The 41,035-nt window shown below is 69.7% G+C and carries 34 protein-coding genes and 1 pseudogene; 19 read left to right on the forward strand and 16 right to left on the reverse strand.

Annotation, left to right across the window (positions count from 1 at the left end):
- Nucleotides 1-813, reverse strand: a pseudogene (locus tag ACYVIP_RS26570) (hypothetical protein); the annotation flags it as partial.
- 150 nt (nt 814-963) lie between these two features.
- On the opposite strand from ACYVIP_RS26570, the gene ahcY reads away from it, so the two are divergent.
- The gene (gene ahcY, locus ACYVIP_RS26575) at nt 964-2,454 is read left to right on the forward strand and encodes an adenosylhomocysteinase (protein ID WP_460401059.1); all 1,491 of its coding nucleotides are present in this window, start codon (nt 964-966) and stop codon (nt 2,452-2,454) included.
- Between the two features lie 52 nt (nt 2,455-2,506).
- Here the strand turns inward: ahcY and ACYVIP_RS26580 are convergent, their stop codons facing one another.
- Both ACYVIP_RS26580 and ACYVIP_RS26585 read right to left on the reverse strand, forming a co-directional pair.
- Complete coding sequence (locus tag ACYVIP_RS26580; protein WP_460401061.1) at nt 2,507-3,085, reverse strand: YdeI/OmpD-associated family protein; 579 nt, start codon at nt 3,083-3,085, stop codon at nt 2,507-2,509.
- Nucleotides 3,075-3,857 carry an META domain-containing protein gene (locus ACYVIP_RS26585; RefSeq protein WP_460401063.1) on the reverse strand — a complete coding sequence of 261 codons (783 nt, stop codon included), beginning with the start codon at nt 3,855-3,857 and terminating at the stop codon, nt 3,075-3,077. The genes ACYVIP_RS26580 and ACYVIP_RS26585 overlap by 11 nt, the downstream gene beginning before the upstream one ends.
- 79 nt (nt 3,858-3,936) lie before the next feature.
- Here ACYVIP_RS26585 and ACYVIP_RS26590 point away from each other — a divergent pair, with 79 nt between their 5' ends.
- Together ACYVIP_RS26590 and ACYVIP_RS26595 are read left to right on the forward strand one after the other, a co-directional pair.
- Nucleotides 3,937-4,680 carry a DUF1266 domain-containing protein gene (locus ACYVIP_RS26590; RefSeq protein ID WP_460401065.1) on the forward strand — a complete coding sequence of 248 codons (744 nt, stop codon included), beginning with the start codon at nt 3,937-3,939 and terminating at the stop codon, nt 4,678-4,680.
- 22 nt (nt 4,681-4,702) lie between these two features.
- Complete coding sequence (locus tag ACYVIP_RS26595) at nt 4,703-5,329, forward strand: dTMP kinase (RefSeq protein WP_460401068.1); 627 nt, start codon at nt 4,703-4,705, stop codon at nt 5,327-5,329.
- 18 nt (nt 5,330-5,347) lie between these two features.
- Here ACYVIP_RS26595 and ACYVIP_RS26600 read toward each other — a convergent pair whose 3' ends face one another.
- Nucleotides 5,348-5,830: a VOC family protein gene (locus ACYVIP_RS26600; RefSeq protein ID WP_460401070.1), complete on the reverse strand. Its 483-nt coding sequence runs from the start codon at nt 5,828-5,830 to the stop codon at nt 5,348-5,350.
- A 135-nt stretch (nt 5,831-5,965) separates the two neighbouring features.
- On the opposite strand from ACYVIP_RS26600, the gene mtrA reads away from it, so the two are divergent.
- The 7 genes from mtrA (at nt 5,966) to secA (ending at nt 15,977) form a co-directional block, all read left to right on the forward strand.
- Nucleotides 5,966-6,643: an MtrAB system response regulator MtrA gene (gene mtrA, locus ACYVIP_RS26605; RefSeq protein ID WP_460401072.1), complete on the forward strand. Its 678-nt coding sequence runs from the start codon at nt 5,966-5,968 to the stop codon at nt 6,641-6,643.
- Nucleotides 6,644-6,686: 43 nt separating this feature from the next.
- A complete protein-coding gene (gene mtrB, locus ACYVIP_RS26610) occupies nt 6,687-8,387 on the forward strand; it encodes an MtrAB system histidine kinase MtrB (RefSeq protein ID WP_460401120.1) in 1,701 nt (566 codons plus the stop codon).
- Nucleotides 8,384-10,120 (forward strand): LpqB family beta-propeller domain-containing protein, encoded by a 1,737-nt coding sequence (locus ACYVIP_RS26615; protein WP_460401074.1) that lies wholly within the window; start codon nt 8,384-8,386, stop codon nt 10,118-10,120. The genes mtrB and ACYVIP_RS26615 overlap by 4 nt, the downstream gene beginning before the upstream one ends.
- 45 nt (nt 10,121-10,165) lie before the next feature.
- Nucleotides 10,166-10,870: a ComF family protein gene (locus tag ACYVIP_RS26620; RefSeq protein ID WP_460401076.1), complete on the forward strand. Its 705-nt coding sequence runs from the start codon at nt 10,166-10,168 to the stop codon at nt 10,868-10,870.
- A 774-nt stretch (nt 10,871-11,644) separates the two neighbouring features.
- The gene (hpf, locus tag ACYVIP_RS26625; protein ID WP_460401078.1) at nt 11,645-12,304 is read left to right on the forward strand and encodes a ribosome hibernation-promoting factor, HPF/YfiA family; all 660 of its coding nucleotides are present in this window, start codon (nt 11,645-11,647) and stop codon (nt 12,302-12,304) included.
- Between the two features lie 119 nt (nt 12,305-12,423).
- Nucleotides 12,424-12,909, forward strand: coding sequence for a hypothetical protein (locus ACYVIP_RS26630; protein WP_460401080.1), 486 nt, complete (start codon nt 12,424-12,426; stop codon nt 12,907-12,909).
- A 110-nt stretch (nt 12,910-13,019) separates the two neighbouring features.
- A complete protein-coding gene (gene secA / locus ACYVIP_RS26635; protein WP_460401082.1) occupies nt 13,020-15,977 on the forward strand; it encodes a preprotein translocase subunit SecA in 2,958 nt (985 codons plus the stop codon).
- A gap of 81 nt (nt 15,978-16,058) precedes the next feature.
- Here secA and ACYVIP_RS26640 read toward each other — a convergent pair whose 3' ends face one another.
- The 3 genes from ACYVIP_RS26640 to ACYVIP_RS26650 all read right to left on the reverse strand — a co-directional run bounded on the left by ACYVIP_RS26640 (nt 16,059) and on the right by ACYVIP_RS26650 (nt 19,283).
- On the reverse strand, nt 16,059-16,919 hold the full coding sequence (locus ACYVIP_RS26640; RefSeq protein ID WP_460401084.1) for a glycosyltransferase family 2 protein: 861 nt from the start codon (nt 16,917-16,919) through the stop codon (nt 16,059-16,061).
- Nucleotides 16,920-16,937: 18 nt separating this feature from the next.
- Nucleotides 16,938-18,071 carry a glycosyltransferase family 4 protein gene (locus ACYVIP_RS26645; protein WP_460401122.1) on the reverse strand — a complete coding sequence of 378 codons (1,134 nt, stop codon included), beginning with the start codon at nt 18,069-18,071 and terminating at the stop codon, nt 16,938-16,940.
- 81 nt (nt 18,072-18,152) lie between these two features.
- The gene (locus tag ACYVIP_RS26650) at nt 18,153-19,283 is read right to left on the reverse strand and encodes a glycosyltransferase family 4 protein (RefSeq protein WP_460401086.1); all 1,131 of its coding nucleotides are present in this window, start codon (nt 19,281-19,283) and stop codon (nt 18,153-18,155) included.
- A gap of 78 nt (nt 19,284-19,361) precedes the next feature.
- Between ACYVIP_RS26650 and ACYVIP_RS26655 the strand changes: the two genes are divergently transcribed.
- The 3 genes from ACYVIP_RS26655 to ACYVIP_RS26665 are packed head-to-tail and all read left to right on the forward strand — an operon-like array spanning nt 19,362 to nt 23,924.
- Nucleotides 19,362-20,279 carry a glycosyltransferase family 2 protein gene (locus ACYVIP_RS26655; protein WP_460401088.1) on the forward strand — a complete coding sequence of 306 codons (918 nt, stop codon included), beginning with the start codon at nt 19,362-19,364 and terminating at the stop codon, nt 20,277-20,279.
- Between the two features lie 50 nt (nt 20,280-20,329).
- Nucleotides 20,330-22,846 (forward strand): glycosyltransferase, encoded by a 2,517-nt coding sequence (locus ACYVIP_RS26660; protein ID WP_460401090.1) that lies wholly within the window; start codon nt 20,330-20,332, stop codon nt 22,844-22,846.
- Nucleotides 22,839-23,924, forward strand: coding sequence for a glycosyltransferase family 4 protein (locus ACYVIP_RS26665; RefSeq protein WP_460401092.1), 1,086 nt, complete (start codon nt 22,839-22,841; stop codon nt 23,922-23,924). The genes ACYVIP_RS26660 and ACYVIP_RS26665 overlap by 8 nt, the downstream gene beginning before the upstream one ends.
- A 17-nt stretch (nt 23,925-23,941) precedes the next feature.
- On the opposite strand, the gene rfbD is transcribed toward ACYVIP_RS26665, so the two are convergent.
- Nucleotides 23,942-24,844 carry a dTDP-4-dehydrorhamnose reductase gene (gene rfbD, locus ACYVIP_RS26670; RefSeq protein WP_460401124.1) on the reverse strand — a complete coding sequence of 301 codons (903 nt, stop codon included), beginning with the start codon at nt 24,842-24,844 and terminating at the stop codon, nt 23,942-23,944.
- A gap of 369 nt (nt 24,845-25,213) precedes the next feature.
- On the opposite strand from rfbD, the gene ACYVIP_RS26675 reads away from it, so the two are divergent.
- From ACYVIP_RS26675 to ACYVIP_RS26685, 3 genes are all read left to right on the forward strand, one after another.
- Nucleotides 25,214-26,557 (forward strand): LCP family protein, encoded by a 1,344-nt coding sequence (locus ACYVIP_RS26675; protein WP_460401094.1) that lies wholly within the window; start codon nt 25,214-25,216, stop codon nt 26,555-26,557.
- Between the two features lie 84 nt (nt 26,558-26,641).
- Nucleotides 26,642-27,883, forward strand: coding sequence for an LCP family protein (locus tag ACYVIP_RS26680; protein ID WP_460401096.1), 1,242 nt, complete (start codon nt 26,642-26,644; stop codon nt 27,881-27,883).
- A gap of 10 nt (nt 27,884-27,893) precedes the next feature.
- Nucleotides 27,894-28,595: a TIGR03089 family protein gene (locus ACYVIP_RS26685; protein ID WP_460401098.1), complete on the forward strand. Its 702-nt coding sequence runs from the start codon at nt 27,894-27,896 to the stop codon at nt 28,593-28,595.
- Between the two features lie 18 nt (nt 28,596-28,613).
- Here the strand turns inward: ACYVIP_RS26685 and ACYVIP_RS26690 are convergent, their stop codons facing one another.
- Nucleotides 28,614-29,561, reverse strand: a complete 948-nt coding sequence (locus ACYVIP_RS26690; RefSeq protein WP_460401100.1) for a cupin domain-containing protein — start codon at nt 29,559-29,561, stop codon at nt 28,614-28,616.
- 82 nt (nt 29,562-29,643) lie between these two features.
- Here ACYVIP_RS26690 and ACYVIP_RS26695 point away from each other — a divergent pair, with 82 nt between their 5' ends.
- A complete protein-coding gene (locus tag ACYVIP_RS26695; RefSeq protein WP_460401102.1) occupies nt 29,644-31,074 on the forward strand; it encodes an MFS transporter in 1,431 nt (476 codons plus the stop codon).
- On the opposite strand, the gene ACYVIP_RS26700 is transcribed toward ACYVIP_RS26695, so the two are convergent.
- On the reverse strand, nt 31,034-31,729 hold the full coding sequence (locus ACYVIP_RS26700; RefSeq protein WP_460401104.1) for an HAD family hydrolase: 696 nt from the start codon (nt 31,727-31,729) through the stop codon (nt 31,034-31,036). The genes ACYVIP_RS26695 and ACYVIP_RS26700 overlap by 41 nt on opposite strands.
- 23 nt (nt 31,730-31,752) lie before the next feature.
- Nucleotides 31,753-32,073 carry a UTRA domain-containing protein gene (locus tag ACYVIP_RS26705; protein ID WP_460401106.1) on the reverse strand — a complete coding sequence of 107 codons (321 nt, stop codon included), beginning with the start codon at nt 32,071-32,073 and terminating at the stop codon, nt 31,753-31,755.
- A 1,081-nt stretch (nt 32,074-33,154) separates the two neighbouring features.
- On the opposite strand from ACYVIP_RS26705, the gene ACYVIP_RS26710 reads away from it, so the two are divergent.
- Nucleotides 33,155-34,144 (forward strand): hypothetical protein, encoded by a 990-nt coding sequence (locus ACYVIP_RS26710; RefSeq protein WP_460401108.1) that lies wholly within the window; start codon nt 33,155-33,157, stop codon nt 34,142-34,144.
- A gap of 711 nt (nt 34,145-34,855) precedes the next feature.
- On the opposite strand, the gene ACYVIP_RS26715 is transcribed toward ACYVIP_RS26710, so the two are convergent.
- The 5 genes from ACYVIP_RS26715 to ACYVIP_RS26735 are packed head-to-tail and all read right to left on the reverse strand — an operon-like array spanning nt 34,856 to nt 39,954.
- On the reverse strand, nt 34,856-36,001 hold the full coding sequence (locus ACYVIP_RS26715; RefSeq protein WP_460401126.1) for an acyl-CoA dehydrogenase family protein: 1,146 nt from the start codon (nt 35,999-36,001) through the stop codon (nt 34,856-34,858).
- A 51-nt stretch (nt 36,002-36,052) separates the two neighbouring features.
- Nucleotides 36,053-36,568 carry a 5-(carboxyamino)imidazole ribonucleotide mutase gene (gene purE, locus ACYVIP_RS26720; protein ID WP_460401110.1) on the reverse strand — a complete coding sequence of 172 codons (516 nt, stop codon included), beginning with the start codon at nt 36,566-36,568 and terminating at the stop codon, nt 36,053-36,055.
- Complete coding sequence (locus tag ACYVIP_RS26725; protein WP_460401112.1) at nt 36,565-37,764, reverse strand: 5-(carboxyamino)imidazole ribonucleotide synthase; 1,200 nt, start codon at nt 37,762-37,764, stop codon at nt 36,565-36,567. The genes purE and ACYVIP_RS26725 overlap by 4 nt, the downstream gene beginning before the upstream one ends.
- A 9-nt stretch (nt 37,765-37,773) precedes the next feature.
- Nucleotides 37,774-39,075, reverse strand: a complete 1,302-nt coding sequence (locus ACYVIP_RS26730; protein WP_460401114.1) for a glycosyltransferase 87 family protein — start codon at nt 39,073-39,075, stop codon at nt 37,774-37,776.
- A 42-nt stretch (nt 39,076-39,117) separates the two neighbouring features.
- A complete protein-coding gene (locus ACYVIP_RS26735) occupies nt 39,118-39,954 on the reverse strand; it encodes a GGDEF domain-containing protein (protein ID WP_460401116.1) in 837 nt (278 codons plus the stop codon).
- Between the two features lie 233 nt (nt 39,955-40,187).
- On the opposite strand from ACYVIP_RS26735, the gene ACYVIP_RS26740 reads away from it, so the two are divergent.
- Nucleotides 40,188-41,035: sigma-70 family RNA polymerase sigma factor (locus ACYVIP_RS26740; protein WP_460401118.1), on the forward strand; the 848-nt coding region annotated here is incomplete at its 3' end.

Genomic DNA, 41,035 nt, shown 5'->3' on the forward strand with positions numbered 1-41,035 from the left:
GTCGCCGGCCAGGTCGTCCAGCGCCAGCACGCCGACCAAGGCCCCGACCAGCAGGGCCAGGGCGAGCGCCCAGAGCACCGCCAGCCCACCGGCCGGCGCGGCGAACGGCCCGCCAAGCGGCAGCATGGCGACCGTGGCCAGCGCGGCCACCAGGTGCAGCGCGCGCAGCGTCGGGGTGTCCGGGTCGGCGGCCAGATTCGTGCCCGGCAGCTGGACCCGCGCGTTGGGCGGGGTCGGCGGCGGGTTGTCCGGCGCCCGGCCGCCATCGGGCCCCCAGGCCACGCAGGAGATCCGGTGCAGGATCCAGATCGTCACCAACACCGGCAGCAGACCGGCCAGCGGACGCACCAGGTACGCCGAGCGCAGCCACTCCGGCACCACGGTCGCCAGGCACGTCGAGCCGGGCGCGAGGCACTGCGCGGCGATCAGGTCCAGGCTCACCACCGCCACCTGTGTGACCAACAACATGGTCAGCAGCGCGCCCGCCAGCCGCAGCAGCGACCGGTTCACCAGCCCGAGGCGGGCGGCCAGCCGGTGGCCGCTCGGCGCCGGCGGCAGCATCCAGTGCGCGACGTTGGCCAGGGAGAACGGGAACAGCAACGCCCAGGCCGCCTTCGCCGCACCACCGGAGGTCATCGCGCCCCAGACATAGCCCTCCACCACCCGGGGGATCGACTGGCCCTCGGCGCGCAGCATCGGGCCGGGCGCCGGGCGCAGCAGCCGGTCGGCCGGGCGGACGAACCGCCCGACCCCGTCGCCGGCGACATCGACGGCAGCCACGGCGGAGACAAGCGACTCGGGGGTCGTGCCCATTGCCCCGTGCACGCGTAGCTCGACCACGCGGGTGTCCGGGCCTGGGGTCAACACGAGAACGCCTCCAGTACTCCATAGCCACTCGAGTCGATCAATTTCGAGTAACGGTAGTGTCCAGCCGATGACTTTTTAGTTTGGAGGACGCACGGGATGACCGCAGTCAACAGCCAGGACGCGACCACGGCACGATATGCCAGGAAAGTCGGTGAGCTGGACTTCGCGGTGGCCGACCTCGCGGAGGCCGAGTTCGGCCGCAAGGAGATCCGCCTCGCCGAGCACGAGATGCCCGGCCTGATGGCACTGCGGCGGGAGTACTCGGAGGTCTATCCCCTGCGTGGGGCCCGGGTCTCCGGATCGCTGCACATGACCGTGCAGACCGCGGTGCTGATCGAGACGCTGGTGTCGCTCGGCGCCGAGGTTCGCTGGGCGTCGTGCAACATCTTCTCCACCCAGGACCACGCGGCCGCGGCCGTGGTCGTCGGCCCGCACGGCACCCCCGAGGAGCCGAAGGGTGTTCCGGTGTTCGCCTGGAAGGGCGAGACGCTGGAGGAGTACTGGTGGTGCACCGAGCAGATGCTGACCTGGCCGGGTGGTGGGGCGCCGAACATGCTCCTCGACGACGGCGGGGACGCGACCCTGTTGGTGCACAAGGGAACCCAGTACGAGGCAGCCGGGGTGGTGCCACAGCCGGAGGACAACGACGCGGACGAGTGGAAGATCATCCTCGAGACGCTGCGCAACTCGCTGGCCGCCGACGCCAAGAAGTGGACCCGCACCGGCGCGGAGATCAAGGGCGTCACCGAGGAGACCACCACCGGCGTGCTGCGCCTGTACCAGCTGGCCGCCGCGGGTGAGCTGCTGTTCCCGGCGATCAACGTCAACGACTCGGTGACCAAGTCGAAGTTCGACAACCGCTACGGCATCCGGCACTCGCTGATCGACGGCATCAACCGGGGCACCGACGTGCTGATCGGCGGCAAGGTCGCGGTCGTCTGCGGCTACGGCGACGTCGGCAAGGGCTCGGCGGAGTCGCTGCGTGGCCAGGGCGCGCGGGTGATCATCACCGAGATCGACCCGATCTGCGCGCTGCAGGCCGCGATGGACGGCTACGACGTGCAGCGGCTCGAGGACGTGCTCGACCGGGCGGACATCATCATCACCACCACGGGCAACAAGGACGTGGTGATGGCCGAGCACATGGCCAAGATGAAGCACCAGGCCATCCTGGGTAACGTCGGTCACTTCGACAACGAGATCGACATCTCCGGTCTCGCGCGCTACCCCGGCGTCCGGCGGATCAACATCAAGCCGCAGGTCGACGAGTGGGTCTTCCCCGACGGGCACTCGATCCTGGTGCTGTCCGAGGGCCGGCTGATGAACCTGGGCAACGCGACCGGCCACCCGTCGTTCGTGATGTCGAACTCCTTCTCCAACCAGGTGATCGCGCAGATCGAGCTGTTCACCAAGATCGAGGAGTACGACAAGGAGGTGTACCGGCTGCCCAAGAAGCTGGACGAGAAGGTCGCGCGCATCCACCTGGAGGCGCTCGGCGGCCAGCTCACCAAGCTGTCCAAGGAGCAGGCGGAGTACATCGACGTGGACGTGGACGGCCCGTACAAGGCCGACCACTACCGCTACTGAGTCTCACCTGCCGAAGCCGGTCACGCCGCCAGGCGTGACCGGCTTCGGCCGTTCAGCGCAGCGTCTCGCCGCGTTCGAGCATCTCGACGAACTTCGCGATCCGCCGGGCGCGGGTCTCCGCGCGCCTGGCCTCCTCGACCCGGTGCAGGATCGCGTACCGGTTCTGGCCCGTGAGCGTGCCGAAGAAGGCCGCGGCCGCCGGGTTCGCGTCCAGGGCCGCCCGCAGGTCGTCGGGCACGGTGGCGGTGGCCGGGCTGGCGTAGGCGGCCGCCCAGCGCCCGTCCGCCCTGGCCGCCTCGACCTCCCGCAGCCCGCGCTCGGTCATCTCGCCGGCGGCGATCATCCGTTCCGCCGACGCGCGGTTGATCTTCGACCACCGGCTGCGTCTCGTGCGCGGGGTGAACCGCTGCACGTAGTAGGTGTCGTCGACCCGCTTGACCTGGCCGTCGATCCACCCGTGCCGCAGCGCGACAGCCAGTGCCTGGGCGTAGTTGACCGACGGGATGCCGGTGCCCTTCTTCGCGAACCGCAGCCACAGGCCGCGGGTCTCCACATTGGCCACCAACCACGCGGCGAACTCGTCCTGGCTCGCGAAGGAGATCACCGGCAGCTCGTTCTGGTCACTCGGCACGTAGTCGCAGTCCTTTGCCGGACGGGTGTTCCACGGTCAACACGGCCGACTCGATGTCGAAGGTGATCGAGCCGTCGAGCACCGCGACCACCGCCGTCTCCAGCTTCATGATCTCATCGGCGCAGGCTTTCCTGGTCAACATCAGCGGGTCGATGGTGATCGTGTCGCCATCGACCGCGTAGGTCGCCGTGCCGCCGTTGCAGCCGGCGAACACGCTCACCTGGTCCGGTCCGAACTCGACGGTCGCGGGCGCCGGCAGCGCCGCGCTCGAGGAGGCGCTGTCCGCGCTCTGGCCGTCGACCAGCGTGTCGACCGTCCAGACGGTGCCCGCCAGCGGCCGGTCCGGGTCGCTCACCGAGCGCTCGGTGAGCACCAGCCGGGTGGCCCCGCCGGTCAGCGTCAGCCGCGCGTCGGCCAGCTCCCAGGTCGGCGTGCCGGTGAGGAACCCGCTCAGCCACTCGTCCTGCGCGTGCCGCTCGGGGTCACAGCCCATCCCGGTGGTCTCCAGCCCGTCCAACACGAGCCGGCCACTGTCGAGGGTCGGCGAGCCGGACATCGTGTTGCACCGGGCTCGCGCGACCAGCCTGCCGTCGTCGGTGAACTTCAACGACACCTCGCTGCCGGCGATGGCGGGCTCGGGCTCACCGTCGGTGAGCGCCTCGGTGAGCAGGAACGTCTGTCCCCACAACGTGTCCGCCAGCTCGGGTTGGCCGCCCGGCGTGCCTCCCTGGACTCCCCCGCCGCAGCCGGCGACCGTCAGCAGCACCAACACCCCTACGAGGCAACGAAACCGGTTCATACCCCCAGGACGGACAGGACGCGGCCGGCCGTTGCACGTAAACTTTCCCGCCGTGGTGGTCTGTGATCATGTCGAGGGGCTGGTGGCCACAACGGCCGGCCCGTTCTTCGGCCCGCTCGCGCACGGCTTCGCCTGCGGCGCCCATATTCCGGTACACGTCTCGAGTCCGTGGAACGCGTTGGGCGACCCGGACCGCGACTTCGACGATGACCGCGCGGCCCTGGCCGACAGCTGGGGGGTGACCACCCCGGAGAGCTGGCGCCACCAGGTCGACCACCTGCTCGCCGGGATGAACGTGGGCCTCGAGATCGACGCCGTGCTCACCCTGCGCCGCCAGCTGATCCACCGGCACGGTGGCTGCGACCCGGTGGTGTGGCGGCGCGCGGCGCGCGAGCTGGCCCACCGCCAGCGCACCGACCAGGACGCCCTGGTCGACCTGGTCGGCGTGATCACCCGCTACGAGGCCAGGTTCCGTGCCGACGGCGTGCTGCCGCCAGACGGCATGGTCAGCTCCGTGCTCGGCTACGACTTCGGCCGGGCGGTGAACCTGGCCCGCCGCGGCCACGGCGGCGGGTTCTGCGACCACCACACCGCGACGTCGGTGGTGCTGCGCGCCGGGGAGCTGTGCCGGCGGACCTACACCTCGTGGGCCGACTTCTCCGCCGGCTACGCGCTCGGCCGGGTCATCCGGTTCGACAACGAGGAGTACGGGCACATGTACGTCTCGGTGCGCGGCCCGCACCGGCTGCTGATGACCGAACGCTCCAGTCCCTGGTGTCACCTGCGCTTCTCCTAGACCTTCTCCTAGGCTCACGGTCGTGGGACTACTGATCGCGATCGAGGGCCTCGACGGCGCCGGCAAGCGCACCATGGCCGACAAGCTCACCGCCGAGCTGGGCGGCCGGGTCGCCCGGCTGGCGTTCCCCCGCTACGGCGAGGACATCCACGCCGACCTGGTGCACGAGGGCCTGCACGGCCGGCTCGGCGGCTTCGGCGACGAGGTCTACGGCATGGCCATGCTGTACGCGCTCGACCGCAGGGGGGCCGCCGAGAGCCTGCGCGATGCCCTGCTGCACAACGATGTCGTGCTGCTCGACCGGTACGTCGCGTCGAACGCGGCCTTCGGCGCCGCCCGGCTGCACCAGGACGCGCGGGGCGAGTTCGTCGACTGGGTCCGGCTCATCGAGATCGAGCGTTTCGGCCTGCCGGTGCCCGACGCGCACCTGCTGCTGCGGGTCCCGGTCGACGTGGCCGCCGAACGCTCGGCGCACCGCGAGCGCACCGAGGACCGCGGCCGGGACACCTGGGAGGCCGACCAGCCGCTGCAGGCCAGGGTGGCCGCGGTGTACGACGGGCTCGCGCGCGAGCGCTGGCTGTCGCCGTGGCAGGTGGTCGACGGAACGTCCACTCCGGACTTCCGGGAGCTGGCGGCCCGGTTGACCTAGGGTCGCGCTGGAGCCTGGCTAGAGCGCGCCGAGCAGGTCCGGGCCCCAGCGCTCGATCTCGGCGTCGATGTCCAGCCGGCCCATCGTCGGGGACTCGCTCATCTGTCTGGTCACCCGGTCCCGGGGCACCAGCCAGGAGACCTCGAACTCCAGGCCGTCAGGGTCCTTGCCGTACAACGACTTGGACACCAGATGGTCCGATGAGCCGACCAACGCACCCGCCGCGGTGAGCTTCTTGGCGAAGGTCGCCAGCTCCGGCAGCGTGTTCACCGACCACGCGAGGTGGTAGAGCCCGACCGCGGTCCCTGGCGCCGACTGCTGGCCGCCCCGGACGGCGAACAGGCCGAGGTCATGGTCGTTGTCCGAGTCCGCGGCGCGCAGGAACGCCGCTGTCGGCCGCTCGTGTACTACCAGGAATCCCAACACTTCCTGGTAGAAGGCCACGCTGCGTGCCACGTCCCGGACGTAGAGCACAGCGTGGTTGAGCCGGCGGATGCCCATTCAAGCCCTCCATGGCCCCCCAAGATTGATCCGTCAACCAGTAAAACGTTTACATCACGGCCGGCGTTACACTCCGATCACCCCGCCAGGGCGGGTCCCACACGAACGACACTCGCGAAGTGCGACGATGTATCCATGAAGGCACGTGTGCTGGTAGTAGACGATGACCCGGCTCTCGCCGAGATGTTGACCATCGTGCTGCGGGGTGAGGGATTCGACACCGCGGTGGTCGCCGAGGGCAACCGGGCATTGCCCGCATTGCGTGAGCTGAGGCCTGACCTGGTGCTGCTCGACCTGATGCTACCCGGCATCAACGGGATCGACGTGTGCAAGGCGATCCGGGCCGAGTCCGGCGTGCCGATCGTGATGCTGACGGCCAAGAGCGACACCGTCGACATCGTGCTCGGCCTCGAGTCCGGCGCGGACGACTACGTGGTCAAGCCGTTCAAGCCCAAGGAGCTCGTGGCCCGCGTGCGTGCCCGCCTGCGGCGCACCGACGCCGAGCCAGCGGAGATGCTCAGCATCGGTGACCTCACCATCGACGTGCCGGGGCACGAGGTGACCAGGGAGGGCGTCGCGATCCAGCTGACCCCGCTGGAGTTCGACCTGCTGGTCGCGCTCGCCCGCAAGCCGAGGCAGGTGTTCACCCGCGAGGTGCTGCTCGAGCAGGTCTGGGGCTACCGGCACGCCGCGGACACCCGGCTGGTGAACGTGCACGTCCAGCGGCTGCGTTCCAAGGTCGAGACCGACCCGGAGCACCCCGAGGTGGTGTTGACCGTGCGCGGGGTCGGTTACAAGGCTGGTCCACCGTGACCGTGATGTCCTGGTGAAACGGCCGTTCCGGGCGGTGGCCGACATGAGCGCCCGGGCCGTCGAGTTCTGCCGCCAGCGGGCGGCCTACTTCAGTGTCCTGTGGCGCCGTTCGCTACAGGTACGGGTCGTGGTCAGCACCCTCGCGCTGTCCTCCGCGGTGGTGTTCGTGCTGGGCATGATCCTGCAGAACCAGATCACCGGCCGGCTGCTGGAGACCAAGGAGGAGGCGGCGATCGCGGCCACCCGCGACGCGGTCCAGGTCGTGGAGGCCCAGCTGGTCGGGGTCAACCCGGCCGACGCCGTGCGCAGCCGGCTGACCAGCGCGCTGAACGAGCTGACCAGCTCCTCCCCTGGCAGCGGCACCGCGAACTCGGCCGCCGGCGCGTTCGAGCCGGTGCTGGCCAGCGACTCGAACGCGCTGGCCGAGGCCAACGACACGATCGCCGTCGGCATGTACGACGACGTGCCGACCACCCTGCGCAACTTCGTGCAGCGCCACCAGTTCGCGGTGGAGATCCACACCGTGGACCGGGCGGAGGGGCGCACCACGTTCCTCATCGTCGGCGCGCCGTTCGGCACGGCCAATCGGCCGATGCAGCTGTACCTGATGTTCCCGATGACCGCCGAGCAGCGCACCGTCAGCGTGGTGCAGTCGACCCTGCTGGTCGGTGGGCTGGTGGTGTTGCTGCTGCTGGCCGGCATCGCGAACCTGGTGACCCGGCAGGTGGTCCGCCCGGTGCGCACCGCCGCGCGGGCCGCGGAGCGTTTCGCCGGCGGGGAGCTGGACCAACGCATGCTGGTGGTCGGCGAGGACGACGTCGCCAAGCTGGCCGAGTCCTACAACGAGATGGCCGAGAGCATCGAGCGGCAGATCCGCCAGCTCGAGGAGTTCGGCACGCTGCAACGCCGGTTCACCTCCGACGTCTCCCACGAGCTGCGCACCCCGCTGACCACCGTCCGGATGGCCGCCGACGTGCTGCACGCCTCCCGTGAGCAGTTCCCGCCAGGGCTGTCCCGCTCGACCGAGCTGCTGGTCGACGAGCTCGACCGGTTCGAGGCACTGCTGGCCGACCTGCTGGAGATCAGCAGGCTGGACGCGGGCGTCGAGGAGCTGATGGCCGACGAGATCGACCTGCGGCCGATCGCGGCGCGGGCCGTCGGCACCATCGCGCGCACCGCGGGCAGCGAGATCGTGCTCGACCTGCCCGACGAGGAGGCGCTGGCCGAGGTCGACTCGCGGCGCATCGAGCGGGTGCTGCGCAACCTGCTGGCCAACGCCGTCGACCACGGCGAGAGCCGGCCGGTCCGGCTGCGGATGGCGTTCAACGACAACGCCATCGCGGTCACCGTCCGGGACTACGGCATCGGCCTTCGCCAGGGCGAGGCCGGGCTGGTGTTCAACCGGTTCTGGCGAGCCGACCCGTCCCGCAACCGGCACACCGGCGGCACCGGTCTCGGCCTCGCGATCAGCGTCGAGGACGCCCGGCTGCACGGCGGCGAGCTGGACGCGTGGGGCGAGCCGCGCAAGGGCGCGTGCTTCCGGCTCACGCTGCCCCGCCGCCAGGGCGAGCCGCCGAGCGAGAGCCCGCTGCCGCTGCCACCGCTGGACGCCGACCTGGAGGAGGGCGAACTGGCCGAGTCGACACCGGTGGCCGACGACGCCATCCGGGTCACCGTGCCGCCCGAGTCCGACGAGCCGCCGCCGGCCCCGCCGTCGGCGCCGGCGTGGGAGGAGGTCCGATGACCCGGCGCAGACGGCTGCTGCTCGCGCTGCTGGCGGTGGTCATGGCCGCGGGCTGCACGACCATCCCCGAGTCCTCCAAACCGCACGCGGTGCGCGACGACGTGATCCAGCAGCCCAAGCCCACCGTGGCCGAACCGGATCCCGACCTCGACGCGTTCGACGTGGTGCGGGAGTTCATCGAGAACTCGGGCAACCCGGAGGCCGCGGCCGCGTACCTGACCGAGGAGGGCAAGCGGAACTGGGACAGCGGCGAGTCGCTGACGGTCATCCTGGACACCTTCGCCACGGTGCCCAAGAACGACCGGCAGGCCAACGACGCCGGCGCGCCACCGGACGGCATCGAGACGGTGGTCCTGCAGGTGAACCTGTTCGGCCGGGTGAAGGCCGACTACGCGTTCACCGCGGCGGTCGGTGACGAGACCTACGACGTGACCGTGATCCAGCAGCCCAACGGCACCTGGCGGATCTCCAACCCGCCGGACACGGTGTTCGTGCCACTGGAGGCGTTCAAGGCGAGCTACCGGCCGGTCACGGTGTACTACTTCGATCTCGACCGGCGGGTCACCGTGCCGGACCTGCGGTATGTGGCGGCCGAGCCGGTCAGCGGGTTGCCGGCACGGGTGGTCACCGTGCTGTTGTCCGGTCCGTCGGACACCATGGCCCGGTCGGTGGTCTCGCCGCTGGAGGGCCTCGTCACGAGAACGAACGTGGTGATCGACGAGACCGGCTCGTTGCGGGTCGACCTCAAGTCCGTCGGCGACAAGACCCTTGAGCAACGCGAACAGATGGCCGCGCAGATCGTGCTGTCCCTGCAGACGGTGACCTCGACCAGGCTGCGGCTGCTGGCCGACGGCCAGGACCTGATCTCCGGGCACCAGGACTGGCGGATCAGCGACCTGAAGGCCTACGACGCGCCCACCAAGCCGGACTCCGGCCTGCCGGGGCTGGTGGTGACCAACGGCCGGGTGCGGTCGCTGCGGGACGGCAAGCCGATCGACGGGCCGGCGGGCAACGGTGAGTACAACGTGCTCACCGCGGCGCAGTCCATCGACGGCGAGTACCTGGCTGCGGTGGTGGGCACCGAGGCCGGACCCCGGCTGCGGCTCGGCCGGTACGGGGAGCCGCTGCGGTTGATCAACAGCGAGGTCCAGACCATGACCAGGCCGACGTGGTTGGTGAGCACATCGGCCGAGGCCGAGCCGACCGAGGTCTGGACGGTGGCCGACGGCGAGGTCGTGCGGGTGGTCCGGGCCAGCGGCGATGACTGGAAGGCGCTGCAGGTGAGTTCCTCGGAGTTGGACAGCCATGGTCGGATCACCGACCTACGGCTGTCCAGGGACGGCACCAGAGCCGCGATCGTGGCCGACGGCGGACTGGTGGTGGCCTCGGTGGTGCGGGAGAAGGGCTCGGTGATCCTGCGGTACCCGCGCCAGCTGCAGCCGACGAACATCCAGCAGGCGATCAGCGTCGACTGGTACCGCCAGGACACCTTGGTGGTGGCCACCCAGCAGCGGCAGGTGCCGGTGGTGAGCCTGTCGGTCGACGGGCTGAAGGCGGACATCTTCGACCGCAGCAACCTGCAGTTGCCGGTCAAGGCCATCGCCGCCGCGACGGACCGGGACGTGCTGGTGACCGACAGCGCGGCGGTGTCCAGCGTGGCGGGGGTCGGGCAGCTGTGGCGCCAGCACCCGCACGGGCAGGCCCAGGACGCGATCCCGTTCTACCCCGGCTGACCTGCGACGACCGGTTCTGTCGGGGCCCGGTGCGATCATTCGACCATGCGTTCTTTTCATGCCCTGGTCGAGTTGATCCTGCCGGCGCCCTGCGCTGGCTGCGGCACACCCGGTGGCGCCTGGTGCGCCGGCTGTGCCCGCGTGTTCGGCGGCGGCCCGGTGCCGGTGTCCCGGCCCGCCCTGCCGCCCGCCTACGCCCTGGCGGGCTACGCGGGCCCGGCCAGGCGGGCGGTGCTCGCCTACAAGGAGCGGGCCCGCCGGGAGCTGGCCGCCCACCTGGCCAGACCGCTGGCCGAGGCGATCCCGCGCATCGTCCCCGGCATCGTCCCCGGCATCGTCCCCGGCGTCGCCCCGCACGCCGTCGGCGAGCCGAGAGCGGGCCCGCTGGTGCTGGTCCCGGCCCCGTCGCGGCCGGCGGCGGCCAGACAACGCGGCGGCCAACACATGGCCGCCGTGGCGCACCACTGCGCGGCGCGGCTGCGGAGGTCGGGCATCCCGGCGGTGGTGGCCCGGTCGCTGCGCCTTGACGGCCGGGCGCTCGACTCGGTCGGCCTGAACGCCCAGGCCAGGGCGGCGAACCTGGCCGGCAACCTGCGCAGGGTGCCCGGGAAGGCCCCGCCACCCGGAGCGCGGGTCGTGCTGCTGGACGACGTGATCACCACCGGCGCCACGGCGGCCGCCTGCGCCGGCGCCCTGGCCACGACCGGCACCGAGGTCACCGCCGTACTCGCGCTCACGGCCACCACCTGACCGGCCACATCGCCCGGACCGGCTCGGCCAACCACCCGACCATGTCAGCCACGCCGGTCGCGCGCGCTGGGCAGCCACGCTGTGCGGCGAAAACCGGCACGCGTCACCGGATCCAGGTCAGCCGTACGTGCCCAGCCCACCACTCCCGGCCACCATTTCCGGATACTCGCCAGTAAGTGGCCGAACCGGGCTGTCCAGCCCATTTTTCCGCCCATACCCAGCAATTTCGTCGCCTTCCCGTTCGAGTGGCGACCACCGTTGTGACAGTCCGGAACACCTCCGGAGACGACGTGTTTCACCATTCGGATACCCCCGTATGGGTGAAATCGTCGCGGGAACTTCAGCGCGAAGTTGATCGTTGTTCGGGTATGGGACACCGGCACACCTACCCTCCGCCACCGGCGAGGGCAGCGCGGCACCACACAGGGTGTGCCTGGTACGGCCAAAGGAATCCGTCTGCCGCGATCCAGCCGGACGACCACCGGCAACCCGCCGCGGTGACCCGCGGCAACGTTGCTCTGCGTAAGCGACACCGGAGAGCAAAGTTCCCCCGCCGAGGGGGCTTTTGCGGACGCACAAGCCAAGCTAACGTGCCCGCTATCAGCGTTCCCGGTTCGCAGGGAGGAGGCGAGAAGCCCATGCCCCTGGCGCCGGAGGATTTCTGAGGAGTGCGTCCTCTGGTCCTATCCCGATCTGGCCGTCCACCAATCCTGGAGCCCAGATTTCCGGCGCCGAAGTTCGCTCACTAGCTCGCTCACGCGAGGGAGGTCGTGTATGGACATCGTCGTTAAAGGCCGCAACGTCGAGGTGCCCGAGCACTACCGAGTGCACGTCGAGGAGAAACTGACTCGCCTCGAGCGCTACGACCGCAAGGTCATCCGCTTCGACGTGGAGTTGTTCCACGAGCCGAACCCCCGGCAGGCCAAGAACTGCCAGCGGGTCGAGATCACCGGCATGGGCAGAGGCCCCGCCGTTCGTGCGGAGGCAACCGCCGGCGACTTCTACGCGGCCCTGGACGCCGCCGTGACCAAGCTCGAGAACCGGCTCCGCCGGCTACACGACCGCAGGCGTGTCCATTACGGCCGCCGCAGCCCGTCGTCGGTCGCGGAGGCCACCTCCAGCACGCCGATCACCGCCGAGACCAACGGCCGCCGTGCCCAGACCGCCGTTCTCCCCGCACCCACCGAGACCGAGGACTTCCTCACCGGTGACGGTGCCGTACCGGAACAACGCTGGGACGCCGACGACAACCTCCCTGGGCGCATCGTGCGCGAGAAGGAGCACCCCTCGTCGCCGATGACCGTCGACCAGGCCCTCTACCAGATGGAGCTGGTAGGTCACGACTTCTACCTGTTCAACGACGCGAGTTGCGGACGAGCGAGCGTCGTGTACCGCCGCCGCGGGTTCGACTACGGCGTGATCCGCCTGGTCTGACGACCGCCCCTGACCGACCGCCGGTGTCCCCTGGCCAACGGCCCGGGGGCACCGGCATGCCCACCCTCAGACTGCGGCACAATGTGCCGATCTGTCACACCACTGAGGGGAGCACGGGCATGTCCCGAAGCAAAGTCGTCACGTTGGTACTGACCGGTCTCATCGCCTTCGGCCTCACCGCGTGCGGCGAGGACACGACCAGCGGCGAGGCGACCGGGTCGGGCAACGACACGAACACCGAAGCCGCGAGCACGCCCGAGGAGGAAGCGGACGCCGACGCGGACGCCGCGAACAAGGCCGAGGTGCTCGACCTCGAGGAAGCCAAGGAGTTCGTCAAGATCACCGCCTGTGCCGGCGCCCCGGCCAAGACGGTCGGCGTCTCGGCGACCATCGAGATCACCAACCCGCTCGACGAGCCGATGGAGTACAACGGCTCGCTCAACTTCGTCGACGGCTCCGGCACCGCGGTCGCCGAGGGCATCTTCAGCAGCGGAACCCTCGAGCCGGGCGCGTCGACCACCGAGGAGATCCCCGGCGACATCTACGAGCCGGTGCAGAACGTCACCTGTGAGCTCACCGAAGTCAGGTCGGACCTGCCCGCCTGACAATTCGACCGGGCAAGCCGCGACGCCACCATTCGGTAACCGCCTACGATGGCAGGTGACGGGGCGCCCGCCGCCGGGCGCGTGACGATTCAGCTAGCGAGGTTGACCTGATGGTGCTGTCCCGGATACTCCGCGCAGGCGAGGGTAGGACGCTCAAGCACGTACGCAAAATCGCGGACAGGGTCAACGATCTCGAGGGCTCGGTCATCGATCTGACCGACGCCCAGCTGCGTGCCAGGACCGACGAGTTCCGCAAGCGCTACGAGGACCTGCGCGAGGTCGACGACGAGGACCCGAAGGCCACCGACTTCGACGCGCTCGACGAGCTGATGCCCGAGGCGTTCGCCGTCGTCCGGGAGGCGGCCAAGCGGGTCCTGCGCCAGCGCCACTTCGACGTCCAGGTCATGGGCGGCGCCGCACTCCACCTCGGCAACGTCTCCGAGATGAAGACCGGTGAGGGCAAGACCCTGACCGCGGTGCTGCCCGCCTACCTGAACGCGATCTCCAGCAACGGCGTGCACGTGGTCACGGTCAACGACTACCTGGCCAAGCGCGACGCCGAGTGGATGGGCCGGGTCCACCGGTTCCTCGGCCTGCAGGTCGGCGTGATCCTGTCGGAGATGACCCCCACCCAGCGCAAGGGCGCCTACGAGGCGGACATCACCTACGGCACCAACAACGAGTTCGGCTTCGACTACCTGCGCGACAACATGGCCGGCAGCCTGGAGAACATGGTCCAGCGCGGCCACAACTTCGCCATCGTCGACGAGGTCGACTCGATCCTCATCGACGAGGCCCGCACGCCGCTGATCATCTCCGGCCCGGCCGACCAGTCCTCCCGCTGGTACACCGAGTTCGCCAGGATCGTGGAGCGGATGCAGGGCATCGACGTGACCGCGATGGCGCCGAGGGAGAAGGACTCCCGCGCCAACGAGATCGCCGCCAAGCACTACGAGGTCGACCGCAAGCGGCGCACGATCGGCGTCAGCGAGAAGGGCGTCGCCTACGTCGAGGACCAGCTCGGCATCGACAACCTCTACGACGCGGCGAACACCCCGCTGGTCGGCTACCTGAACAACGCGGTCAAGGCCAAGGAGCTGTACCAGAACGACAAGGACTACCTGATCCGCAGCGGCGAGGTGCTCATCGTCGACGAGTTCACCGGTCGCGTGCTCTCCGGCCGCCGCTACAGCGAGGGCATGCACCAGGCCATCGAGGCCAAGGAGAAGGTGGAGATCAAGGCGGAGAACCAGACGCTCGCCACGATCACCCTGCAGAACTACTTCCGGCTCTACAACAGGCTTTCCGGCATGACCGGTACCGCCGAGACCGAGGCGGCCGAGTTCTGGAACACCTACAAGCTGCACGTCGTGCCGATCCCGACCAACCGGGACATGGTCCGCGACGACCGCACCGACCTGATCTACAAGACCGAACAGGGCAAGTTCGAGGCGGTCGCCGACGACATCGCCGAGCGCAACGAGAAGGGCCAGCCGGTGCTGATCGGCACCACCAGTGTCGAGCGCTCGGAGTACCTGTCGAAGCTGCTGGTGAAGCGGGGCATCCCGCACAACGTGCTGAACGCCAAGCACCACGAGAAGGAGTCGGCGATCATCGCCGAGGCCGGGCACGCGGGCGCGGTCACCGTCGCGACCAACATGGCCGGTCGCGGTACCGACATCATGCTCGGCGGCAACCCCGACCACCTCGCGGAGAGCGCGCTGCGCGACAAGGGCCTCGACCCGATCGAGACGCCCGACGAGTGGACCGCGGCGCTGCCGGACGCGCTGGAGCAGGCCCGCGCGGACGTGCACGCGGAGGCCGAGGAGGTGCGTGCGGCCGGCGGCCTGTACGTGCTCGGCACCGAGCGCCACGAGTCGCGGCGCATCGACAACCAGCTGCGTGGCCGGTCGGGCCGCCAGGGCGACCCCGGTGAGTCGCGCTTCTACCTCTCGCTCGGCGACGAGCTGATGCGGCGGTTCAACGCGCAGTTCGTCGAGCGGGTGATGACGACCATGCGCGTCCCCGAGGACCAGCCGATCGAGGCGAAGATGGTCTCCCGGGCGATCAAGAGCGCGCAGTCCCAGGTCGAGCAGCAGAACTTCGAGGCACGCAAGAACCTCCTCAAGTACGACGAGGTGATGAACCAGCAGCGCAAGGAGATCTACGCCAACCGGATGCGCGTGCTGGCCGGCGAGGACCTGCGCAACCACATCGACCGGATGATCGACGAGGTCGTCGGCGAGTACGTGCAGAAGGCGACCGCCGATGGCTACTCGGAGGACTGGGACCACCAGAAGCTGTGGTCCGCGCTCAAGGAGCTGTACCCGATCAAGTTGACCTGGGATGAGCTGGTCGAGGGGATGGAGGAGCGCGGCGACGACCTGACCTCGGAGAACCTGCTGGACGCGGTCCTCGCCGACGTGCGCCAGTCCTACGACGACCGCGAGACCGAGATCAACGGCCAGGTGCCGGACGAGAACGGCCGGCTGCCGAGCACCGACGGCATGCGCAAGCTGGAGCGCCTGGTGATGCTGGAGGTGCTCGACCGCAAGTGGCGCGAGCACCTCTACGAGATGGACTACCTCAAGGACGGCATCGGCCTGCGGGCCATGGCGCAGCGCGACCCGCTGATCGAGTACCAGCGCGAGGGCTACGACATGTTCAACACGATGCTGGACGGGTTGAAGGAGGAGGTCATCACGCTGCTGTTCCGGGCGCAGGTGACCGACCAGAGCCAGCAGGCCGGCGGCGCCCAGCCATCGGCGGCCGACCGCGCGGCCAGGGCCCAGCAGGCGGCGGCCAGGGCCGCAGAGGCGGCCGCGGCCCAGCAGGCGGCCCGGCCGGAGGACAAGATCCCGCCCGCGCTGCGCGGCGGCGCCCGGCCGGCCGATCAGCAGTACACCTACTCCGGCCCGTCCGAGGGCGGTGGCGTGCAGTCCCGTGGCGGCCAGTCGGGCAACGGCCAGAAGCCGGGCGCCGGCAACAACAGCAGCGGCTCCCGCCGCGAGCGCCGCGCCGCCGAACGCGACGCCGCCAAGAAGGACAAGAAGCGCCCCCGCCGCTGACCCAACAACCCCGCGAGTCCAACCCGCCGAACACGCGAGTCCAACGCTCCTGACACGTCGGGAGCGTTGGACTCGCGGGTTTCAGGGGGTGCGGGACTCGAGTTTCAGGCGGGCCTTGAGGCCGGCGCGGACGGCCAGCCGCACCGGTGCCCAGCGCAGGCCGACGTGGCGGTCGGCGATGAAACGGTAGGCGCTGTCGTGGTGGGCGGCGAGCATGGCCGCCGACGAGCGGGCCGTCGAGTGCCCCTGGACGTGCACGACCTGGGCCGACGGCACGTACACGTTCTGCCACCCGGCCTTGGCCAGGCGGTCACCGAGGTCGACGTCCTCGAAGTACATGAAGTAGCACGGGTCGAAGCCGTCGACCGAGTCGAAGGCCTCCCGGCGCATCAGCACGCACGAGCCGGACAGCCAGCCGGCCACCCGCTCCACCACCTCGGTGTCGGACTGCTTGTAGGCCTTGGTCCACGGGTTGCCCGGCCACACCCGGCCGAGCAGGGCGTGCCCGATGCCCCGGCCGAGCGAGGGCACCAGCCGCGCCGAGGGGTACACCTCGCCGGACAGCTCCTTGATCAACGGGCCGAACGCGCCGCCGCGCGGCCAGCGGCCGGCCGCGTCGATCATGGTGTCCAGCGCGCCGTCGGCCCACTCGACGTCCGGGTTGGCGACCACGATCCAGCCGTAGGACTCGTCCAGCGAGGCGACGCCGCGGTTGGCGGCCGTGCCGTAGCCGAGGTTGCCCCCGGTGCGCAGCAGCGCGACGCCCTCCCGCTCGGTGCTCGCCCGCTCGGGCGCGCCGTCGGTGGAGCCGTTGTCGGCGAGGACGACCCGAACGGACCGACTGGTGGCCTTGGACAGCGTGTCCAGGCATCTGTCGAGCGTCTCGCCTGGCGAGTAGGTCACGATGACGACGGCCAGCTCAGAGCCATATTCGACAGGCACAGCAGTCAATTGTGCCGGTCACCGTCCCCGGCGGTGCACCCGGTAGGCCCGCTCGTAGGCCGCGCGGTGCCCCTCGGCGCTCGTCAGCCAGGAGAACTCCTTGGCCCGGCGCAGCGCGGCCTCGGCCAGGTGCGCCCGCCGCGTCGGGTCGTCGAGCAGCTCAGACAGCGCGGCGGCGATGTCGCCGGCGCCGACCCCGCAGTAGGCCACCGCGTCCCCGCCGACCTCGGGCAACGCCAGCCGCCGGGTGGTCAGCACGCACGCGCCGCAGGCCATCGCCTCGAGCACCGGCAGGCCGAAGCCCTCGCCGAGCGACGGGTAGGCCACCAGCCGCGCGCCGCCGAGGAACCCGGCCAGGCTCTCGAACGGCAGGTAGCCAGCGCGGATCACCCGCAGCCGGTGCGGCACGTCGTCCAGCGCCCGCTCCACCTGACGGTCCCACCCCGGCTGGCCGGCGAGCACCAGCGCTGGCGGCTCGGACCGGCCCCGGCTGGCGGCGGCGAACCCGCGGATCAGCGCGGGCACGTTCTTGCGTGGCTCCAGCGCGCCGAGGAACGCCACGTACGGGTCGCCAGCGCCGAGGCCGACCAGCTGGCGCGCGGTGGCGATCTCGTCCTGGGTCGGCAGGTGGAACCGCTCGGAGTCCACGCCGTGCTGGATGACCTCGAGCCGGCGGGGGTCGGCCTTGGCGACCCTGGCCAGCTCGGTGGCGGTGGCCGCGCTCGGCACGACACACAGCGACGCGCGGGCCAGCGCGGCCCTGGTCCACGCCCGGAAGAACCTGGCCTTGATGGAGTGGTGCAACACCGCGTCGGTGAAGAACGTGGCGTCGTGCAGGGTGACCACCGACGCCGCCGGGTTGGCCAGCGCGGTGGTGTAGTGCGGCGAGTGCAGCACGTCGACGCCCAGCCTGCGCACCAGGCGCGGCAGTGTGGTCTGCTCCCAGGTCAACCGCGCGGTGCGGGTGGCGTTGGACTCCGCGGTCGGCACGATGCGCGAGTTGGGCGCCAGGCGGCCGTAGAGCTCGACGTCTCTCGGTTGGCAGACCACGGAGATCGCCGCGCCGTCGGAGTCGAGTGCGAACACGAGCGAGTCGACGTACCTGCCGACGCCACCACGATCCGCGGGCACGGCGGTCGCGTCGATGAGCACGCGAGGTTCGGACACGTAGAGAAGCGTACGACCGCCGGGGTAGCCAGCAGTCCCGACCGGGTGAAAAACCTACGAAACCCGCTACCGAACGCTGGCCATCTCGAAGAAACGGGTGTGCAGGCGCCACAGTTCGGTGGCCGCGTGCCCCCAGCTGAACGCCTGCGCCCGCGACCGGCCGTCGGCGATCCGCTGCGCGGTGCTCGCCGGATCGTCCAGCACCGCGCGCAACCCGGCGGCCAACGCCGACGCGTCCCCCCTGCGCACCGCCACCCCGGCGCCGCCGGCCACCTCGACCAGCGCCGGCACGTCCGAGTGCACCACCGGCACCCCGACGGCCATCGCCTCCAGCACGGGCAGGCCGAACCCCTCCGCCCGGCTCGGCGCGGCCAGCACGCTCGCCCGGCGCAGCACCACGTTGAGGTCGGCGTCGGTGATCCGGCCGAGCACGTGCAGCCGGCCAGGCGCGAGCCCGTGCCGGGCGGCCAGCGCGGTCAGGTCGACCTCGCCCCAGCCGCGCGGGCCGACCACGACCAGCGGCAGGTCCGGCGCGTACGGCCTGGCCATCGCCTCGACCAGCACGTCAAGGCCCTTGCGCGGCTCGACCGTGCCGACGGCGAGCACGTAGGCCGACGGGAGCTTGAGGCCGACCGCGGTCGCGTGCAGCTGGGCGGGCTCGACGTGCGCGAGCAACGCGTCCGGCACGCCGTGGCCGACGACCGCGACCGTGGCCGGGCCGGGGGCGTAGCGGTGCAGGTCCTCGGCGACCGCGACGGTCGGCACGACGATCGCGTTGGCCCTGGCCGCCGCGCGCCGGATGGCGCCCTGGTGCCAGGCGACCCCGCGCCGGGTGAGGGTCTCCGGGTGGGTGAAGGGCACCAGGTCGTGCACGGTGACGATCAGGCTGCGGCCGCGCCGGGCGGCCGGCGGCGCGAGCGGGGTCGGCGCGTGCACCGCGTCCCCACCCGGCCACAGGTGCACGCCGCGCTCCCACAGCGCGGTCAGCCCACGCCGGGGCAGGGGCAGCGCGCGGGGACCGGCGACCCCGGCCACCACGGCGGGCGAGAGGTCCCGGTGGGTGGCGGTCACGCCGGCCACGCTCCAGTCGGGCGGCGCGCTCGCGGCCAGCGCGGCGACCAGCTCGCGGGTATAGCGCCCGGTCCCGCCGGGGACGGGCGCCAACAGCTGCTCGGTGAGCACGACGAGCTCCGGCACGACAACAGAGTACGGTCGTGCGCCGTGACCTCGGGTAACGACACGGGCGACTCCCCCATCCGGACTACGGTCGTGGTGGTGACCTGGCGCGGGCGCGCGCACGTCGCCGACTGCCTGGACGCGCTCGCCGCGCAGACCCGCGCACACCGGCTGCTGGTGGTGGACAACGCCTCCGACGACGGCACCGCCGAGATCCTGGCCGGCCACCCGTCCCGGCCGGCGGTGCACCGCACCTCGGCCAACGTCGGCTACGCGGGCGCGTTGGCGGCGGTGGCACCGACGGTGACCACCGAGTTCACCGCCTGGCTCAACGACGACGCGATCCCCGCCGCCGACTGGCTGGCCGAGCTGGAGGACGCGCTGGCCGCCGACCCGGCCGCGGCCGCCGCGAGCGCGCGGCTGGAGACCGTGACCGGCGACGTGCAGTCGGTCGGCGTGGTGCTCACCGGCGACGGCTACGGCCGGGACGCCACCGCCGGCCCGGTCTTCGGCTTCTGCGGCGGCGCCGCGCTGGTGCGCACGGCGGCACTGGCCGACGTTGGCGGGGTGCCGGCGGAGTTCTTCTGCTACTACGAGGACACCGACACCGCGTGGCGGCTGCGGCTGGGTGGCTGGACGGTGCGCTCGGTGCCGGCGGCGCGGGTGCGCCACCTGCACGGCGCGAGCACCGCGCCCGGCTCGGCGCTGTTCCACCGCTGGAACGAGCGCAACCGGCTGCTCATGCTGGCCCGCTGCGCCCCGGCGGGCGTGGCGGTCCGCGAGGTCGCCCGGTTCGCGGCGATCACCGCATTGCTCCCGGTCCGCCGGCTGGCCGGCCAGCCGGTGCCGGCGGCCCAAAACTACTGTGTAGCACTGCGTCTGCTGGTCCTTCGCGACGTGCTCGGCAGGCTGTTGTCCCTGGTCGGTGAACGGCGCGCGATCGCGCGGCGCGCGACCATTCCCCGCGCCGTGGTGTGGCGTTCGGCGAACTCAGCCAGTCAACCGTCGGTAACGTGATGTGATAGGGCAATCTAGTCACATCCCCTGATACCTGAGGAGCGCGCGAGTTGCCCGACTCGGCACGACGCCCGGCCGTCTCGGTGATCGTGGTGAACTACCGCGGCGCCGAGGACACCATCGCCTGCCTGCGCGCGCTGCGCGCCGACCTGGCCTACCCCGCCGAGCTGATCGAACTGATCTGCGTGGACAACGACTCGGGTGACGGCAGCGCGGCGCGGATCACCGCCGAGACCGGCGTCGAGGTCATCGAGGCGGGTGCCAACCTCGGCTTCGCCGGTGGCTGCAACCTCGGCGCCCGGCGCGCCACCGGCACCGTGCTGGCCTTCCTGAACAACGACGCCCGCCCGCACCCCGGCTGGGTCGACGCGGCGGTCGAGGTCCTGCGCACGCAGCCGACCGTCGGCGCGGTGGCCAGCAAGGTGCTCGACTGGGACGGCGAGCTGATCGACTTCGTCGACGCCGGGCTGACCTGGTTCGGCATGGGCTACAAGCGCCACGCCGGCCAGCGCGACGACGGCTCGCACGACGTGCCGCGCGACGTGCTGTTCGCCACCGGGTCGGCGATGTTCGTGCGCGCCGGGGTGTTCGCCGAGCTCGGCGGGTTCGACGAGCGGTTCTTCATGTTCTACGAGGACGTCGACCTCGGCTGGCGGCTGAACCTGCGCGGCTGGCGGGTGCGCTACGAGCCGACCTCGCTGACCTACCACCGCCACCACGCCTCGATGTCCAAAGTGGACTCCCCGGACAACGCGCGCGAGCTGTTCCTGCTGGAGCGCAACGCGTTGGCCGCGCTGTACAAGAACCTCTCCGACGCGACCCTGGCCAAGGCCCTGCCGGCGGCCCTCGCGCTGGCCGTGCGCAGGGCGACCGCGCGCGGCGAGGTCGACCCGACCCAGCTGGAGATCGGCAGGCCGGACACCGGCAAGTCCACTGTGGAACTGCCGAGGACGACGCTGGCCGGCATGCTGGCCATCGACCAGTTCGTCGAGCTGCTGCCGACGCTCGCGCGCTCCCGCGAGATCGAGCAGGCGGCCAGAGTTCGCTCGGACACCGACCTGCTCCCGTTGATGCGCAACGCGATGGAGCCCGCCTACCCGCTGCCCCGCTACCTGGCCGCGCACGACGTGCTGGTCGAGGTCTTCGGGCTGGAGGAGGCCTTCGGCGCGCGGCGGCGGATCCTGGTGATCACCGGCGACGCACTCGGCGAGCAGATGGCCGGCCCGGCGATCCGCGCGTGGAACATGGCCGACCTGCTGGCCGCCGAGCACGACGTCCGGCTGGTCACGGTGAACCCGAGGTGCGCGCCGCCGGACGCGTCGTTCGCGGTGCACCACGCCCGCCAGCGCGACCTCGGCGAGCACGTCGCCTGGGCCGACGTCGTCGTGCTGCAGGGGCACGCGCTGGAGCTGGTGCCGGCGCTGAAACGGGCCGACTCCACCAAGATCGTGGTCTGCGACATGTACGACCCGATGCACCTCGAACTGCTCGAACAGGGCAAGGACGACAACGACGAGCAGCGCGCGCTCGACCTGATCGGCGTCACCAAGGTGCTCAACGCCCAGCTGGACCGCGCCGACTTCTTCCTGTGCGCCTCCGAGCGCCAGCGGCACTTCTGGCTCGGCCACCTGACCGCGCTCGGCCGGCTGACGCCCTCGCTCTACGACAACGACCCCACGGTGCGCTCGCTGCTCGCGGTGGCGCCGTTCGGGTTGCCGGGCAAGCCGCCCCAGCAGTCCGCGTCGCCGGTCAAGGGCGGGCTGCGCGGCATCACCGCCACCGACAAGGTCGTGCTCTGGGCCGGCGGGGTGTACAGCTGGTTCGACCCGCTGACCCTGGTGCACGCGGTGGACCGGCTCGCCACCCGCCGCGACGACGTTCGCCTGGTGTTCCTCGGCATGCGCCACCCCAACCCCGAGGTGCCGGAGATGGACATCGGCGCCAGGACCCGGCAGCTGTCCGGCAGGCTCGGCCTGACCGACCGGCACGTGTTCTTCAACGAGACCTGGGTGCCCTACGCGCAGCGGCAGAACTGGTTGCTGGACGCGGACTGTGGGGTCACCACGCACTACGAGCACGTGGAGACGACCTTCGCGTTCCGCACCAGGGTGCTGGACTACCTGTGGGCCGGGCTGCCGATCGTGACCACCGACGGCGACTCGTTCGCCGACCTGGTGCGCGCCGAGCGGCTCGGCGTGGTGGTTCCGGCCGAGGATCCGGTCGCGCTGGCCGACGCGCTGGAGCGGGTGCTCTACGACGAGGAGTTCGCCGAGCAGGCACGGGAGCGGATCGCCGTGGTGCGCGAGCGGTACACCTGGGAGACCGTGCTCGCGCCGCTGTTGTCCTTCTGCCGCAACCCGGTGCCGGCCGCCGACCGGCTGCCCGGCGCCGAGCCGCTGGTGCCGAAGCGGCCGTTGCGGGCCGGTGAGGTCCTCCGCCGTGATCTCGACCTGTTCCGGTCCTATTTGGACGCCGGCGGCCCGGTCGAGCTGACCAGAAGGGCGGCCGGGCGGGTTCGCCGGGTAGCGAGCGCGCGGTTGGGCAAGAAGGGCCAGCAGGATGGCTAAGGACGGTCCGATACGCGTACTGCTCGACGGCACGCCACTGCTCGGCAACCGCACTGGCGTCGGCCGCTACACGGCCGCGCTGGCTGAGGAACTCGCCTCGATGTCCGAAGTGGACACTCGAGCGGTGGCCTTCACGTTGCGGGGCTGGCGAAAACTGCGCAAGGTGCTGCCGCACGGCTCCCGGGCGCGTGGCATGCCGGTGTCCGCACGGCTGCTGCGCCGCTGCTGGCTGCGCTCCCAGTTCCCGCCGGTCGAGCTGTTCGCCGGGTTCACCGATGTCGTGCACGGCACCAACTTCGTGCTGCCGGCGGCGCTGCGGGCCGCCGGCGTGGTGACCATCCACGACCTGGCGTTCCTCGACGCGCCGGAGGAGCTGCCGCCAAGCGACGAGACCCTGCCGCAGCTGGTGGCCCGCTCGGTGGAGCGCGCGGCGGTGGTGCTCACGCCGACCAGGGCGGTCGCCGACGTCACCGCGGACCGCTTCGGCATCTCGCCGGACAAGATCATGGTGACCCCGCTCGGCGTCGACCCGGCGTGGTTCACCGCGCGCCCGCCGAGCGAGGCGATGCGCCGCCGGGTCGGGCTGCCAAAGCAGTACCTGCTGTTCGTCGGCGCGGCCGGCCCGCGCAAGTCGTTGGGCTGGCTGCTCAAGGCACACGAGGCGACCCCGCAGCTGCCGCAGCTGATCCTGGCCGGCCCCGGCCACCACCAGCACGACGACCGGGTCAGCTCGATCGGCTATCTGTCCGATGTGGACCTTCGGTCGGTGGTCGCCGGCGCGGCCGCGCTGGTGTTGCCGTCCAGGGACGAGGGTTTCGGCCTGCCGGTGTTGGAGGCGCTGGCCTGTGACGTGCCGGTGGTGTGCTCGGACGTGCCGGCGCTGCGCGAGGTCTCCGGCGGCCACGCCAGCCTGATCCCCTACGGCGACGTGGAGGCGATGGGTGTCGCGCTGACCGAGGCACTGGCCGATCCGCCGTCCCCGGCGACGCTGGCCCTGCGCCGCGCGCACGCGGCGGAGTTCACCTGGCGGCAGACCGCGGAACTGACCGTGGACGCCTACCGCCGGGCAATGTCCTGATGCTGGCCTGACCCAGCTCAGGGGCGGTAGGCGTCGCCGTTCTCGGCGAAGGCCGCGGCCAGCGCCTCCCGCCACGGGCGCAACGGGGTCAGGCCGGACGCGCGCCAGGCCTGGTCGGAGAGCACCGAGTAGCTCGGGCGCGGCGCCGGACGCGGGAACTCGTCGCTCTTGCACGGCCGCACCCGCGCCGGATCCAGCCCCAGCTCGGCGAACACCGCGCCGGCGAACTCGAACCACGTCGTCTCGCCCGCGCCGGTCGCGTGCAGCACCCTGGCCGATGGCGGCGCGTCACTGACCGCGCGGGCGGCCAACTCCAGCAACCCGGCGGCCAGGTCTCCGGTCCACGTGGGCGATCCGCGCTGGTCGTCCACGACCGACACGGTCTCGTGGTTGTCGGCCAGTCGGGCCATCGTCTTGACGAAGTTGTTGCCGTGGGCGCCATACACCCACGCCGTGCGCACCACCCACGAGTCCGCGCCGGAGCCGAGCACGGCCGCCTCGCCGGCGGCCTTGGTCGACCCGTACACGCTGCGCGGCGCCGTCGGCTCGTCCTCGCGGTAGGGGGCGTCGCCGTCGCCGGCGAAGACGTAGTCGGTGGACACGTGGATCAACGGCACCCGGTGCGCGGCGCAGGCGGCCGCCAGCAGCCGGGGCGCGTCCGCGTTCACCGCGAACGCCCTGGCCTGGTCGGACTCCGCCGCGTCGACCGCGGTGTGCGCGGCGGCGTTGATCACCACCGGTGAACGCGGGCCGGCGCCGTCGACCAGACTCTTCACCGCCTCGATCACCGCACCGGCGTTGGTGAGGTCCAGCTCGGCCGATCCGGGCGCGCGAACCTCGTACTCACCTGGCGCGCGAGCAGCCAACTCACGTCCGAGCTGGCCGGTGCCGCCGGGTACCAGCAACGCGAGCATCTCCAAGCCCACCAAATTCCTTTACTCGGAAGTAAACCGAACTGGGTCAGTATTGCGTCCTACTACCTGACAAGGCATCCCCGCCTTGTTGGCGTGCCGGTATGGTACTGGTCAAGTTCCGTCGGGGGACGGGGAGGAGCGTGCGTGGACGAACGTACGCAGGTGTTACCTGGCCGCAGAAGGCCGCTACGCGGCTGGCGCAAGGCTGGGTTCTACACCGGGCGAACAGTCATGGCGGTGGCGTCGGTCGCCGTCGTGAGCACCATGGGTTACGGATGGTGGGCAGTAGGTGATGTGGACGATGGCACCGTAACCACTGACGTCATCGCAAAGGAAGTCGAGGACCAACGGGTTCCCCTGGATGGAGCAGTGGACATGTTGCTCGTCGGCATCGACAGCCGTAAGGACGCGCACGGAAATCCCTTGCCCGACGAAGTACTGGAGATGCTCAACGCCGGGGTCGACGAGGGTGAGCGCAACACCGACACCATGATCCTGGTGCACATTCCCGTCGACGGCACCCGTGCGGTCGCGATCTCCTTCCCCCGCGACTCCTACGTCGAGATCGCCGGCGGGTACGGCAGCGCCCGACTCAACTCGGCCTTCGCCTACGCGTACAACAACGCCTACGACGAGTTGGGCAACACCGCGCCCAACATGGAGGAACTCGACAAGGCCGCGACCGTCGAGGGCCGCAAGAACCTGATCGCCACCGTGCAGGACCTGATCGGTGACGCGGTGACCATCGACCGCTACGCCGAGGTGAACCTGGCGAGCTTCTACGAGGTCACCAAGGCCATCGGCGGCGTGGAGGTGTGCCTGAACAACGCCGTCCGGGAAGAGAAGTCGGGGGCGAACTTCAAGAAGGGCGTGCAGACCATCCAGGGCAAGCAGGCGCTCGCGTTCGTCCGGCAGCGCTACGGGCTGCCCAACTACGACCTGGACCGCATCGTCCGGCAGCAGGCGTTTCTCGGCGCCCTGGCCAACAAGGTGCTGTCGGCGGACATGCTGACCAGCCCGGCGAAGGTGCGCGAGCTGATCACCGCGGTGCAGAAGTCGGTGGTGCTCAGCGAAGGGTGGGAGCTGTCCAAGTTCGCCGCGCAGATGTCGGGGCTGACCGGCGACGGCATCGACTTCTACACCATCCCCACGCTCGGCGACGCCAACATCAACGGCGCCGACGTGCTCGAGGTCGACCCGGCGGCGGTGGCCGCCTTCGTCCGGTCGCTGACCACCGACGAGACGGCCAAGTCGAGCACCCCACCGGAGACACCGCCGGAGGCCGACGGCGGTGACGACAGCGGTGACGGCGACCGACCGGCGCTCGGCCTGGTCACCGTCGACGTGGACAACGGCACCAACACCAGCGGCCTGGCCAAGTCGGTGCGCGACCAACTGGCCGAGAAGGGGTTCAGCCCCGGCGAGGTCGGCGACGCGGAAGGGCTGGTCTCGTCGTCGGTGATCCGGTACGCGCCGGGTGAGCGCAGTCTCGCCGAGTACGTCGCCGAGGCGCTGGCGGTCGAGGTCGTGCTGGAGGAGGACTCCGCGCTGTCGGCGAACCGGGTTCAGGTCGTGCTCGGCGCCGATTTCCCGGTGGAGAACTCCGGGTTCGCGCCCGCCCCGCTGATGGCCAAGGGCCAGCCGGCCACCGACGAGCCGCCAGCGGCACCCAAGCCCCAACCACAGCTTGACGCCAGCGGCACACCCTGCGTGAACTAACGCCCAGTCGACGGATCCATCACCGGCTGACACGCCGTAATCTGGAGGAAAGGGCGTGGTCACGGGGGAGGTGAGCCGGTGTCGATGGGTGTCGAGGAACCGTCGGAGGAGCCGACGAGCTACGCCCCCGCCGTCGGCTCGGTGACCGGAAAGCCGGCGGCGGCCCGCCCACGACGCCGCCGGGCCTGGACGGTGCTGTTGGTGATCGGGCGGGTGGTCGTCGGCCTGGTGTCGGTGAGCGCGCTGGCCGCGATGTCGCTGCTGTGGTCGCGCGTGGTGCAGCTGGAGGAGAGCCGGAACACCACCGACGCGGTGGCGCAGGCGCAGACCGGCCCGGCCGCGCAGGCCCCGCCGGCCGACGACGGCGCGAACGACATCCTGATCGTGGGCAACGACAGCCGCACGGACATGCAGGGCAACCCGCTGTCGGCCGAGCTGCTGCGCGTGCTGCGCACCGAGGCGACGGAGACGTTGAACACGGACACGCTGATCCTGTTGCGTATCCCGAAGGACGGCGGGCAGCCGTCGGCGGTGTCGATCCCCCGGGACACCTCGGTGACGGTCCCCGGCCTCGAGGAGCCGGAGAAGATCAACGGCGCGTACGGCATCACCAAGGCACGGACCGCGGACCGCATGGTCGACGACGGCGAGTCGGACCGCCGCAAGATCGAGCGCACGTCCGACGACGCCGGGCGCAAGGCGCTGATCCAGGCCGTGCAGGTGCTGACCGGGGTGCGGGTCGATCACTACACGGAGGTGAGCCTGTACGGGTTCTACCTGCTCACCGAGGCCATCGACGGGGTGGACGTGTGCCTGAAGAACTCGACCAGCGACACGGACTCCGGCGCGTCGTTCGCCCAGGGCCCACAGACCGTCCGCGGCGGGGACGCGGTGTCGTTCGTCCGGCAACGCAACGGCCTGCCGCGCGGCGACCTGGACCGGATCGTGCGCCAGCAGACCTTTCTCTCCTCGGCGATGCGCAAGGTGCTCTCCGGTGATCTGCTGACCAACAACGCGAAGCTGAACGACCTGGCGGACGCGGTGTCCAAGTCGGTGGTCATGGACGGTGGGCTGGAGTTCGTGGATCTGGTCAACCAGGCCCAGGCGCTGGCGTCGGGACAGGTGCGGTTCGTGACGATCCCGGTGACCGGGGTGGGCGCGCGGAACCATCGCAAGCAGAGCATCATCACCGTGGACGTGCCGGCGGTGCAGCGCTTCGTCGCCGAGTTGGTGGCTCCCCCGCCGCCGGGGTTCTCGTCACGGGGCATGCTGGACCTGAGCGCGCCGGCGGCCGCACGGCAGCCAGCGGTCCCGTGTGTCGACTGAGGAGTTGTCGTTGAGCCTGACCGAGATCCTGCTGCGGCCGGCGTTGCGTTCGGCCGCACGTCCGCTGGTGACCCACTACGACGACGCGGCGGGGACGCGGGTCGAGCTGTCGGTGGCGACCCTGGCGAACTGGGCGGCGAAGACGGCGAACTGGTTAGTCGAGGAGCAGGACGTGGAGCCGGGCGATCCGGTGGCGGTGTCGTTGCCGGCGCACTGGCAGACGGCCGGGGTGCTGCTGGGGGCGTGGTGGTGCGGGGCGCGGGTGGTCGCGTCGCCGGTGGGGGCGTCGGTGGCGCTCGTCCAGCCGGGTGGGGTCGGTGATGGTGCGGGCGTGGTGGCCGCGGTGTCGTTGGACCCGATGGGGCGCGACCTCGGTGCCGATGTGCCGGCGGGTGCGGTCGACTTCGTCGCGGAGGCGCGGGTGCATGGCGACGACTTCTTCGGCGGGCCGGTCGCCGGGGACACGTTGTGCCTCGGGGAGTCCACTGTGGATGATGTGCTGACGGATGCGCGCAAACGGGCCGAGTCACTCGGGCTGACCGGGAACTCCCGCGTGTTGTCCACAATGGACTGGACGGTGCCGGACGGCGTGCTGGCCGGTTTCGTCACCGTGCTCGCGGCGGGCGCGTCCCTGGTGCAGGTGACCAACCCGGACCCCGACCGCGTCACCCGCCACCGCGAGTCCGAACGCACCACCGTCGACCTGAACTGAGCCCTGCCTGTCCACGCGTCACTGCGCGCGGTACTCGCGGCGCCATGCCGACGGGCTACGACCGCGGGTGCGCTTGAACGCGACGCTGAAGGCGAAGGGGTCCTGGTAGCCGACGTCGCCGGCCACGGCGGCGACGGTCGCCGTGGTGTCGCGCAGCCGATCGGCCGCGACGGTCATTCGCCAGTTCGTCAGGTAGGTGAGCGGCGGTTGGCCGACGATGTCGGTGAAACGCGCGGCGAAGGACGCGCGCGACATGCCGAGCTCGGCCGCCAGGTCACCGACGGTCCACGGTTGGGCGGGACGCTCGTGCAGGAGCTGCAGCGCGTCGCCGATGGTGGGATCGCTCAACGCCCGGCACCAGGCGGGCAGGGTCGCCGCTGGACTGGCACACCACGCACGCAGGGCGAGCACGAGCACGAGATCGAGGAGCCGGTGCAGCACGGCGTCCTGACCGGGTTCGTCCAGGCGGGTCTCCTGACTGAGCAACTCCAGCACGGGCGCCGTCCGGCCACCGGCGGGCACGACGGCGACCGGCGGCAGCATGTCCAGCAGCCGGTCGGCGACGGCACCGCGGAGGGTGTAGGCGCCGCGGAGCATGGTCGTGGCGCCGGGCGAGTCGGCTCCGTAGGTTCGGGTGGCCAGCGTGGCGTGGTCGACCGGTACCTCGCCGTGGCCGGCGAGGTACTTGCGGCCCTTCCGGATGACGTACCGCGGCGGGGTGTCGGGGCTGTCGGCGACCGTGTACCGAGCTGTTCTGCTGATCAGCGCGACGTCACCGGCGTGCAGGTGCGTCAGTGACCCGTGATCGTCGTCCAGCCGGACGGTGGCCGGCCCGCCGAGCACCGCGACCACGGTGAGCGGCGGCGCGTCGGCGTAGGTCATCGACCATGGCGGTCGCTGGACCAGCTGCCGGACCTCGGCCTCGCTGGTCTGCGCGCGGAACAGGAGGTCACTCAGCACATCCACGGCCACCACGTTAGACGCGCACAAAGCTTTTCTCGACGTTCACCCATGGATCGTCCGACCCAGCGGAGATTGGGTCGACAGCATGACCAAGACCACCGACCGCGGCCAGCGCGGTGGCTGGCTCGTGCTGGCCCTGACCTGCGCGGCGCAGTTCATGTGCGTGCTCGACGACACAATCGTCAACGTCGCGCTGCCCGCCGTCCAGGACCACCTCGACCTACGCGACACGACGTTGCCCTGGGTGCTGAACGCCTACCTGGTGACGTTCGGCGGCCTGCTGCTGCTCGCCGGGCGGGCCACCGATCTGTTCGTTCGGCGCACGGTCTTCCTGGCCGGACTCGGGGTGTTCGGCGCCGCCTCGCTGGCCTGCGGGCTGGCGACCGGGCCGGCGATGTTGATCCTGGCCAGGGCCCTGCAGGGGGCGGGAGCGGCGTTGCTGTCGGCGGCGGCCCTGGCGATCCTGGGCGTGACCTACACCGGCGCCGCCAGAAACCGGGCATTCGGCGTGTGGGGCGCCCTGTCCGGGGTGGCCAGCGCGCTCGGCATGGTGCTCGGCGGCGCCCTGACCACCTGGCTGAGCTGGCGGTGGGTGTTCCTCGTCAACGTGCCCATCGTGGTCGTCGTGGCCGCGCTGAGCCCGCGAGTCATGCCAGCCCATCGCGCGGGCGACCGACGCCCGCTCGACCTGCCCGGCGCCGTCACCGGCACCGCGGGGATCGCGCTGCTGATCTTCACGGTGGTGAACGCCGAGCAGGTGGGGTGGGCGTCCCCGGTCACCCTCGGCTGCCTGGCCGCGGTCGGCGCGCTGGCGGTCGCGTTCACGGTCGTCGAGACCCGGCGCCCCGCTGCGGCCCTGCTGCCGCTGCACGTGTTCCGGCGACGGCCGGTCCTCGGGGGCGTGGCCTGCGGGCTCCTCCTCGCCGGCGCGATGCTGGGCCTGTTCTACTTTCTTACGCTCTACCTGCAGCGGGTGCGGGGCTACAGCGCGTTCCAGACCGGGCTGGCCTACCTGCCGATGTCGATCGTGGTCGTTCTGGTGGCCGGCGGCATCGCCCCGGTGGTGGCGGGCCGTTACGGGCTCCGAGCGCTGCTGGTCACCGGATTCGCGCTGCTCACCGTGGCATTGGTGTGGTTCGCACAGATCGATGTCGACACCGACTATCTACCGAACCTGTTCGTGCCCGCGCTCATCGCCGGTGCCGGACTCGGCGCCACGCTGGTCGGCGTCGTCTCCACGATCATGCGAGCACTCGACGGCGAAGGCGAGACCGGACTCGGCTCGGGCCTGGCCAGCACCACCCAACAACTCGGCGGCGCGCTCGGCATCGCCGCGCTGTCGGCCGTCGCCTTCGCCCGAGTCGACAGCACGACCGCCCTCACCGCGGGTTTCCAGCACGCCTTCTACACCGCGGCCGCGCTCACTCTCGTCGGCGCCGCCGTCGGCGCATTCGCCACCAGCACTCGCCGTTCTGTCAAGATCCGACAAAAGAGAACAGCGGTGACAAACTGGTGACAATGGCGCCGGGAGTTCTGCGCGCGAAGTCCGCCGCCTTGCCAGGCTTGTTCGCGTATGCGATGGACTGCACATTGGCGGCCTCGGCGGCCTCGATGTCGGTTAGGGAGTCGCCGATGAACGCGCAGGACGACGATGTGCTGCCGAGTGCTTGGGCTGCGTTTATGACGAGGTACGGGCTTGGTTTGAGCTGCGAGAGGTCGGCGCCGGCTCGGGCTGACACCAGGTCGACCACCGCGCGGAGGTCGTGGATGTCGAGATACGTCTCAACCGCGGCGACGCTGTTGTTGCTCACGATGGCCAACGGTCGGCCGCCGGCCTTCCATGTCCTCATGAACTCGTGGGCACGGGCAGTCGGCTCGGCTGTTTGCACTGCTTCGACTTCGTGGGCGCGGAAGGTCGCCTCCAGGAACCGGACTTCGTCATGGCCGAGCTTGGCGGCGTAGAACAGGACGTCAAACGGATCGGTGCTGCTGTGGACATCGTCCGGGATGTGGTGGCCGCCTTGCATAAGTACGTCGCGGAGCTGGTCGGCGACCGCTGGAGCGGGGAAGCCCGCGAATACCGAGCAGATCGGGCCGTCGAAGTCGAGCAGCAGGGCTTCCACGGTGCCGAGGATGCGGCGAACCGCGTCGGGGTCGTCGATGCCGGACATGTCTTCGAGCATTGCCGCGTTGGTCAGACCTCGCCAGGGGCGGCAGGATCCACCGGCTCCTGCTCGATGTCATAGTCGTCGATCATGACCACGCAGTCGGCGGGCCAGATGGACTCGCTGACTTCGAGCCCGTCACCGTTCTCGTCGCGGGCGGTGTGGATGACGTGGAGTACCGCCGCTCCGGCGGGCAGTTCGAGCACCGCTGCCTCGTCCGCAGTGGGCATCCTGGCGGTCCACTGATCGGGACTCGACGATGTCAGGCATTCCAGCGCGGTCCGCAGATGGCGCCACTCGCGACGAACCTGAGACACCTGCCGACTCTCGCCGACGGGTGATCGCGCCATACATCACCTCCTGGAGTGCGGAGGTCGAGCCGCCAGTGGCGATGGTTCTTATGCCCGGTGGTGGATTGGCTATGCTGACGAGTCGCTGGCAGACCGAGACAGCCGCGGTGTGTTGTGGTCACGGACGCCCTTCCAGCATGGGCAAGGCCGGCCGATTTTCAGCCAGGTGCACCCGTTGCGGCAACGACGTGCCATGCGGCGACTGCTGTGCCAGGTATGCGCCGAGCCGGCGGACCGCACCGACGAGGGCGTGTTGTGGCTGGTACGGGACTTCCACGAAGACTGGCCGAGTTGGCCGGAACGGATGGCGGTCACCGAGCCGCCTGTGTGCCTGCCCTGCCTTCGCCTGTCACTGCGGGTTTGTCCAGCACTGCGTCGGGGTGCGGTCGCGTTCCGGGCGTGGGAGTTCCCAGTCGCCGGGGTTCGGGGCTGGTTGTACGCAGGTGGGCCAGTCCCCCGCCCTGTTGACACGACAATGGTGTCATTCACGGATCCGAGAATCCGATGGGTTCGCGCGGCCAATCTGCTCCGCGAGATGCACGACTGCACCACGCTCGATCTCGAAGAGTTGGAAGCGGTAATCAGATGCCGGTGGTAATCCAGGCATGACCGACAGAACGCAACCGGACAGTAGTCCGATGCGCAGAGAAGTACCTTGGCCTCGGCCCCCGAGTTTAAGCCCCGCGCCGCCATCGGCGCGTGGGCGGTACCGACTGGCCTGCGTGAGCGAAGGCAGCGGACGGCCGTACTTGGTGGATGGTGCCACATTGCCCATGCGACGGGATAACGCTGAATTCTGAAGGGCACTCCCATCGGCACAGCACGATCCCTACCCGACGATCGAACTACTAGTCGTGCATCGGCGATCACGCGCAGCACTGCCAGATCCAGCAATATCGAACATATGTTCGCCATTAACTCGCGGAGATGATCAGCTCATCGCCACAGATACATCCGGCGCAACCTTCCAAAGTGGTCACCCAAAGGGCCCAATCGTGGTCCCGACGGTAGCGCCCCGCGTACAGATCGCCGTAAGATCCCCTCCCAGATACCGTGGGTGCCGAATAGGGAGTCGGAACTTATGGCCAAACACGCCTACGTAGCTTACAAACTGTATATTACAAGATTTCGCCAACCGGACGAGTTGCTTAACGTTGGAAATTTTGATAGCCAAGGATCCGATTTACTCACGCTCTTTCACGCTTTTTTGAACGACATCACGGTCGAGCCATTGAGAGATGGGCGCCGCGAGCGTTATTTATCCATTTCGTACTTGAACCCTCGCGGGCGAACTGTTCGCTTCAAAACAGAGTATGGCCGATTCGGCATATCGGGAAGTCTGATTGATACGACCAGCGGCGACACCACTCATTCATATCATGAGGATGAGTCAGCCGTTGTGGAAACCCGCAATTTATTGACCTCTCCAACCAGTGGAAACTGGGCCATTCTTCTTGCGGAAAGATACGGCGGCCGCGGCTCCGTTACCATGGTTCTCAGCGAATTCAAGAAGGCTTTTCAGCAGCGCTTTAATAGTGATAATTTTCTTTTCAAATATGACGGCCTCATGGATCTAGCAGCTTGGGAAAAATACGTAGATAATGCAGATATGACAGAGTTGAAGATAAAGCGCTGGTCTCCCGCTTCCGATATAGCTGATCCTGTTATCGCGGAGTCAGTTGGCCATGTTGTGTCACATGTGAAGCCCCGACGAAGCCAGAAACGGTTCCCACGAACAGTTTTCCAGAAACTCGTCACCCAGGAGATTTCGGCGCAATCCATCGTAGGTATTCCGCCTCGCGAAGGCGACGAGGTAGAACTAGTTCTCAATGACGGGATCCAGCAGCGAAGTATCATCCTGGGTGAAGTCGAGACTCCCATACTGGCGTATATCCTCTCTGACGATCAAAACGATCGACCTTCGGACGGTATCGTCCACGATGCGATGCTTGCCAAAGTCGCGGACGCTAAGCGAACACTGGGGCTCACTTTGACACATGATTGGAAAGATGGAGATTGGGGAGACGATATGTTATCCGTAAAAATGGAAGCAATCCGTGAAATCAGCTAAATGGTCTTTTGTCAAAATCATTAGAGATCACCTGGACACATTAGTCGATGAACGCAAAGCTAGCAGAAATTTGCGAGCACTAGACCTTCTCGCATTTTATATATTTCCCACCTTGATTGGCATGTTAATTATCGCTCCCCATTTTGACTGGCCACCACAGGTTCAGAACCTACCCGGATATCGCTCTATCGCCAACTTTTATATCAGAGGCGCGGAAGGCCTATTAAGCGGCGTTTCCATCTATACCGCGCTCCTATTTGGCCTTCTCGTACAGATCTTTCAGCTTAAGACGCGACTCTTAGACGAAAAGCAATCACAAGCGCGACTTATACGCCTGAACGATCAGCTAGAAGCGAACGTGTCCTACGCGGTTTTTATCGGAATTATGACGACCGCATTTCTGACATACACAGTAGTCACGACTTCGAAAGACGCGCCAGTAGGCCGAATATCTAGCGCTATAATTGCGACATTGATGCTGCATTTAATACTTACCTTATTCATGATTCTCAAACGTGCACGCGCCGTCTATCGAGACTTATGATCTGCACCAAATCAACGCAACGGCGCAGACAGCTGTCCCATTTTGGTCATCTAGGCAGTGCTCGCGAGATCGACTACCTAGCAGCCATACGAGGTTGTCGCAAAATTTTCGACCGACCTGACCCGCGCACCTGCACTAGCCCCCTAGCCGCCCGCCAAGATCGTAATCTAGCCTTTAAGCAGTGTCCTTGCCATGACCATGCGCTGGATCTGGTTGGTGCCCTCGTAGATTTGGGTGATCTTGGCGTCGCGCATCATGCGTTCTACCGGGAAGTCCTTGGTGTAGCCGGCGCCGCCGAAGAGCTGGACCGCGTCCGTCGTCACCTCCATCGCGATGTCGGACGCGTAGGTCTTCGCGGCTGAGGCGATGAAACCGGCTCGTTTGTCGCCGCGCTCCGAGGCCGCTGCCGAGGTGTACACCAGATGCCTGGCTGCCTCGATCTTCATCCCCATGTCCGCCAGCATGAACTGCACGCCCTGGAAGTCCGCGATCGACTGGCCGAACTGCTTGCGCTCCTTGACATATCCGAGCGCCGAGTCCAACGCGCCCTGCGCGATCCCCACCGCCTGCGCGCCGATCGTCGGCCGGGTGTGGTCCAGAGTGCGGAGCGCGGTTTTGAGGCCCGTGCCCGGCTCACCGATCATTCGGTCACCGGGGATGGTGCAGTTCTCGAAATAGATCTCGCAGGTCGGCGAACCCTTGATGCCCAGTTTGCGTTCCTTGGCGCCCACCGTGAAACCGGGATCGTCCTTGTGCACCACGAACGCCGAAATGCCATTGGCCTTCTTCGGCGCGTCGGGATCCGTTACGGCCATCACCGTGTACCAGGTCGACTCGCCGGCGTTGGTGATCCACGCTTTTGTGCCGTTCAGTACCCAGCCGTCGCCGTCGCGTACGGCTCGGGTGCGCATTGACGCGGTGTCCGAACCTGCCTCGCGTTCGGACAGCGCGTAGGACACCGATGCCTCACCCGCCGCGACCGACGGGAGCACGAGCTTGTTCACCTCGACCGATCCGGACAGCAGGATCGGCTGGGTGCCCAGCTTGTTCACGGCCGGGATCAGTGACGCCGACGCGTCCACCCTGGCCACCTCCTCGATCACGATGCACGCGGCGATCGCGTCCGCACCCTGACCGTCGTACTCCTCCGGGATGTGCACGGCGTTGAACCCGGCCCTGACCAGCGCGTCGCGCGCCTCGACCGGGTAACGCTCCTGCTCGTCGACCTCCGCGGCGTGGGGCGCGATCTCCTTCTCGGCCAGCGCGCGCACGGCCTCCCGCAGCGCCTCATGCTCGTCGCTCACCTGGTACAGGCCCGACACCGTGGCCACCTCCTCGAAGAAACCGCGTCAACAGTGCCGATGTTAGCGGTCGTTCACGCCGGGCACACCCGTCCGGGCCCGCAGTGCGGCGTCCTTTTCCAGGACCAGCTGCTCCAGGTCGGCGTGGAAGGCGGCCAGGCGCGTGCGCAAGGTCTCATCTGTCGACGCCAGCACGCGTACGGCCAATAGGCCGGCGTTGCGTGCGCCGCCGACAGACACCGTCGCCACCGGGATGCCGGCCGGCATCTGGACTATCGACAGCAGTGAGTCCATGCCGTCGAGGTACTTGAGGGGCACTGGGACGCCGATCACCGGCAGTGTGGTCGCGGCGGCCACCATGCCCGGCAGGTGCGCGGCCCCACCGGCACCGGCGATGATCACCCGCAGCCCTCGGTCCGCCGCGTCGCGCGCGTAATTGAGCATCCGTTGCGGCGTCCGGTGTGCGGACACCACCCCCACCTCGTGGGCCACCTCGAACTCGGCGAGCGCCTCGGCCGCCGCCGACATCACGGGCCAGTCCGAGTCACTGCCCATGATCACGCCGACCTGCGGTGTCATGCCCGTTCTCCCGTATGGATGTCGTAGCCGTCGGACCATTCGGCGTGGGACAGCCAGTGCGCGGCCAGGCGGGCGCGTTCGCGGACGTCGGCCATGCGCTCGCCGAGCATGGTCACGTGTCCGATCTTGCGGCCGGGCCGTTCCTGCTTCCCGTAGTAGTGCACGTGCGCGTCCCGGTAGCGCGCCAGCACATGGTGCAGCCGCTCGTCGGTGTTCATCGCCGGTGGCCGGGGCGCGCCGAGCACGTTGGCCATCACCACCGCGGGGGCGCGCTGGTCGGTCGCGCCGAGCGGGTAGTCGAGCACCGCGCGCAGGTGTTGCTCGAACTGTGAGGTTTCGGCACCCTCGATCGTCCAGTGGCCGGAGTTGTGTGGGCGCATCGCCAGCTCGTTGACCACCAGGCCGGTCTCGGTCTCGAACAGCTCCACCGCCAGTACGCCGACCACGCCGAGCTCGGCGGCGATCCGCAACGCCAGCTCCTGCGCGTCCTGGGCGACGTCCTCGGCGAGGCCGGGCGCGGGCGCGAGCACCTCGACACAGATGCCGTTGGACTGCACGGTCTCCACCACCGGCCAGCAGCCGCCCTGCCCGAACGGCGACCTGGCCACCACCGCGGCCAGCTCCCTGCGCATCACCACCCGCTGCTCGACCAGCAGCGGCGTGCCCCATTCCAGCAGCCTCGGCACCAGGTCAGTCGCCGACTCGACGCCGTTGAGCAGCCACACCCCACGGCCGTCGTAGCCGCCGCGCGCCGCCTTGAGCATGCATGGCCAGCCGTGCTCGTCGCCGAACTTGACCACGTCGGCGACCTCCTGCACGGCCGCGAACCTCGGCACCGGCAGGCCGAGCCCGTCGAGGCGGTCGCGCATCACCAGCTTGTCCTGGGCGTGCAGCAGCGCCGCCGGGCCCGGGCGCACCGCCACCCCGCGCTCGACCAGCGCGCGCAGGTGCTCGTTGGGCACCTGCTCGTGGTCGAAGGTCAGCACGTCACAGCCCTGGGCGAACGCCGCCAGCGCGTCCAGGTCGGTGTGCGCGCCGATGCTGACGTTGGGGGTGACCAGCGCCGCCGACTCGTCCTTCGACGTCGCCAGCACGTGCAGCGACTGGCCGAGCGCGATCGCCGCCTGCTGGGTCATCCTGGCGAGTTGGCCCCCGCCAACCATGCCGACGACCGGCAGGCCGGTACGTGTGTCCACAGGGGGAACCTATCCCGACCCGCGCCGGCTCCTGGCGAGCACCACCACGCCGGCCACCAGCGGAACGAGCAGGTAGGCGCTGCCGAGCACGACTTCCGGGGGCGTCCACTCCAGTTCCGGGCGCTCGCCGGCCGGCCGGTTCGGGTCCGAACTGCGCATGATCAGCAGCACACAGCTCGCGTAGACCGCGACCACCGCGCCGATCCCGGCCAGCGCGCGGAACCGGGCGCCGCCGTGGGGCAACGGCTCGGGCAGCCTGCTGAGCAGCAACACCAGCAGCGGCACCACCCACACGTAGTGGTGCGACCACGACACCGGGCTCAGCAGCAGCCCGAAGAACGCGGTGACCAGCAGCGCGGGCACCGCCCGGCCCTGCCGGTGGAACCGCAGCACCAGCCGCACCGCCGGGATCGCGAGCAGCGCGCCCACCCCGATCGCGGCGGCCAACGCCCACGGCGCCAGGTCGCTCAGGCGCAGGATGAGCGCGTGCAGCGACTGGTTGCCCGCCCAGAACGTCGGGCCGGTGCGTTCCGGATCGGTGACCGCGACGGTCCAGAAGCGGGCGAAGTCGTGCGGGATGATCAGGAAGATCACCGCCTGCAGCGCGGCGAAGGTGACCACCGCGCGCACCGCGTCGGCCCGCCGGCCGATGAGCCACAGATGCGGCACGAAGATCAACGGGGTGAGCTTGACCGCGGCCGCGACCCCGACGAGTACGCCGCCGAGGTGCCGCACCCGGCCGAGCACCAGGACGTCGACGACCACCAGGGCCATCAGGATCAGGTTGATCTGGCCGAGGAACAACGTCCGCCACACGGGCTCGACGCCCAGTGTCACCAGCGTGACCACGATCGTGGTGGCGGCCGGGGTCATCCAGGTCGGCCGGTCGGGCAGGTTCCGCACCACGATCCGCACGACCAGCGCGAGCGCGAGCACCGAACCGGCCGCGAGGATGCCCCAGGCGATCTGCGTTGGGAACAGCGCTAGCGGCACGAACAGCAGCGCACCGGTCGGCGGGTAGGTGAACGGCAGCCGCGCCCACGCCGGCTCGGAGCTGAGGAAGTCGTTGTCGTACAACGGTTCCCCAGTGAGCAGGGCGATCGCCCCCGACCGGTAGACGGCGCTGTCGACCCCCAACCGCCAGTCGATCAGCCAGCTGACGATGCCCGCGACCAGCAACCCGGCCGGCACCACGAACAGACCGACCGCCAGCTTCGGGCGGGCGAACAGCCGCCGGATCGCCTGGCCGAGCCACCGCGCGCCGCCGGGGTCCTGACCGACGGCTGGCGACTCGCGCACGACCTCACTCACGGTGGCAAGGAAACCACGGCGGACCCACCGGCCCGCCACGGGCTACGCGCGGCTGAGACTGTGCAGCAGCGTCCGCGCGCCGTCCTCGGTGTCGGGCAGCCGTTCCAGCCGCAGCCACGGGCGCCGCCCGGTCGCCAGCTGCGGGTCGACCGCCAGCCGTTCGGTGATCAGCCAGCCCGCGGTCAGCACCCGGTCGCTGAGCGCGGGCTCGCGTTCGGCGAGCACCACGGCCACCGACGGGCCCAGCACCGCGACGCTCTCCCCGCCGTCGAACACCTCGCGCAGCACGTCGGCCACCAGGACCATGGCCATCAGCCGGGACCAGCCGGTCACCGTCGACAGGTCGATGGTGACCGCCAGCAGCGAGTACCGCTGCATCACCGGCACCGACGCCCGCGCCGCCTGCCGGTAGACCTCGCCGAGCCGGGTCCGCAGGTAGGCGTGGGTCGACAGGCTGGTCAGGTTCTCCGTGGCCCCCGCGTTGCGCAACTCCCCGCACGAGGAATCCGCCCAGGCCAGCGCGGCCGCGCGGATCATCGTGGCCGGCGCGGCGTCGGGATCGGTGGCGATCAGGCCGCCGTCGTCGCTGTCGTCGGTGAGCACCGCGTGCAGCGCGGCCAGGTCGGTCAGCGTCTCGTCCAGGCCGGCGCCGGACTCGGCCCGCGCCCGTCCGAGACCGGCCAACACGTCGGTCAGCTCGCCGTCGAGCACCACCGCCGAGCACACCGCGTCCACCTCCGGCAGGCCCCAGTCGCTGGGGAACCGCCAGCCGGCGGCGATGCTCGCCGTGCGCCATCTGGCCCGCAGCCGCCGTTGCGCGCGGGCAGTACCTTCAGCATCGCCACGGTGAGATCGCGACCCCGCCTCACGTACCGTCACGTTCGCTCCGTCCGGTCTGTCACGGCCTTCGAGATGAGTAACGCGTCGACGCGATCGTCGTGACGCCATTCGCTCCACGAGTTGTTCACGACGATCGGTACGGCCATTCCGGTGATCGGGTGGTGCTGTGTTCGGTGGAATCCGTCACACTGAGCGCGGGAGCGTGTCATGTGGGTTCCGGGCAGGGGTTTGCCCTTGTCCGCTGGGTTGACACGTGCGAGTTGAGGAGGATCGTGGCCACCGTTCCCGCAGACATCGAGGGTCCGAGCGACGCACAGCTGATCGAGGCGGTGCGCAAGGGCACGGTGTCGGCCTACGGCTCCTTGTACGAACGGCATGTCGCCGCCGCGTACAACCTCGCGCGCCAGCTCAGCCGGTCGCCGGCCGAGGCCGACGACCTCGTCTCGGAGGCGTTCGCCAAGGTGCTGGACACGCTCCGTACCGGCCGGGGCCCGGACTCCGCCTTCCGCGCGTACCTGCTGACCACGCTGCGGCACACCGCGTACGACAAGACCCGCCGCGACCGCAAGGTCGAACTGTCCGACGACATGGAGAGCGTCGGCGGGACCGAGGCGTTCGCCGACACCGCGGTCGCCGGCCTGGAACGCTCGCTCGCCGCGCAGGCCTTCGCCCGGCTGCCGGAACGCTGGCAGGCGGTGCTCTGGCACACAGAGATCGAGCGCCAGCCGCCGGCCGAGGTGGCGCCGATCCTCGGCCTCACCCCCAACGGGGTCTCCGCGCTCGCCTACCGCGCCCGCGAGGGCCTGCGACAGGCCTACCTGCAGGTGCACCTCGCCGAGGTCACCGACAGCCACTGCCGGGCGGCCGCCGAGCGACTGGGGGCCTGGACCCGTGCCGGCCTGGCCAAACGGGAGCGGGCCCAGGTCGAGGCGCATCTGGACGGGTGCGCGCGCTGTCGTGCGCTGGCCGAGGAGCTCGCCGACGTCAACGGCGCGCTGCGGGTGTTCGTCGCGCCGCTGGTGCTCGGCGCCGGGGCCGTCGGCTACCTGACCGTGGCCAAGGTCGGCGTGCTGGTGGCCGCGGCCCGGTCGGCCGGCGCCGGCGGGGACGCCGCCGGGGC

The organism is Actinophytocola sediminis, from assembly GCF_054779715.1.

Coding starts and splice junctions, on each gene's coding strand:
- secA (WP_460401082.1), top strand. CDS start 13,020: ATGGTGCTGTCCCGGATACTCCGCGCAGGCGAGGGTAGGACGCTCAAG.
- ACYVIP_RS26600 (WP_460401070.1), bottom strand. CDS start 5,830: ATGGGCATCCGCCGGCTCAACCACGCTGTGCTCTACGTCCGGGACGTG.
- ACYVIP_RS26705 (WP_460401106.1), bottom strand. CDS start 32,073: ATGGCGCGATCACCCGTCGGCGAGAGTCGGCAGGTGTCTCAGGTTCGT.
- ACYVIP_RS26710 (WP_460401108.1), top strand. CDS start 33,155: ATGGCCAAACACGCCTACGTAGCTTACAAACTGTATATTACAAGATTT.
- ACYVIP_RS26695 (WP_460401102.1), top strand. CDS start 29,644: ATGACCAAGACCACCGACCGCGGCCAGCGCGGTGGCTGGCTCGTGCTG.
- mtrA (WP_460401072.1), top strand. CDS start 5,966: ATGAAGGCACGTGTGCTGGTAGTAGACGATGACCCGGCTCTCGCCGAG.
- ACYVIP_RS26615 (WP_460401074.1), top strand. CDS start 8,384: ATGACCCGGCGCAGACGGCTGCTGCTCGCGCTGCTGGCGGTGGTCATG.
- ACYVIP_RS26630 (WP_460401080.1), top strand. CDS start 12,424: ATGTCCCGAAGCAAAGTCGTCACGTTGGTACTGACCGGTCTCATCGCC.
- ACYVIP_RS26675 (WP_460401094.1), top strand. CDS start 25,214: ATGTTGCTCGTCGGCATCGACAGCCGTAAGGACGCGCACGGAAATCCC.
- ACYVIP_RS26665 (WP_460401092.1), top strand. CDS start 22,839: ATGGCTAAGGACGGTCCGATACGCGTACTGCTCGACGGCACGCCACTG.
- mtrB (WP_460401120.1), top strand. CDS start 6,687: ATGAGCGCCCGGGCCGTCGAGTTCTGCCGCCAGCGGGCGGCCTACTTC.
- ACYVIP_RS26680 (WP_460401096.1), top strand. CDS start 26,642: ATGGGTGTCGAGGAACCGTCGGAGGAGCCGACGAGCTACGCCCCCGCC.
- ACYVIP_RS26700 (WP_460401104.1), bottom strand. CDS start 31,729: ATGTCCGGCATCGACGACCCCGACGCGGTTCGCCGCATCCTCGGCACC.
- purE (WP_460401110.1), bottom strand. CDS start 36,568: ATGACACCGCAGGTCGGCGTGATCATGGGCAGTGACTCGGACTGGCCC.
- ahcY (WP_460401059.1), top strand. CDS start 964: ATGACCGCAGTCAACAGCCAGGACGCGACCACGGCACGATATGCCAGG.
- ACYVIP_RS26620 (WP_460401076.1), top strand. CDS start 10,166: ATGCGTTCTTTTCATGCCCTGGTCGAGTTGATCCTGCCGGCGCCCTGC.
- hpf (WP_460401078.1), top strand. CDS start 11,645: ATGGACATCGTCGTTAAAGGCCGCAACGTCGAGGTGCCCGAGCACTAC.